Origin of the sequence: Pseudomonas sp. GM33 (assembly GCF_000282295.1) — a bacterium.
Classification (GTDB): domain Bacteria; phylum Pseudomonadota; class Gammaproteobacteria; order Pseudomonadales; family Pseudomonadaceae; genus Aquipseudomonas; species Aquipseudomonas laurylsulfatiphila.
The window spans coordinates 1-46,577 of sequence record NZ_AKJO01000021.1; the positions used below are offsets into that span (position 1 = coordinate 1).

43 protein-coding genes and 1 pseudogene are annotated in these 46,577 nt (G+C 59.3%); 25 read left to right on the forward strand and 19 right to left on the reverse strand.

The window, feature by feature from the left end:
- Nucleotides 1–152: 152 nt before the first annotated feature.
- Nucleotides 153–785 (reverse strand): response regulator, encoded by a 633-nt coding sequence (locus PMI26_RS25565; protein WP_007970873.1) that lies wholly within the window; start codon nt 783–785, stop codon nt 153–155.
- A 34-nt stretch (nt 786–819) separates the two neighbouring features.
- Nucleotides 820–2,184, reverse strand: coding sequence for a cache domain-containing protein (locus tag PMI26_RS25560; protein WP_007970877.1), 1,365 nt, complete (start codon nt 2,182–2,184; stop codon nt 820–822).
- Nucleotides 2,185–2,505: 321 nt separating this feature from the next.
- Here PMI26_RS25560 and PMI26_RS25555 point away from each other — a divergent pair, with 321 nt between their 5' ends.
- The 3 genes from PMI26_RS25555 to yjiA all read left to right on the forward strand — a co-directional run bounded on the left by PMI26_RS25555 (nt 2,506) and on the right by yjiA (nt 5,910).
- Entirely contained in the window at nt 2,506–4,563 is a 2,058-nt protein-coding gene (locus PMI26_RS25555; protein ID WP_007970878.1) for a carbon starvation CstA family protein, read from the forward strand.
- Between the two features lie 15 nt (nt 4,564–4,578).
- Nucleotides 4,579–4,776 (forward strand): YbdD/YjiX family protein, encoded by a 198-nt coding sequence (locus PMI26_RS25550; RefSeq protein WP_007895266.1) that lies wholly within the window; start codon nt 4,579–4,581, stop codon nt 4,774–4,776.
- A gap of 162 nt (nt 4,777–4,938) precedes the next feature.
- Nucleotides 4,939–5,910, forward strand: a complete 972-nt coding sequence (yjiA, locus tag PMI26_RS25545) for a GTPase (protein WP_007970879.1) — start codon at nt 4,939–4,941, stop codon at nt 5,908–5,910.
- A gap of 113 nt (nt 5,911–6,023) precedes the next feature.
- On the opposite strand, the gene PMI26_RS25540 is transcribed toward yjiA, so the two are convergent.
- The 7 genes from PMI26_RS25540 to PMI26_RS25510 form a co-directional block, all read right to left on the reverse strand.
- On the reverse strand, nt 6,024–6,704 hold the full coding sequence (locus PMI26_RS25540; RefSeq protein ID WP_007970880.1) for a GntR family transcriptional regulator: 681 nt from the start codon (nt 6,702–6,704) through the stop codon (nt 6,024–6,026).
- Nucleotides 6,705–6,729: 25 nt separating this feature from the next.
- Nucleotides 6,730–7,434 (reverse strand): FadR/GntR family transcriptional regulator, encoded by a 705-nt coding sequence (locus tag PMI26_RS25535; RefSeq protein WP_007970881.1) that lies wholly within the window; start codon nt 7,432–7,434, stop codon nt 6,730–6,732.
- A gap of 48 nt (nt 7,435–7,482) precedes the next feature.
- The gene (locus PMI26_RS25530; RefSeq protein WP_007970883.1) at nt 7,483–8,796 is read right to left on the reverse strand and encodes a C4-dicarboxylate transporter DctA; all 1,314 of its coding nucleotides are present in this window, start codon (nt 8,794–8,796) and stop codon (nt 7,483–7,485) included.
- A 307-nt stretch (nt 8,797–9,103) separates the two neighbouring features.
- A complete protein-coding gene (locus PMI26_RS25525) occupies nt 9,104–9,655 on the reverse strand; it encodes a hypothetical protein (RefSeq protein WP_007970885.1) in 552 nt (183 codons plus the stop codon).
- A 61-nt stretch (nt 9,656–9,716) separates the two neighbouring features.
- Nucleotides 9,717–10,259 carry a hypothetical protein gene (locus PMI26_RS25520; protein WP_007970888.1) on the reverse strand — a complete coding sequence of 181 codons (543 nt, stop codon included), beginning with the start codon at nt 10,257–10,259 and terminating at the stop codon, nt 9,717–9,719.
- A 319-nt stretch (nt 10,260–10,578) separates the two neighbouring features.
- A complete protein-coding gene (gene glyA / locus PMI26_RS25515) occupies nt 10,579–11,832 on the reverse strand; it encodes a serine hydroxymethyltransferase (RefSeq protein ID WP_007970889.1) in 1,254 nt (417 codons plus the stop codon).
- A 224-nt stretch (nt 11,833–12,056) separates the two neighbouring features.
- Nucleotides 12,057–15,905 (reverse strand): bifunctional diguanylate cyclase/phosphodiesterase, encoded by a 3,849-nt coding sequence (locus PMI26_RS25510; RefSeq protein ID WP_007970891.1) that lies wholly within the window; start codon nt 15,903–15,905, stop codon nt 12,057–12,059.
- Nucleotides 15,906–16,181: 276 nt separating this feature from the next.
- On the opposite strand from PMI26_RS25510, the gene ettA reads away from it, so the two are divergent.
- Nucleotides 16,182–17,846, forward strand: a complete 1,665-nt coding sequence (gene ettA, locus PMI26_RS25505) for an energy-dependent translational throttle protein EttA (RefSeq protein WP_007970893.1) — start codon at nt 16,182–16,184, stop codon at nt 17,844–17,846.
- Between the two features lie 373 nt (nt 17,847–18,219).
- The gene (gdhA, locus tag PMI26_RS25500; protein WP_007970895.1) at nt 18,220–19,557 is read left to right on the forward strand and encodes an NADP-specific glutamate dehydrogenase; all 1,338 of its coding nucleotides are present in this window, start codon (nt 18,220–18,222) and stop codon (nt 19,555–19,557) included.
- Here the strand turns inward: gdhA and PMI26_RS25495 are convergent.
- The 3 genes from PMI26_RS25495 to PMI26_RS25485 form a co-directional block, all read right to left on the reverse strand.
- The gene (locus PMI26_RS25495) at nt 19,554–20,048 is read right to left on the reverse strand and encodes a GreA/GreB family elongation factor (protein WP_007970897.1); all 495 of its coding nucleotides are present in this window, start codon (nt 20,046–20,048) and stop codon (nt 19,554–19,556) included. The genes gdhA and PMI26_RS25495 overlap by 4 nt on opposite strands.
- A gap of 70 nt (nt 20,049–20,118) precedes the next feature.
- A complete protein-coding gene (locus tag PMI26_RS25490) occupies nt 20,119–20,475 on the reverse strand; it encodes a hypothetical protein (RefSeq protein ID WP_007970898.1) in 357 nt (118 codons plus the stop codon).
- Nucleotides 20,476–20,694: 219 nt separating this feature from the next.
- Nucleotides 20,695–22,548, reverse strand: a complete 1,854-nt coding sequence (locus tag PMI26_RS25485; protein WP_007970899.1) for a DUF7840 domain-containing protein — start codon at nt 22,546–22,548, stop codon at nt 20,695–20,697.
- Between the two features lie 24 nt (nt 22,549–22,572).
- On the opposite strand from PMI26_RS25485, the pseudogene PMI26_RS31780 reads away from it, so the two are divergent.
- Nucleotides 22,573–22,710: pseudogene (locus PMI26_RS31780) on the forward strand (metal ABC transporter ATP-binding protein); the annotation flags it as partial.
- An 86-nt stretch (nt 22,711–22,796) separates the two neighbouring features.
- Here the strand turns inward: PMI26_RS31780 and PMI26_RS25480 are convergent.
- On the reverse strand, nt 22,797–23,285 hold the full coding sequence (locus tag PMI26_RS25480) for a DUF3015 domain-containing protein (protein WP_007970900.1): 489 nt from the start codon (nt 23,283–23,285) through the stop codon (nt 22,797–22,799).
- A 280-nt stretch (nt 23,286–23,565) separates the two neighbouring features.
- On the opposite strand from PMI26_RS25480, the gene PMI26_RS25475 reads away from it, so the two are divergent.
- Entirely contained in the window at nt 23,566–26,004 is a 2,439-nt protein-coding gene (locus PMI26_RS25475) for a Lon protease family protein (protein WP_007970901.1), read from the forward strand.
- A gap of 302 nt (nt 26,005–26,306) precedes the next feature.
- On the forward strand, nt 26,307–26,648 hold the full coding sequence (locus PMI26_RS25470) for a PA4575 family protein (protein WP_007970902.1): 342 nt from the start codon (nt 26,307–26,309) through the stop codon (nt 26,646–26,648).
- A gap of 6 nt (nt 26,649–26,654) precedes the next feature.
- Here PMI26_RS25470 and PMI26_RS25465 read toward each other — a convergent pair whose 3' ends face one another.
- On the reverse strand, nt 26,655–28,484 hold the full coding sequence (locus PMI26_RS25465; RefSeq protein WP_007970903.1) for a hypothetical protein: 1,830 nt from the start codon (nt 28,482–28,484) through the stop codon (nt 26,655–26,657).
- A 170-nt stretch (nt 28,485–28,654) separates the two neighbouring features.
- Here PMI26_RS25465 and PMI26_RS25460 point away from each other — a divergent pair, with 170 nt between their 5' ends.
- The 3 genes from PMI26_RS25460 (at nt 28,655) to PMI26_RS25450 (ending at nt 30,388) form a co-directional block, all read left to right on the forward strand.
- Nucleotides 28,655–29,143: a TIGR00645 family protein gene (locus PMI26_RS25460; RefSeq protein WP_007970904.1), complete on the forward strand. Its 489-nt coding sequence runs from the start codon at nt 28,655–28,657 to the stop codon at nt 29,141–29,143.
- Nucleotides 29,144–29,359: 216 nt separating this feature from the next.
- Nucleotides 29,360–29,650, forward strand: coding sequence for a DUF6482 family protein (locus PMI26_RS25455; RefSeq protein ID WP_007970906.1), 291 nt, complete (start codon nt 29,360–29,362; stop codon nt 29,648–29,650).
- Nucleotides 29,651–29,770: 120 nt separating this feature from the next.
- A complete protein-coding gene (locus PMI26_RS25450) occupies nt 29,771–30,388 on the forward strand; it encodes an FKBP-type peptidyl-prolyl cis-trans isomerase (protein WP_007970907.1) in 618 nt (205 codons plus the stop codon).
- 132 nt (nt 30,389–30,520) lie between these two features.
- Here the strand turns inward: PMI26_RS25450 and PMI26_RS25445 are convergent, their stop codons facing one another.
- The 3 genes from PMI26_RS25445 to PMI26_RS25435 form a co-directional block, all read right to left on the reverse strand.
- The gene (locus tag PMI26_RS25445) at nt 30,521–30,778 is read right to left on the reverse strand and encodes a PA4570 family protein (RefSeq protein WP_007970910.1); all 258 of its coding nucleotides are present in this window, start codon (nt 30,776–30,778) and stop codon (nt 30,521–30,523) included.
- Between the two features lie 200 nt (nt 30,779–30,978).
- A complete protein-coding gene (locus PMI26_RS25440; protein ID WP_007970912.1) occupies nt 30,979–31,320 on the reverse strand; it encodes a zinc ribbon domain-containing protein YjdM in 342 nt (113 codons plus the stop codon).
- Nucleotides 31,321–31,523: 203 nt separating this feature from the next.
- Nucleotides 31,524–32,492, reverse strand: coding sequence for a polyprenyl synthetase family protein (locus PMI26_RS25435; RefSeq protein WP_007970914.1), 969 nt, complete (start codon nt 32,490–32,492; stop codon nt 31,524–31,526).
- Between the two features lie 240 nt (nt 32,493–32,732).
- Here PMI26_RS25435 and rplU point away from each other — a divergent pair, with 240 nt between their 5' ends.
- The 5 genes from rplU (at nt 32,733) to PMI26_RS25410 (ending at nt 36,488) form a co-directional block, all read left to right on the forward strand.
- Nucleotides 32,733–33,047: a 50S ribosomal protein L21 gene (gene rplU / locus PMI26_RS25430; RefSeq protein WP_003176051.1), complete on the forward strand. Its 315-nt coding sequence runs from the start codon at nt 32,733–32,735 to the stop codon at nt 33,045–33,047.
- Between the two features lie 35 nt (nt 33,048–33,082).
- The gene (gene rpmA / locus PMI26_RS25425) at nt 33,083–33,340 is read left to right on the forward strand and encodes a 50S ribosomal protein L27 (protein ID WP_003281574.1); all 258 of its coding nucleotides are present in this window, start codon (nt 33,083–33,085) and stop codon (nt 33,338–33,340) included.
- 195 nt (nt 33,341–33,535) lie between these two features.
- Nucleotides 33,536–34,759, forward strand: a complete 1,224-nt coding sequence (cgtA, locus tag PMI26_RS25420; RefSeq protein ID WP_007970919.1) for an Obg family GTPase CgtA — start codon at nt 33,536–33,538, stop codon at nt 34,757–34,759.
- Nucleotides 34,760–34,892: 133 nt separating this feature from the next.
- Nucleotides 34,893–36,011 (forward strand): glutamate 5-kinase, encoded by a 1,119-nt coding sequence (proB, locus tag PMI26_RS25415; protein ID WP_033047437.1) that lies wholly within the window; start codon nt 34,893–34,895, stop codon nt 36,009–36,011.
- A 12-nt stretch (nt 36,012–36,023) separates the two neighbouring features.
- Complete coding sequence (locus PMI26_RS25410; RefSeq protein ID WP_007970921.1) at nt 36,024–36,488, forward strand: CreA family protein; 465 nt, start codon at nt 36,024–36,026, stop codon at nt 36,486–36,488.
- A gap of 181 nt (nt 36,489–36,669) precedes the next feature.
- Here PMI26_RS25410 and rpsT read toward each other — a convergent pair whose 3' ends face one another.
- Nucleotides 36,670–36,948, reverse strand: coding sequence for a 30S ribosomal protein S20 (rpsT, locus tag PMI26_RS25405; protein WP_007970922.1), 279 nt, complete (start codon nt 36,946–36,948; stop codon nt 36,670–36,672).
- A 252-nt stretch (nt 36,949–37,200) separates the two neighbouring features.
- On the opposite strand from rpsT, the gene murJ reads away from it, so the two are divergent.
- The 6 genes from murJ (at nt 37,201) to ispH (ending at nt 44,725) form a co-directional block, all read left to right on the forward strand.
- The gene (gene murJ / locus PMI26_RS25400; RefSeq protein WP_007970923.1) at nt 37,201–38,739 is read left to right on the forward strand and encodes a murein biosynthesis integral membrane protein MurJ; all 1,539 of its coding nucleotides are present in this window, start codon (nt 37,201–37,203) and stop codon (nt 38,737–38,739) included.
- 129 nt (nt 38,740–38,868) lie between these two features.
- Nucleotides 38,869–39,807 carry a bifunctional riboflavin kinase/FAD synthetase gene (gene ribF / locus PMI26_RS25395; protein ID WP_007970925.1) on the forward strand — a complete coding sequence of 313 codons (939 nt, stop codon included), beginning with the start codon at nt 38,869–38,871 and terminating at the stop codon, nt 39,805–39,807.
- Nucleotides 39,808–39,820: 13 nt separating this feature from the next.
- A complete protein-coding gene (ileS, locus tag PMI26_RS25390) occupies nt 39,821–42,652 on the forward strand; it encodes an isoleucine--tRNA ligase (protein ID WP_007970927.1) in 2,832 nt (943 codons plus the stop codon).
- Nucleotides 42,645–43,157, forward strand: a complete 513-nt coding sequence (lspA, locus tag PMI26_RS25385) for a signal peptidase II (RefSeq protein WP_007970932.1) — start codon at nt 42,645–42,647, stop codon at nt 43,155–43,157. The genes ileS and lspA overlap by 8 nt, the downstream gene beginning before the upstream one ends.
- A 7-nt stretch (nt 43,158–43,164) precedes the next feature.
- A complete protein-coding gene (gene fkpB / locus PMI26_RS25380; RefSeq protein ID WP_172435717.1) occupies nt 43,165–43,602 on the forward strand; it encodes an FKBP-type peptidyl-prolyl cis-trans isomerase in 438 nt (145 codons plus the stop codon).
- A 175-nt stretch (nt 43,603–43,777) separates the two neighbouring features.
- Entirely contained in the window at nt 43,778–44,725 is a 948-nt protein-coding gene (ispH, locus tag PMI26_RS25375) for a 4-hydroxy-3-methylbut-2-enyl diphosphate reductase (RefSeq protein WP_007970936.1), read from the forward strand.
- Here the strand turns inward: ispH and PMI26_RS25370 are convergent.
- Nucleotides 44,694–45,233, reverse strand: coding sequence for a GspH/FimT family pseudopilin (locus tag PMI26_RS25370; RefSeq protein WP_007970938.1), 540 nt, complete (start codon nt 45,231–45,233; stop codon nt 44,694–44,696). The two genes, ispH and PMI26_RS25370, sit on opposite strands and share 32 nt — an antisense overlap.
- A 124-nt stretch (nt 45,234–45,357) precedes the next feature.
- Here PMI26_RS25370 and PMI26_RS25365 point away from each other — a divergent pair, with 124 nt between their 5' ends.
- The 3 genes from PMI26_RS25365 to PMI26_RS25355 all read left to right on the forward strand — a co-directional run.
- A complete protein-coding gene (locus tag PMI26_RS25365) occupies nt 45,358–45,831 on the forward strand; it encodes a GspH/FimT family pseudopilin (protein WP_007970940.1) in 474 nt (157 codons plus the stop codon).
- Nucleotides 45,828–46,277, forward strand: coding sequence for a type IV pilus modification protein PilV (gene pilV / locus PMI26_RS25360; protein ID WP_033047438.1), 450 nt, complete (start codon nt 45,828–45,830; stop codon nt 46,275–46,277). The genes PMI26_RS25365 and pilV overlap by 4 nt, the downstream gene beginning before the upstream one ends.
- Nucleotides 46,274–46,577 (forward strand): PilW family protein (locus PMI26_RS25355; RefSeq protein ID WP_007970943.1); only part of this gene is annotated, 304 nt, incomplete at its 3' end. The genes pilV and PMI26_RS25355, both read left to right, overlap by 4 nt.

The window sequence follows — 46,577 nt, forward strand, 5'->3', positions numbered from 1 at the left end:
GTATGGAGCAGATGTTACGCCGTGGATTTTTTATGAGAACTTCATTGAGTTGATGGTGACTATTGATGCAGTCAATGGATGATTCGGTGCCCCCCCTGTGGGAGCAAGCCCGCTCCCACAGGTTTTTGCTGTGGCCACAGGGGGCGGTGGTGTCAGCGGGAAATGAGGCCGTGATCGATGGCGTATTTCACCAGCGCCGCCGGTTTGTCGATGTTGAGCTTGCGCCGGATGCTCAGGCGGTGTGTCTCCACCGTGCGCACGCTGATGTCCAGTTCCCGGGCCATTTCCTTGTTGTTCAGGCCTTGTGCCATTTTCGACAGTACCTGGCTTTCCCTCGGGGTCAGTTCGTTGTCGGTGTTCCTGTCGGCGATCAGCCGCTGGGCGATGTCGGCGCTGTAGAAGGTCCCGCCGCTGGTGATGGCTTCGATGGCGGCGATGATTTCCCGTGACGGGGCGTTTTTCAGCACGTAGCCGCTGGCGCCGGAGCGCACCGATTCACTGACGTATTCGTAATTGTCGTACATGCTCAGCACCAGCACCTTGAGCGATGGGTACTGGCTGCGCAGCACGCGGGTCAGTTCCAGGCCGTTCATGTCCGGCAGGCTGATGTCGACCAGCAGCAGGTCCGGCTGGCAGCGCCCGACCATGTCGATGGCGTCGGCGCCGTTTTCCGCTTCGCCAACCACTTCCAGGGGCGACATCACGGCCAGCAGCGCCTTGATGCCGTCGCGCACCAGGGAGTGATCGTCGACCAGGGCGATGCGGATCGGGGAGGGCAGGTTCATCGCAGCTATTCACTCTTGTAGTGGTGGGGCCGGCTCAGTGTTTTGCGCCAGGCTTCATCGGCAGTCGTACGTCCAGCTCGCTTCTGCCCGGCATCGAGATCAAGTCGAAGCGGCCGCCATAATGTTCGACGCGTTCGCGGATGTTACGCAAGCCAATGCCGGCCTGACGACGTTCGACCTGGGCGACATTGAAACCGATGCCGTCATCGACCAGCGTCAGCCGCACGGACTCGTCGCAGCCGCGCAGTGTAATGGACACGTGCTTCGCCTGGGCGTGGCGTTCGATATTGGTCAGGCCTTCCTGGACGATGCGGAACAGCGACACCGCCGCGCCGTCGACCAGTTGGCAGTCGAATTCATTTTCGTCGTAGGTCACGGTCAGCCCGCTGCGCTGCTCGAACTCTGCCGCCAATTGGCCGATGGCCGCCGGCAGGCCGAGGGTGTCGAGCAAGGATGAGCGCAGGTCATGGGAGAGGCTGCGCACTTCACCGATGGCATCGCCCAGGCGTTCGGTGGCGTCCTTCAAGGTGTTCAGGCCCTTGTCCCGGGCTTGTCCGCTTTCCAGCAGGTGGCTGGCCAGTTCGAACTGGAACTTGATCGAGACCAACACCTGGCTGACGCCGTCGTGCAACTCGCGGGACACCCGGGATCGTTCCTCTTCCTGCAGGCTGACGATGCGCTGGGTCAGGCGCTGCAGTTTCTTGTCCGCCAGGCGATGCTCGCTGACGTTGAGGGTCATGCCGGTGGCGAAGACGAACAGCACCGCGACCAGTGCGACCACGGCAATCGCCATCATGGTCTTGCGGATGCCCATGGCTACTTCGGCACGGGCCTGCTGGGTGGCGCGCTCGACGTCTTCGAGGTAAATGCCGGTGCCGAGCATCCAGCCCCAGCGATCGAGCATCACCACGTAGGCGAGCTTGTCGGTCACCTGGCCGGAGGAGGGCTTGTTCCAGGCGTAGCGTTGGAAGCCTTCGCCCGATTGCGCGCTTTTCAGCAGCGCTTGAATCACCGGCAGGCCGTGGGGATCCTTCATGTCCCACAGGTACTGGCCCACCAGGTCCGACTGGCGCGCATGCATCAGGCTGCGGCCTTCGTGGTCGTAGACGAAGAAGTAGCCGTTGATGCCGAAGCTGAGCTTGCGCAGTTCTTCCAGCACTTGTTGCTGGGCCCGGGCGTCGCCATGGCCGTCGTCGTACAGCGGGGCGATCAGGCTCTGGGCCATTTCCACGTAGTTTTTCAGTTCCGCGCGTTTGCTCGCCAGAATGCTGTCTTCGATCAGTTGCGCCTGTTGATCGCCCAATTGGCGGTTGAGGGAAATCACCAGCGCGCAGATGACGGCAATGGCCAGCACCAGCGGCAGAATTCCGAGGGCGACGATCTTGTGTTTGAGCTGCATGTTGACTCCTGCCCGCGCGAAGGCTGGGGATCATATGCCAAAGAGGCGCTCGACCTGTAGCGCGGCTGGACGGAATGACTGACGGCCCGAATATCGGTCAGATGAAATGCAAAACCAATGTGGGAGCGGCGGTGCGGCGATCCGACTTGCTCGCTCCCACAGGGGATCCGTGGCGTCTACGTAGAACTACGTAGACGCCACGTACGTAGTAACGCGGATTTATTTGTGGACGGCATGCGCAGATATTGGGCCAGCTCCGCAATGCGGACACAATTATAAAAATTACCGCCGCAGTCACTGGCTGTCGGCAGGAGACACGCTATGCCCCGTCTGGCTAAACACCTCGCCTGGTTTGCCGTGGCTGTCCTGGGAGCGATTGCGCTGAGTGTCGTGGCCCTGCGCCGCGGCGAAGCGATCAACGCCCTGTGGATCGTAGTCGCAGCCGTCGCCATCTACCTCGTTGCCTACCGCTACTACAGCCTGTTCATCGCCAACAAAGTGATGCAGCTCGATCCCACTCGGGCCACGCCGGCTGTGCTCAATAACGATGGTCTGGACTATGTGCCGACCAACAAACACGTGCTGTTCGGTCACCACTTCGCGGCCATTGCCGGTGCAGGTCCGCTGGTCGGTCCGGTACTGGCGGCGCAGATGGGCTACCTGCCTGGCACCCTGTGGCTGATCGCCGGCGTGGTGCTGGCCGGTGCGGTGCAGGACTTCATGGTCCTGTTCATGTCCACCCGCCGCAACGGCCGCTCCCTGGGCGATATGGTCCGTGAAGAAATGGGCCGCATCCCCGGCACCATCGCGCTGTTCGGCTGCTTCCTGATCATGATCATCATCCTCGCGGTGCTGGCGCTGATCGTGGTCAAGGCCCTGGCCGAGAGCCCTTGGGGCATTTTCACGGTAATGGCGACCATCCCGATCGCGATGTTCATGGGCATCTACATGCGCTACATCCGCCCGGGTCGCATCGGTGAGATCTCGGTGATCGGCGTGCTGTTGCTGCTCGGTTCGATCTGGCTCGGCGGGCAGATTGCCGCGGATCCGGTGTGGGCCAAGGCCTTTACCTTTACCGGTATCCAGATCACCTGGATGCTGATCGGCTACGGTTTCGTTGCCGCGGTGTTGCCGGTGTGGCTGATCCTGGCACCCCGTGACTACCTGTCGACCTTCCTGAAAATCGGCACCATCGTCGCCCTGGCCATCGGCATCCTGGTGACCATGCCCGAACTGAAAATGCCGGCCCTGACCCAGTTCATCGACGGCACCGGCCCGGTCTGGAAGGGCGGTCTGTTCCCGTTCCTGTTCATCACCATCGCCTGTGGCGCGGTGTCGGGTTTCCATGCGCTGATTTCTTCCGGGACCACACCGAAACTGCTGGATAACGAAACCAATGCCCGCTACATCGGTTACGGCGGCATGCTGATGGAATCGTTCGTGGCCATCATGGCCATGGTCGCCGCCTCGGTGATCGAGCCTGGCGTGTATTTCGCCATGAACAGCCCGGCGGCCGTGGTCGGCGGTGATGTAGTGGCCGTTGCGACAGCCGTCAGTAACTGGGGCTTCGCGATTACCCCGGAAGCCCTGCAAGCGGTGGCCCACGACATCGGGGAAACCACCATCCTGGCCCGTGCCGGTGGTGCGCCGACCCTGGCGGTGGGGATCGCGCAGATCCTGCACAGTGTTCTGCCGGGCGAGAACACCATGGCGTTCTGGTACCACTTCGCGATCCTGTTCGAAGCGCTGTTCATCCTGACCGCGGTCGACGCCGGTACCCGTGCCGGGCGCTTCATGCTTCAGGATTTGCTCGGCTCGTTCGTGCCGGCCCTGCGCCGCACCGAATCCTGGACCGCCAACCTGATCGCCACCGCCGGTTGCGTGGCCATGTGGGGTTATCTGCTGTACCAGGGCGTGATCGACCCGCTGGGCGGCATCAACACCTTGTGGCCGCTGTTCGGCATCTCCAACCAGATGCTGGCCGGTATTGCGCTGATGCTCGGCACCGTGGTGCTGATCAAGATGAAACGCCAGCGCTACATTTGGGTGACCCTGGTGCCAGCCATGTGGTTGCTGATTTGCACCACCACCGCCGGCTTCATCAAGCTGTTCGACGCCAACCCGGCGATCGGCTTCCTGTCTCTGGCGAAAAAATACAGCGATGCATTGGCTAACGGCCAGATCCTCGCCCCGGCCAAGGACATCACGCAGATGCAGCACGTGATCTTCAACGCCTACACCAACGCCACGCTGACCGCGCTGTTCCTGTGCGTGGTGTTCAGCATTCTGTTCTTCGCGCTCAAGATCGGTATTTCCGCCTGGGGCAGCAAAGAGCGTACGGATAAAGAAGCGCCATTCCAGGCGCTGCCGGAAGCGTGATCGAGGATCTGCATCATGTTCAATGACTTGAGTCGCCTCGGTAAATACCTCGGTCAGGCCGCGCGCCTGATGGTCGGCATGCCCGACTACGACAACTACGTCGAGCACATGCAGACCAAGCACCCGGACAAACCCGTGATGAGCTACGAGATGTTCTTTCGCGAGCGTCAGGAAGCCCGTTACGGTGGCAAGGGCGGGCCGAAGTGCTGTTGATCCGGCTTTCGGATTAACGGCAATCCCTGTGGGAGCGGGCTTGCTCGCGAAAGCGGTGTGTCATTCAACATTCATGTCGACTGACACGACCCCTTCGCGAGCAATCCCGCTCCCACATTTGTTCTATGTTGTGTTTTCATCTTGTGAAAAAGGAGATCCAGTTTGTCCTCCCCCATCCCGGTCACGATCCTCAGCGGCTTCCTCGGCGCCGGCAAGACCACCCTGTTGCGTCACCTGCTCAAGGCCGAGCACGGCCTGAAAATCGCCGTGATCGAGAATGAATTCAGCGACGCCGGAATCGATACGCAGTTGTTGGGCGATGAGCCGGTACAAGTAATGACGCTCTCCAACGGCTGCGTCTGCTGCACCATCCATACCGACCTGACCAAAGCGCTTTATCTGTTGCTCGAACGTCTGGACCAGGGCGATATCGCCTTCGATCGCCTGGTGATCGAATGCACCGGCCTGGCCGACCCGGCACCCGTGGCGCAAACCTTCTTCATCGATGAAGAACTGCGCGAGCGCTACATCCTCGACGGCATCATCACGCTGGTCGACGCGGCACATGCCGACTCGCACCTGACCCAGACCATCGCCCAGGCGCAGATCGGTTTCGCCGACCGCTTGCTGGTGAGCAAGCGCGATCTGGTAGACGAGCCGACCTTCAGCGCGTTGAGCGAGCGCCTGACCCGCATCAACCGTCGCGCCCCGATCCGCGTGGTCGACCACGGCAAGATCGACCTGGCCGAATTGCTTGACGTGCGCGGTTTCAATCTCAACGCCGACCTCGGTGGCGGTGTGAGTTTGCGACCGGTCAGCCAGGCACCGTCCATCGATCGCATTTCCAGCCTGGTCCTGCGCACTGAAAAGCCGCTGGATATCGACAAGCTCAGCGAGTTCATGAACGAACTCCTGGAAGAGCATGGCAAGCAGTTGCTGCGCTACAAAGGCGTATTGAACATCCTTGGCGAACCACGGCGCATGGTGTTTCAGGGGGTACTGAAGCTTTATGGGTTCGACTGGGATACCGAGTGGGCTGAAGACGAAGTGCGCGAGAGCGTGATCGTGTTCATTGCTGACGATTTGCCGGAAGAGAAAATTCGTGAGGGGTTTGCACGGGTGGCGGCGGACTGAGGTTTTTATGGCGTCTTTGAGGACGCCATCGCGGGCAAGCCCGGCTCCCACAGGTTTCTGGTTGAACAGCTCATCCTCGAACACTGTGGGAGCGGGCTTGCCCGCGATGCAATCTAGCCGGCAACACAATGTTCACGGGTTGTATTGAGCAGTGTCTGTTCCAGATGATCCAGATGCCGGTTAATCAGCATGGTCGCTGCCGCAGTATTTCCACATTCAACAGCATCAACAATCGCCAAATGATCCTGCCAGGCACAACAACTGTGCATCTGCTCCTCACACTGCGCAATTGCCAACGAAGTTAGTGGGACAAGGCTCTCAAGAAAATGCGCTAGCGGTGCATTTCCCGCCATTTGTGCCAACTGCAAATGAAACTCTCCCGACAAACGAATCGCCCGGCCACGCTCGGCGCATTGACGCTCGTTTTCGACCAGTGTCCGCAGGCGCTTCAAGTCTTGTGCGCACGCTTGTTGAGCGGCCAGCCGCAACAGCATGATCTCGGCCAGTCGACGGGCATGCAGTGTCTGCCGGGTCTGCTCGACATCAGGCTCAGTGACGCGGGGACGATGGTTGGCGCGAAGGAGGATGATGTGCTGATGGGACAGTCGCATCAGCACCTCACGCATGTCGCTGCGCCTTGCACCGAACATCTGCGCAAGGCTTTCTTCCGTAAAGCGACTGGCCGAATGGATGCGCAGTTCGAAAATGGCCTCCAGGACCTGTGAATACAGATCATCCACTGAAGGGCGGACGGGCAGGGTAGCGAGTGTTTGTGGCGAGGCGAAGCTGTTCATGGCCGATCTCCAGTTCGAAGAGGTTTCAACTGCCGAGGTTGTCTTCCGGGATGTTCAGTTCGATACCCATGCGTTGGCCTTCGCGCAGAATGTGCCGGCGCATCTCGGCGCTGGCCTGGGCGCTGTTCTTGCTGCGGATGGCCCGCACCACGGCTTCGTTTTCTTCAAGTCGCTCGGCCAGATGCTCCGGGGAGTTGCGCAGCACTTCGGCGCTTTGCTTGAGGGCATTGCTGGTTTGCTGCACCACACTCTGGAAGATCGGGTTCGATGTCAGCGTGAACAATTCTTCGTGGAACGCGATGTAGGCGTTTACGCCGGCTTCACTGTCACGGGCCTCCAGGGCTTCGCGCATGTCCATCAGGGTCAGGCGCAGTTGCCCGACCTCCTTGCTGCTGATGGATTGCGCCACCAGGCCGACGATGAATGGCTCAAGGGTGTAGCGCAGTTGCAGCACGTCTTCCAGGCTCGCTGCGGCCACCGCGTTGTCATGGGCCTGGCTGTCGGCGAGATTGGCTTCGAGCACCACCACGCCTTTGCCCGGCATCGAGCGCACCAGCCCGAGGGTTTCCAGAACGATGACGGCTTCACGCAAGCTCGGACGGCTGATACCCAGTTGTTCGGCCAGTTCACGTTGCCCCGGCAGCATTTCGCCGGAGCGCCACTGACCTCGGGCCAAAGCGGCCCGAAGTTTTTCTACCACTGAGTTGACGACGGTTGATGAGGTAATCACTTGTTCGCTCCATGAGCCGTGCCTGCGGTCGGCAGGCACGGCGATCATTCAGAATTCTTTGGCTGCCGCTTGAGCAGCCGGTTTTCTCGGCTGGAAGGTGTAACCGGCCTGGCCGGAAAGTACCTTGTTCGCCCGCTGCACATCGATGTCCTTTTCCCAGCGCGCGATGGCCACGGTCGCCACACAGTTGCCAATCAGGTTGGTCAGCGCCCGGCCGATGCCCATGAACCAGTCCACGGCCAGCACCAATACCAGACCCACCACCGGAATTGCCGGAATGGCTGTCAGGGTGGCCGCCAGAATCACCAGCGCCGAGCCAGGAATACCGTGGGCGCCTTTGGATGTGATCAGCGACACCAGCAGAATGGTCAGCAGGTCAGTCATGGCCAACGGCGTGCCGGTGGCGTTGGCGATGAATACGATGGCCAGGGTCAGGTAGATCGAGAAACCGTCGAGGTTGAACGAGTAACCCGTTGGGATCACCAACCCGACCGTCGAACTGCCGATGCCCAGGTGCTCAAGCTTGCGCATGATTTGTGGCAACACCGCGTCGGACGAAGCGGTGCCCATGACGATCAGTAGTTCTTCGCGCAGGTACTTGAGCAGCGGCCACATCTTCAAGCCGGAAAGGCGCATCACCAGGCCGAGAATCAGGGCCACGAAGGCAACACAGGTCAGGTAGAAGAGGCCGACCAGGCTGCCGAGGTGCTGCAGCGAATCCAGGCCATATTTGCTGGTGGTGAAGGCGATCGCACCGAATACACCGATCGGTGCCAGTCGCACGATCATGCCCATGATGCGGAAGATCACGTGGCTGAGCTCATTGATCAGCCGCGAAATACCCGATGCCGCCTCGCCCACCAGATTCAGGGCACTGCCGAACAACACTGAAAACAGCAGGACCTGCAGGATATTGTTATCGGCAAAGGCACCGATCACCGAAGTCGGAATCAGGTCCATCAAGAACTGCGTAGTGGTGTGCATGTGCTGACTGCGCTGGGCAATATCGCCCATGTCGGCTGCAGAAAGCTGCTCCAGGTGAATGTTCGCGCCGCTGCCGATACCAGTGCTGAAGGCGAACACCAGGCCAATCACCAGGGCGATGGTGGTTAACACTTCGAAGTAGATCACCGATTTCAGACCGATGCGCCCGACCTTTTTCAGGTCGCCGGCACCGCTGATACCGCTGACCACCACGCAGAACACGATCAAGCCGATGAGCATCTTGATCAGCTTGATGAAACCGTCGCCGAGGGGTTTGAGTTGGGCGGAGTATTCGGGAAGGGTCAGCCCGCAGACGATGCCGAGCACCAGTCCGAGAACCACTTGGAGGAAGATTGAACGCGAGCACCATCTGAGCATGGGAGGAATCCTGGTCGGTGTCCTGGCTGCCGACGCTGAAGCGCATCAGATTCAGGACTTAATTATTGTGGTCTTACCGGTATGTCCAGTGCAGGCGCAGTCTAGGCGCTGTTTTGTGGGATTCGCAAGGGGAAATTGCACAATTGGCATGACCGGTCTTACCAGCTGTGTGGGAAGCCCCGACCTTGAGCCGTTTCATATGAAAAAATGCCAGTCGGCTGGGCTGACTGGCATCGGGTGTCACTGCTGGACCATTGAGCGCTGGTTCACAGCGGGAGGTTTATTGCCCTGACTTATTGCCGATTGCTCAACCTACACCGGGGACGTTGCGCTCAATAATCTGCAGTCTGAAAGCTACAAGACTGCCGCCGCGGTTTTGGTCATCAGTGAAAACTGGAAAGGTGGGTGGACCGCCATAGGTGTGAACCATTCGGCGTTGCGGCCCGGTTGCAAGATAGATGTCACTGACGTCGTTTGGAATTTCATCCAGTTTCACAACAACGCTGTCACTGTTAAGGATGCGGAAGTAAGTTGGGTCATCTCCAGTGAACATGCTCAAGTTGCGAGGCGATCCTTCCATGCTTGCAGTTTTAGTGAACTCTCCGACTCCGTCTCTCTCTTTAATCCTGATGGTGTACACATCGTCGTGATAGGTGAACAAGAAAATTTCGGGGGTGACACCTTCCCCGTAGCTCAGTTCTTGGGGGTTGTCGTTAAGTATGAGTTGATGAAATTCGCGCCATTCATTTGCAAGTTCGGGATCTTCGAGCAGCTTTGATATGACCTTGCGGGCTTCTGCCACTGGTTTGTCACCGACAAAAAGTTTGGCAGTGAATGATTGAGTGTCTGTATTTTGCATGATGTATACCTCTTCCGTGAGATCGGGTGTTTGATTTTGGTTGTTTTAAATTACAGTGTGTTCAGCGTGTTGATGAAACATGGCGTTGGAGGATTTTCAGTTCAAGGAACAAAGTTCGGTCGCGATTTTTTAGGTCGGTTAGCACCGGGAAACTAGGTTGATCGCCATAGGTTAGAACCTCCCTGTGTTGCGGTCCGGATCGTAAACGAATTCTATTGAGTTCGTTTGGCATGTCATCCAGCTTCGCATATTCGCCCTGATAAATGATCCGAAAATAAGTAGGATCATCGCCATCGAAGACGGTTAAGTTGCGGAGTTCACCCTCCATGCTTGCAGTGTTTGTGAACTGACCGTTTTCGTCTGCAATCTTGATGGTATAAACATCGTCGTGATAAGCGAAAAGGAAGGTTTCGGGGGTTACTTCTTCGCCGTAACTCAGGAGATTGTTGGAATAGATGAGCTGCTTTCGGAAGACTCCGGCCCAATACTCTGAGACTTCAGGAGCCGCGAGCTTCTTTTCAATTATCTTGCGGGATATGGCTATCGGCGTGTTATTGACAAAAAGTTGCGCGGTGAACGATTGATTTACATCCATGTCTTGCATGATCTATTTCTCTTTCGTGATGTGTGAATAACACTCGTTGTTGTGTTGTAAGTAACTCGGATGGTTCGTTGTTTGTAGTGACTTTATTGGAGGTTATCATGGGTTTTTAAAGTTGGGATGCTGGTTGTGTTTCAAGATAATAGATGTTGGTCGGTAATGTTAAAGGCTGCTGTTTAGAATAAGTGTGTAATTGGTGGTGCAGTTTTTTTGAAGCTATTAGTATCGATTCGCAAGGGAATTGATATAGGTAGTTAGAAATCCCAGGCGTAAAAAAACCGGCACAAGTGCCGGTCTTTTAACTGCGATTGAACAGGGCTGATTAAGCGCCGTACACCGGCAGCTTCTTGCAGATGGCCTTGACCTTCTCCCGAACGGCGTCGATCACCGCTTCGTTGTTCAGGTCAGCCAGGATGTCGCAGATCCAGCCGGCCAGTTCCTTGCACTCTGCTTCCTTGAAGCCACGAGTGGTCACAGCCGGAGTGCCGAAGCGCAGGCCGGAGGTGACGAACGGGGAGCGTGGATCGTTTGGCACGGAGTTCTTGTTCACGGTGATGAACGCTTTGCCCAGAGCGGCGTCGGCGTCTTTACCGGAGATTTCCTGCTTGATCAGCGACAGCAGGAACAGGTGGTTCTGAGTACCGCCGGAAACCACGTCGAAACCGCGCTCGATGAATACGCTGGCCATGGCCTGGGCGTTTTTCACCACTTGTTGCTGGTAAGCCTTGAACTCAGGCTGCAGCGCTTCCTTGAAACAGATCGCCTTGGCTGCGATCACGTGCTCCAGTGGGCCGCCCTGGGCGCCCGGGAATACTGCGGAGTTCAGCTTCTTCTCGATGTCGGCGTTGGCGCGAGCCAGGATCAGGCCACCACGTGGACCGCGCAGGGTCTTGTGGGTGGTGGTGGTCACGACGTCAGCGAATGGAACCGGGTTCGGGTAGACGCCAGCGGCGACCAGACCGGCCACGTGGGCCATGTCGACGAACAGGTACGCGCCAACCTTGTCGGCGATTGCACGGAAACGCGGGAAGTCGAGGATCTGCGAGTAGGCAGAGAAACCGGCCACGATCATTTTCGGCTTGTGCTCAACGGCCAGGCGCTCGACTTCGTCGTAGTCGATCAGGCCATTGGCGTCGATGCCGTACTGGATGGCGTTGTACAGCTTGCCCGAGGACGAAACGCTGGCACCGTGGGTCAGGTGACCGCCGTGGGCCAGGCTCATGCCCAGGATGGTGTCGCCAGCCGACAGCAGGGCCAGGTAAACGGCGCTGTTGGCTTGCGAGCCGGCGTGCGGCTGAACGTTGGCGTAGTCGGCACCGAACAGCTCCTTGGCACGGTCGATAGCCAGTTGCTCGACGATGTCGACGTACTCGCAACCACCGTAGTAGCGCTTGCCCGGGTAGCCTTCGGCGTACTTGTTGGTCAGTACGGAGCCTTGAGCTTCCATCACCGCAGGGCTGGTGTAGTTTTCCGAAGCGATCAGCTCAATGTGCTCTTCCTGGCGCTGAGCTTCTTGCTCCATGGCGGCAAAGAGATCGGCGTCGTACTTGGCAATAGTCAAATCACGGCTGAACATGGCGGTCCTCAGGGATCGGGGGCGGAAAAGGGGGGCATTCTAACCCAATGGGTTTTAGATGGCATATGAAACGGCATCATGTCGCAGACAAGTGGGCTTCATGAGCGGATATGCGGTGCCTGGACGGGCCTCTTCGCGAGCAAGCCCGCTCCCACAGGGGAACACATTCCAAATGTGGGAGCGGGCTTGCTCGCGAAGGGGGCCGCCCGCATCACCGCAAGGCTTCAGTCAAACATGAACAGCGCATCATTGCTGAACTGCCCTTCGAACCGCCCCGCCGGCATCGGCCGCCCGAACAGATAACCCTGCACCTCATCGCAGCCGTGCTCGCGCAGGAAGTCGAGCTGTTCATGGGTCTCGACACCCTCGGCGATCACCGCCAGGTTAAGGCTGTGGGCCATGGCGATGATCGCCCGCGCGATCTGCGCATCCTGTTCGCCCGACGGCAATCCGTCGACGAAGGTGCGGTCGATTTTCAGCACGTCGATCGGGAACTGCTTGAGGTAGTTGAGCGATGAGTAACCGGTACCGAAATCGTCGACTGCGATGCTCAGGCCGAGGTTCTTCAGGCCGTCGAGGATCTGCATCGCCTCGCTGACTTCGCGCATCAGGATACTTTCGGTGAGTTCCAGTTCCAGGCACGCCGGCGGCAGGCCGGTTTCCTTGAGGATGGTGGCGATTCGCGTACCGAGCTGGCCGTCGGAGAACTGCCGCGCCGAGATGTTCACCGACACCTTCGGCACCCGTACCCTGGCCTGATGCCAGGCCTTGAGTTGACGGCAGGCTTCGCTGATCACCCAGTCGCCGACATCCACCACCAGCCCGAGCTCTTCGAGCACCGGAATGAAATCCCCCGGCGGCACCAGCCCGCGGCGGGGATGGCGCCAGCGCAGCAGCGCCTCGGCACCTGTCAGGCGCTTGCCGTCGCCGCTGAACTGCGGTTGGTAATACAGCACGAATTCGTTCTGTTCCAGGGCATGGCGCAAATCGCTTTCCAGTTCCAGTCGCTCCAGGGCGCTGGCGTTCATGTCCGCCTGATAGAACTGGAAGTTGTTCTTGCCGCGCTCCTTGGCGTGGTACATCGCCGTGTCGGCGTTCTTCATCAACTGGCTGAGTTCGTTGCCGTCCTGCGGACTCAAGGCGATGCCGATACTGGCCGTGACGAAGAACTCGCGGCCCTCGAGCACGAAGGGTTTCACCAGGCTGGCGAGAATCTGTTCGGCCACGTGGATGGCCCGGTTCAGGGCGATCTCCCGGTTGGCTCGCGGTTGCAGGAGCAAGGTGAACTCGTCACCGCCCATGCGCGCCACCGTGTCGTCATCGTCTACGCAACCGAGCAGGCGCGTGGCCATCTCCTTGAGCATGCGGTCGCCGGCGGCGTGGCCCAGGGAATCGTTGATCGGCTTGAAGCGATCGAGATCGAGGAACATCAGCACCACCCACGACTTCTGCCGTTCGGCCGATTGCAGTGCCGTGTGCAGGCGATCCTGGAACAGCGTGCGGTTGGGCAGGTGGGTCAGGGCGTCGTAGTAGGCGAGGCGATGAATCCGCTGCTCGCTGGCCTTGCGCTCGCTGATGTCGCTGAAGAAGCACACATAACTGGCCAGGTCGCCTTCGTCGTCGAGCACGGCGGTAATCCCGACCCAGGCCGGGTAATGCTCGCCGTTGCGGCGCTTGAGCCAGACTTCGCCTTCCCAGGTACTGTGCTGGCCCAATTGCTTGAGCACATAACGCAGGTGGGCTTCCTGCTGATCGTCGACGGTCAGCATGTTCGGCAACTGATCGAGCACCTGCTCCACGGCATAGCCGCTGACACGGCTGAAAGCTTCGTTGGCCTGGACGATGTAGCCGGCCGGGTCGGTGATCAGGATCGCCGAGGTCGAGTGCTCGAATACCGTGGCGGCCATGCGCAAATCTTTTTCGGCCCGGCGTTGCTGGCTGATGTCGCGGCCGACGCCGAGCACGCCTTCGAACGTCCCGTGTTCGTCCCAGACCAACACCAGGCGCAGTTCGATCGGGATCTTGCGCCCGTCGGCCCGCAGGCAATCGAACAGGAACAGTTGGGTTTGTACCTGGCTGCGTAATACCGCCAGTTGGTCCGGCTGGTCCAGCGCCTTGCTGACCCGGTCCATCAGGTGGTAGATGCCGGTCAGTTGTTGCGGGTTGGCGATGGTCGACTGCCAGCCGTTCTGGAAAATCCACTCGGCGTCATAGCCCAGCACGGCTTGTACCGAAGGGCTGACGTAATTGAGGTTGAGGCGGCTGTCAGTGGAGAAAATCACGTCGCTGATGCTTTCGGCGAGCATGCGGTAGCGCTGCTCGCTGTCGCGCAGGGATTCGCTGGCTTCGATCTGGTCGGTGATGTCCTTGGCCACGCCGATGATCCGTGTGACCTGATCCTCGTTGTCCCGCGCCAGTGCCTGCTCACGAATCTCGAAGCGTCGCCACTGGCCGTCCCGATGGCGGAAACGCAACTGACACTGCATCAACTGGCGATAACCGGTCTGGCGCTGGACCTGGCGGGAGCGGTGGTAATAGTCGGCGTCTTCGGGGTGCAGGAGGATTTCCCAGAAGTATTCGCCCATCTGGTGCAGTTCGGTGCGGTTGTAACCCAGCGTCTGGCCCAGATGGTGGTTGCTGTAGATCATGCGCTGGCTGATCACATCCTGCACATATAGATGATCCGGTACGGTGCGCACCACGTCCGACCAAAACCCTTCGCGCTCCTGCAACGACAGCTCGATGAGCTTGCGGCTGGTGATGTCGGTGATGCTCAAAATCACCGATTTATAATCGTCCTGGGTTTGCGGCAGGCGCAGTACCAGCCACAGGTGTTGGTCGCGACCGCCGGCATCCTGCAATTTGATTTCCAGCTCAAGCTGTTGCTGCTGATTGAGCACTGCATCGAGCACCTGGTTGCCGATGGCGGTGCCGTCCAGCGGATGGCCGTCGATCAGCAGCTTCCAGGCTTTATTGGTGTTATCGACATTGAGCAACTGCAGTGCGACCTGGTTGACCTCGGTGATCCGCAGTTCCTGCACCAGTTGTCGGCGTTTTTCCGGGATCGCCAGCCACGCTTGCAGTTGTTCGCTGTCCTGCAGGTGTGCCTTGTCGAAAAAGCTCTTCAGCCCGGACATGTCGAGGACACACAAGGCCACACCGGTGCCTTCGAAAATGTCCTGATAACGCCGGCGGCCTTCATTCAATTGGCGTTGACGCCGGCGCATGTTCAGCAACGCGATGAACGGCAGCATGGAAAACGCCAGGCCCAGCAGGCATTTGCCGATGAATGCCGGCAGCAGCTCTTCCAGTACGCGCTGACGGTCAAACAAGCCGCGCAATTGCCAATCGCTGCTGCTCAGCGGAACCGTCAGTACACTGTTGGCGACATCGTCCTCGGTCAGCGTGCCCGGATTGACCGAGGGCAGCCCTTCGTCACGGCTGATGATCTGATGATTGATGCGGTTTTCCACCAGCCACAACGGACGGCTGCCGGTCTCGCCTTGCTTGGTCAAGGACGAAAAGAAGGTCGGTGTCAGGCGCAAGGCCCAGTAGCCCCGGGAACTGCCGCTGGCCTGATGCAACAATAAATGCACCACAGAACCATCGGTGGCGTTGCTGAAGTAGTGCGCCTGGGCGTGGCTGCGGCGTACCAGTTCACCCAGGTAGTCGCTGTCTTCGCTGTCGGGAGCGCTGTCACTGATGACTTTCCCCGAGGGGCTGAGCAAGGCCAGGCTGCGCAGTTCCGGCAGCGACTGTTGCAGCTTGCGCAGCAGGGCCTGCAGTTCATCGGCATCCTGCGGTTGCTCGACGATGGGCAACAGGTTGAGGGCGATCTGCGCGTTGAGTGCCATGTTCAGGCTGACCTGAGCGGCCAGATCGGCGGTGTAGTCGATGGTGTACTGGCGCTGGTTTTTCTGGGTTTCGCGCAACTGATCGAACAACTGCCAGAACAGCAATGCCAGCAGCAACAATGCAAGTGTCGCCAAGGTGCCCTTCAAGGTCCCGCGCAGGGGGGAGCCGGGCGCTGTGGTCGGCGCACTGGAAGTCAGGGGCGGAGGGACATTGGACAAGCTGTAATCCTGCGGTTTGGCTGGACTGGCGCGACGTGCACTATAAGCCGGACGCCCGAAGGGCGGCTAGCATGCCTTGAGTTGTGGCGAAGTGCCAGCCTCAGCCCGTCGGCTGGACTGCCATCGGTCATTAAGGTAGCTTTGCCGGTTACGCGGGAGCGTTCCAGCTCCTAGACTCAGGCTTTTTCAGCGTCGCCTCTTACGGACGACGCGCACGGTCTGGCCGGGCATTGCCTGCGCTCCAATCATTCATCAGTCACTGACCCTAGGTTCTCCATGGCTCAATACGTATTCACCATGCATCGGCTGGGCAAAGTTGTTCCGCCGAAGCGGGAAATCCTGAAAAACATTTCTCTGTCGTTCTTCCCCGGCGCCAAGATCGGTGTACTCGGCCTCAACGGTTCGGGTAAGTCCACGCTGCTGAAAATCATGGCTGGCGTTGACACCGAGTTCGAGGGCGAAGCCCGTCCGATGCCGGAGCTGAACATCGGCTACCTGCCGCAGGAACCACAACTGGATCCGACCAAGACCGTGCGTGAAGTGGTCGAGGAAGCGGTCAGCGTGATCAAGGACGCCCAGGCGCGTCTGGACGAGGTCTACGCGGCCTACGCCGATCCGGATGCCGATTTCGACAAACTGGCCGCCGAACAGGCCAAGCTCGAAGCCATCCTGCAAGCCAGCGACGGCCACAACCTGGAACGCCAGCTGGAAGTCGCCGCCGATGCGTTGCGTCTGCCGGCCTGGGATGCCAAGGTCGAACACCTGTCCGGTGGTGAAAAACGTCGTGTGGCCCTGTGCCGTCTGCTGCTGTCCGCACCGGACATGCTGCTGCTCGACGAACCGACCAACCACCTGGACGCCGACTCCGTTGCATGGCTCGAGCATTTCCTGCACGACTTCCCGGGTACCGTGGTTGCGATCACGCACGACCGTTACTTCCTGGACAACGTTGCCGGCTGGATTCTGGAACTCGACCGCGGCGCAGGCATTCCGTACGAGGGCAACTATTCGGGTTGGCTGGAAGCCAAGTCCGATCGTCTGGCTGCCGAATCCAAGCAGCAGTCGGCCCACGAAAAAGCCATGAAGGAAGAACTGGAGTGGGTGCGCAAAGGCGCCAAGGCCCGCCAGTCGAAATCCAAGGCTCGTCTGCAGCGCTTCGAGGAAATGCAATCGCAGGAATTCCAGAAGCGCAGCGAAACCAACGAGATCTACATCCCGGCCGGTCCACGCCTGGGCGACAAGGTCATCGAATTCAAGAACGTCACCAAGGGCTACGGCGACCGCGTGCTGATCGACAACCTGTCGTTCTCCATGCCTAAAGGCGCCATCGTCGGCGTGATCGGCGGTAACGGTGCCGGTAAGTCGACCCTGTTCCGCATGCTGATGGGCAAGGAAACGCCGGATTCTGGCAGCATCGAAGTCGGCGAAACCGTGCAACTGGCTTGCGTGGATCAGAGCCGCGAAGACCTCGACGGCAGCAAGACCGTGTTCCAGCAGATTTCCGACGGTTCCGACCAGATCCGCATCGGCAACTACGAGATCCCGTCGCGCACCTACGTCGGTCGCTTCAACTTCAAGGGCGGCGATCAGCAGAAGTTCGTCAAGGACCTGTCCGGTGGTGAGCGTGGTCGCTTGCACCTGGCCCTGACCCTGAAAGAGGGCGGCAACGTCCTGCTGCTCGACGAACCGTCCAACGACCTCGACGTTGAAACCCTGCGTTCCCTGGAAGAAGCCCTGCTGGACTTCCCGGGCGCCGCCATTGTGATCTCCCACGACCGGTGGTTCCTTGACCGCGTCGCGACGCACATCCTGGCGTACGAAGACGACTCGCAAGCAGTGTTCTTCGAAGGCAACTACACCGAGTACGAAGCCGACCGTAAAAAACGCCTCGGCGAAGCGGCTGCCCAGCCGCATCGTGTACGGCACAAGAAACTGGCCTGATTTCGGGTCGGTTGCATAAAGAGCGGAGCCTTCGGGCTCCGTTTTTTTTTGCGCGTTTTTTCAGGGATACCGAGGTGGATTCATCGCTGGCAAGCCAGCTCCCACAGGGTTTGGGTAATGCCCAAAATGTGTGCTCGGCTACAAAACTTGTGGGAGCTGGCTTGCCAGCGATGGCGATGTAACTATTGGTGCAAGACTTGAGTTGCTCTCCCCATTCAGGTGCATAAATGACCTGGAAAACAGGGTTTATTTATATCCTGTGCACCATTTAATTTCATGAATGCGACATTTTGCTCTGTTCTTGTGCGCGAATCGTTTGTTACAGTCCGGCTCAATCTCCTCCAACGACAATAAATTTGCCGAGACTTTTTCCATGATCGAATCCGTCGAATCCTTCCTTGCGCGCCTGAAAAAACGCGATCCGGATCAACCCGAATTTCACCAGGCTGTCGAAGAAGTCCTGCGTACCCTGTGGCCCTTTCTTGAAGCCAATCCGCATTACCTGACCTCCGGCATCCTGGAGCGCATCTGCGAGCCGGAGCGGGCGGTGGTGTTTCGTGTGTCATGGGTCGACGACCAGGGCAAGGTCCAGGTCAATCGCGGGTTCCGCATCCAGATGAACAGCGCGATCGGCCCGTACAAGGGTGGCCTGCGTTTTCATCCGTCGGTGAACATGGGCGTCCTGAAATTCCTCGCCTTCGAACAGACCTTCAAAAACTCCCTGACTTCATTGCCCATGGGCGGCGGCAAGGGTGGTTCCGACTTCGACCCCAAAGGCAAAAGCGACGCGGAAGTCATGCGCTTCTGCCAGGCTTTCATGAGCGAACTGTACCGCCACATTGGCGCGGACGTTGACGTGCCGGCCGGGGATATCGGTGTCGGCGCGCGGGAAATCGGCTACCTGTTCGGTCAGTACAAGCGCCTGAGCAACCAGTTCACCAGCGTGTTGACCGGCAAAGGTCCAAGCTACGGCGGCAGCCTGATCCGTCCGGAAGCCACCGGCTTCGGTTGTGTGTACTTCGCCGAAGAAATGCTCAAGCGCCGCGGCCTGGCCGTGGAAGGTAAACGCGTAGCGATCTCCGGCTCCGGCAACGTCGCGCAATATGCGGCGCGCAAGGTCATGGACCTGGGTGGCAAAGTGATTTCGCTGTCCGACTCCGAAGGCACGCTGTATTGCGAAAGCGGTTTGACCGAGGAGCAATGGCTGGCGGTGCTGGAACTGAAAAATGTACAACGCGGCCGCATCCGTGAGCTGGCCGGCCGTTTTGGCCTGGAGTTCCGCGCCGGTGAGCTTCCGTGGAACCTGAGCTGCGATATCGCGCTGCCGTGCGCGACGCAAAACGAACTGGATGCCGAAGCCGCTCGCACCTTGCTGCGCAATGGCTGCATCTGTGTGGCCGAGGGCGCGAACATGCCGACCACCCTGGAGGCGGTGGACCTGTTTATCGAGGCCGACATTCTGTTCGCGCCGGGCAAGGCGTCCAATGCCGGTGGCGTGGCGGTGAGCGGGTTGGAGATGTCGCAGAACGCCATGCGCCTGGCGTGGACCGGTGGCGAAGTGGACAGCAAGCTGCATGCGATCATGCAGTCGATCCACCACGCCTGCGTGCATTACGGCGAAGAGAATGGTCGGGTCAACTACGTCAAGGGCGCGAACATCGCCGGCTTCGTCAAAGTTGCCGATGCCATGCTGGCCCAGGGTGTGGTCTAAGTCGGCTCGATACGGATCACTTCAATCAGTTGATCCCCGGCCGGGCGCTGCCACAGCACTTCATCGTTGAGTCGTGCACCGAGCAGTGCCCGGCCCAGCGGTGAACCCCAATTGATCAGACCATGGGCGGCATCGGCCTGATCTTCGCCCACCAGTTGTACCCGGCGTTCGGTGGCGTGTTCATCGGCGTAGGTCACCCAACTGCCGATCTGCACTTTCTCGGTCGACGTCGCGGCGGGTACCACCTGAGCGCTGCCCAGACGCTGCTTGAAGTAACGCAAATCTCGTTCGAGATCCGCCAGGCGCTGCTTGTCGGCCTGCTCGCCTTTTGCCGATTGTTCGGCGTGCAGGCTTTGCAGTTCGGCGACTTTACCCTGCAACAGGCTCAGGCCTTGCGGCGTGACGTAATTGGGCTGCGCGCTAACCTGCCGTTCGACTGGCTGATCGGCTTGCGCGGCGGCGTTATCTTCATTGACGAAGGCACGGCTCATGAAAATCTCCCGATATAGGATTTGGGCCATGGTCGCAGGCATTTGGTTTCACTGGATGTCTGAAAGCGACTTACGGCGAGTGATAGGCCCGGGCAGCGTCCTGGTCTTTCTGTTGTTGCCAGGCTTTGTCGCGCTCTTGCAGATGACTATTGCGCCCATCCCCGCTGTCCTGGTTATCCCGCATGGCCTGGCACTGGCGAAAACCATCGCTCCAGCCTTCGGCGTACAACGGATCCTTGAGGTAGCGCGGGACGTTCTTGCGGAACTCGCCAGTGATCGCCCCGGCGGCCTGCCGGCCACTGCTGCAACCGTCATCGAAGCCATCGGCGAAGGCGGGCGGGTAACCTTTGGCGAGCAGGTCATCGTGGGTTGACTGGCAACCTGCGATCAGTAACAACACAGCCAACCATCCTGCACGCCGCCACATTTCACTCTCCAAGGCCGATACGCGGCTGATAGGGAAAGTCTAGAGGTGGATTCGTCGGGTGTTTGTGAAAGCTGCGTATGCTTTTTGTCGAACGCCACATAGCCCCCCTGTGGGAGCGGGCTTGCTCGCGAATGCGGTGAATCAGTCAGCATTAATTTTGAATGGCAGACCGTATTCGCGAGCAAGCCCGCTCCCACAGGGATTGGCGGTGCGTTCGGGTCAGTAGTGATACCACTTTACCTCAAGCATCACTTCGTTCTCGGCCGACGCCAGATGGCTGAACTCCCGTTGGGCGCTCAAGCGCAGTCCGAGATTGCGGGAGATTTCCCATTGCTGATTCAAGCTCAGGCTGCGGCGCACTTCACCATTGGTGAAGTAATCGCCCTTGGCTTCGAGGCTTAGATTGCCCAGCGGGTTTTTCCACAGCACCCCACTGTTGAAACCGGCGGCCGGCGCGATGAATTCGGCGAAGTCGTTGTTGTGCTCGACACGCACAGTGCCCAGGACAAATCCGAGCAGGTCCTCGCTCAGTTGCCAGGTTCCACCACCACCGCCGTTGACATGGCTGACCAGGGTTTGGTCATCGTGCTTGCCCGGCACCCGTTCCAGGCCACCTGTGACTTGCCATGACAGCGGTTGCAGCAATTCGTTACGCGGGGTCAGGGAGCGAATGGTTGCCAGGTCCAGTTGCTGCACCTGCCAGTCATTGCCTTCGTACTGGCGCAGTTTCAATTGCAGGATCTCGATCTGCGCGCCAAGGGGAAAGCTTTCGCTGTTGTCGTTGAGGTCGTGATAAGCCATGCGCAAGCCGTACTCGCCAAAGGCCTTGTCTCCACGGGTGCCGAGACCGAGCTGCCAGGTGCGCGACTCGTGACCGTCTTCAGGCAAGCCGGGTTGCGGGATAGTCAGTTCCGGCGCGGGATTCTGGTTGATCGCCCGCAGCAGTTCGAAGCTGCGCTGGGCGCGGGCCGGATCGCGTTCCTGGCCGTTGGCGCGATAGCGCTCCAGGCGGTAGGCGGCATCGATGATCAGCGCCTGGCGGTCGCGGGGCTGAGCCTTGAATGTCGGATCCTGCAATTGATTCTGGTCGGCGCTGACTTTCAGCACCCATTGCTGCTCTTCAGGGTTCAACGGCTCGGCGCGACTGAGCAACTCGCGCTCTCGGGACGGGCGATACTGGATCGATTCCACCAGCCCGGCCGCTTTCACGGCCTTGACGGTGTCGGTGGGGATGGCCGTGAGCGGGAATTGCTCGGTCAGGCGCAGGCCCGGGCGAGCCACTTGCAGCAGTTCCAGTAAGCGGTATGAGCAGTTTTCGTCGAAGAAGAAATAGTCGAATTTGATCTGTTTCAGCTCCCAGACGTGCTCGACCATGCGCGCGGTTTCCTGTGGGGTCAGGTTAAGGCGGTATTCCCACAGGTCGCGGTTTTCCAGGCTGCGGTATTCCGAGAGCTTTTCCTGATAGGGCACCATCGCGAACAGGCCGGGATAACCGCCCATCAGGCCTTTCCAGGCATAGATGATGCTGTTGTCCGAGCCCTCGATGTAGGCGCCGAAGTTGATCGCGTAACTGAGCAGCGAAGTCTTGTCGCTCTTCACTTCAGCCTGGTCGATGCGCAGCAGGGTATGGCCGAACATCGAGGATGGGCTGTTCAGGTAAGCTGCCGGGAAGATCATCACCGCGCTGTCGGGCGAGACGTCCTTGAACCATTGTTTGAACGCTGCGCAGTCCGGCGTTGGCAGACCGCTCAGGTCGAGTTGTTCCTTGAGCCAGCGGGTGCGGGCCGGGTAGACGCATTGCGCGTGCTGTTCACCGGCACTGGCCGGGGCATACAAGGCTTGTACAGTCGCCGCCAGTTCATGGTCCGGATGTTCATTGCCATCGGCGGCGAGGAAGAATTTTCGGTCGCTGACATAGCTGCGCCAGCCGCCGAGCTTGGCGGTTTCGTAATGGCCCAGGGATATCCAGAAAGGGTCGTTGGCCAGTTGCTGCAAGCGTTGTGGATCGATGTGAGGCGCGGCGGACAGTGGGGCGCAGACACACAGCGCCAGCCAGGCAAGGCGTTTGAACATAGATGGCAACTTAATCGATAGAAACTGAGCCCCGACCAGGATAGTGCCAGTCAGTCAAACCCATTCCATGTGGGAGCGGGCTTGCTCGCGAAAGCGGTGGGTCAGTCAACATCATCGTCAATTGATACACCGCATTCGCGAGCAAGCCCGCTCCCACAGGTTTTGCGTGTTGACTTACCGACGCTCCCAAAGAGGGGCAGGTCCAAAAAATAAAACCCGCTTCCCGAAAGAAGCGGGGCGGGTCGAGCTTAAGCTTGAGTTGCGTACTTGGCCAGACGAGGGTCGGCCTTGAGCACGGCCAGGGTGTTGGTATGCACATCTTCAGCCGTCACGTCAGCCTTGCTGAAGATCTGCTGGAAGTGCTCGTGAGTGACAGCGGCGAAGTGCGCACGGTCTTCCGGCGCTACGCCCAGTACCACGGCATAGGTGGTCAGCGCTTCGCCCTGACCCTTGGCCATGTCTTCAGACAGCTCGTTCATCATGCCGTTCATGGCAAACCAGGATTTGCCGCCGTAGGTCAGCGACGCGTTGGTTGCGCAACCGTTGGTGCCGGATGTCATGCCGAAGGTTGCGTTGCCGGAAGTGCCGTTGGTGGTGGATGCCAGGAAGTGAGCCGGAGTACCACGCTGGCCTTCGAACAGCATGTTGCCCCAACCGCAATCCGGGCCGCCTGGCGCCTGAGCCATGGCGTTGATGGATACAGCGGTGAAGAGAGTACCAAGAAGAATCCGTTTCATAGCTTTGTTCTCTTTATGTGCATACCAATTTGACAGGGGGTTCTGGCCCGTCTGGTGCCAGTGGGCCGGTCATTAGTCCAGCCGCGCAGTTTGGAGTTTAGGCACGATCGCGGGGTTCCGTGATTTTTTGCAAAAACAATCGTCGCAAACAGTGATTTGGCGCGGCTCTACGTCGGGGTTTCGGCTTGTCTATGCTTTGGCCTGCGGCGCTCCTTGCCAGTCGGGCATGGGCAGCGCCAGAATGCTGCCATCTGCCCCGCCTGATTGTTAAGGAAGCCCGATGCCTGATCCTGTTGCTGCCAGCTTGCGTCTAGCGCCCGAAGCGCTGACCCGTCCGTTTTCCGCTGAACAGTTCAGCTTCTCTACCACCAATGATCTGGAGCCCTTTCGCGGTGTGCTTGGCCAGGAACGTGCGGTCGAAGCCTTGCAGTTCGGCGTGGCCATGCCACGCCCCGGTTACAACGTATTCGTCATGGGCGAACCCGGGACTGGCCGGTTCTCGTTCGTCAAACGCTACCTCAAGGCCGAAGGCAAGCGCCTGCAGACTCCGGCGGACTGGGTCTACGTCAACAATTTCGATGAGCCGCGCGAGCCGCGCGCACTGGAACTGCCTTCGGGCACCGCCGGAGCCTTCATCGGTGACATCAACGGCTTGATCGACAACCTGCTGGCGACGTTTCCGGCTGTCTTCGAGCATCCGTCCTACCAACAGAAAAAAAGTGGCATCGACCGCGCCTTCAACCAGCGCTACGACAAGGCTCTGGACGTCATCGAGCGTCTGGCGCTGGAGAAAGACGTCGCGCTCTACCGCGACGCCAGCAATATCGCCTTCACCCCGATGGGCGATGGCAAGGCGTTGGACGAAGCTGAGTTCGCCCAGTTGCCGGAAGCCGAGCGCGAGCGCTTTCACGAAGATATTTCGGCCCTGGAGGAGCGCCTCAACGAAGAGCTCGCCAGCCTGCCGCAATGGAAGCGTGAGTCGAGCAACCAGTTGCGTCATCTGAACGAAGAAACCATCACTCTGGCCTTGCAGCCCTTGTTGTCGCCATTGTCGGAGAAGTACGCCGAGAACGCGGCGGTTTGCGGCTATCTGCAAGCCATGCAGGTGTATTTGCTCAAGACCGTGGTCGAGCAACTGGTGGACGACAGCAAGACCGACGCAGTCGCCCGCAAGTTGCTGGAAGAACAATACGCGCCGAGCCTGGTGGTCGGTCACTCGGCCAGCGGCGGTGCGCCGGTGGTGTTCGAGCCGCACCCGACCTACGAAAACCTCTTCGGTCGTATCGAGTACAGCACCGACCAGGGCGCGCTGTACACCACCTACCGCCAACTGCGGCCGGGGGCCTTGCACCGGGCCAACGGTGGTTTCCTGATCCTTGAAGCGGACAAAATGCTCAGCGAGCCATTCGTGTGGGACGCGCTGAAACGCGCCCTGCAATCGCGCAAGCTGAAAATGGAATCACCGCTGGGCGAGCTGGGTCGTCTGGCCACCGTGACCCTGACACCGCAACACATTCCGCTGCAGGTCAAAGTCGTCATCATCGGTGCCCGTCAGCTGTATTACACGCTGCAGGACCTCGATCCGGACTTCCAGGAGATGTTCCGCGTCCTGGTGGATTTCGACGAGGACATCCCGATGGTCGACGAGAGCCTGGAGCAGTTCGCCCAGTTGCTCAAAACCCGTACTTCCGAAGAAGGCATGGCACCGCTGACCGCCGATGCGGTGGCGCGTCTGGCGACTTACAGCGCCCGCCTGGCCGAGCACCAGGGGCGCTTGTCGGCGCGTATCGGTGACTTGTTCCAGCTGGTCAGCGAGGCCGATTTCATCCGCCACCTGGCCGGTGATGAAATGACCGACGCCGGGCACATCGAACGGGCACTCAAGGCCAAGGCCACGCGAACCGGGCGGGTTTCGGCACGGATTCTCGACGACATGCTGGCCGGGATCATCCTGATCGACACCGATGGCGCAGCAGTCGGCAAGTGCAACGGCTTGACCGTGCTGGAGGTCGGCGACTCGGCTTTCGGTGTGCCGGCGCGGATTTCCGCCACGGTGTACCCGGGTGGCAGTGGTATTGTCGACATCGAGCGCGAAGTCAACCTCGGCCAGCCGATCCACTCCAAGGGCGTGATGATCCTCACGGGGTATCTGGGCAGTCGTTACGCCCAGGAATTCCCGCTGGCGATTTCCGCAAGCATCGCCCTGGAGCAATCCTACGGTTATGTCGATGGCGACAGCGCGTCCCTGGGCGAGGCCTGCACCCTGATCTCGGCCTTGTCGAAAACCCCGCTCAAACAGTGCTTTGCCATCACCGGTTCGATCAACCAGTTCGGCGAAGTGCAGGCGGTGGGTGGGGTCAACGAGAAGATCGAGGGCTTCTTCCGTCTGTGCGAAGCCCGCGGGTTGACTGGCGAGCAGGGGGCAATCATTCCGCACGCCAACGTTGCCACGCTGATGCTCGACGAGAAGGTGCTGGCGGCGGTGCGTGCGGGGCAGTTCCATGTCTATGCGGTCCGTCAGGCCGACGAAGCCTTGAGTTTGCTGGTCGGCGAGCCGGCCGGTGAACCGGACGAAAATGGCGAGTTCCCTGAAGGCAGCGTGAACGCGCGGGTCGTGGAACGCTTGCGGGTTATCGCGGAAATGATCAGCGAGGATGATCTCAAGGAAGCCGAGAAGGAGTTGGCGCAGGAGGCATTGGCGGAAACCAAGCCTGCGTGATGCAACGACCCATGTGGGAGCGGGCTTGCTCGCGAAGGCGGCCTATCAGCCAACATAAATGTTGAATGAAAAGTCGCCTTCGCGAGCAAGCCCGCTTCCACATTTGTTTGTGTGAACACCGGAGGGCGCCGTCGAAATGACGTCAATATTCACACTATGACCATTCGGCGCCTTTCGGTCTTGCCTCGGCCTGCAAGCCAGACTTTTCTTCTATTCTCTGCTCAAGGATATCGACAGTAATCACAGGATCGAAACAGCCTTCACATGGGGGCTGAATACCGGATCTACCGAGGGTCGCCGCCATGTCGCGCAACCTCTGCCTCACCCGTCAATGCCTGGGCCTTGTGACCCGTATCGAGTGTGCCATCCGTCCGTTGGCGGGAGACACGGGCATGTGGACTCTGCTGTTCGCCGCCGGAATGGCCGGTGAACAACCTTCGGCCATCAAGGCCCAAGGCCCGTTTCATGGCCCGATCGCTGCTGAATCAATCCTCGACACCATCGTTGAAAGCCTGACCTTGCACGGCTACGAGTTGGCCGACGATCCGCAAATCTGGTGCCTGCACCTGCAAGCCCAATTGCGGGAAATCAACGGTGGTCGCTGCCGTAACCTGGGCGGCTTCGAGTTTCACCCTGAGCACTGAGTCGCACTATTGATCAAGGCGTGTCATATCGGCCTTGTCGAGTTTGACCTCGAAACCATATTGCACGGTGGCGAGGTCAGTGCGCTGATAGGTTTCCAGGCGCGTAGGCTGCCCGTAGAAGTAATGCACGGCAAATTGCGCCCGGCCTTGTGCGCTCGCGCCATGGCTGACCGATAGAATCTCCTTCAAGTAATTGCCGCTGTCGTCCTTGGCGAAAAAGCGCCAGTCCTGGGCGGGAAATGCCTTCAGATTCACCACCAGCGCATTGTCCTTGAGTTCAAGGCCTTTGGGCAGTTTACGGGCATCGACGGTTTTTTGCTCGATCGTGGCCAGGAACAGTGGCATCGAGCCTACTGCATAGGCCGGCGTTTCCGGAAACAGATTCAGATCGTAGGTGATGGTGCCGCGCAGTGGATCGATCTGGTAGGCCTCGGGTGGCAGCTCGATCGGTTCGTCGCGTTTGCCACGCGTGTCTTCGGTAAAGAAACTCACCGGGCTTTCACCGGGGTTGAGCGATGTGCCCAGCAGTTCATCGTTGAAGCTGCGCAAATGGGTGAATTCGATTCGAGCAGCGCTGGGGTCGTCGACCGACTGGCTGATGCTGACGTTCTTTTTCAGTTGATCCTCGCTCAGCGTTGCCCCTTTCAGCCAGGTGGCCGCCTGGTCGTCATAGACCACCACGGGCAGGTTCAAGGGCTGAATGCCCTTGTCCGGGGTCTCGGCATCGAAGCGCCGGACCGGCAGATCGAGGTCCTTGCGAGTGACCGTGGCGGCGGAAAAATCCAGCATGCTGACTTCGAGGGTTTCGATCGTCCCGTTGAAATACACCTTCGAATAGCGTCGGGTCTGCCGTTTCTCAAAGGCGCGTTGTTCTTCGTCGAGTTGCTTTTCCAGCGTCTCGCTCCAGCTCTTTTGTTGCTGCATCTTGGCCAGTTGCTGCCGATAGAAGGCAATTTGTGCCGCGGTTTCGTTGATCGAGCCTGCGCGCGTGATGTATTGCCCGGTGCTGTCCCTGGCCTGGACGATCAACGGGTTCAGTGGTGTTTCACTGACTTCAGGCGCCAGCGGCGCACTGTTGTTGTATTCGATTTCCGCGTAGTTGTTCGTCAGTGTGAGCAAGGTGACGCTCAGGTTGTCATTGGTGCGGGTCTGGCCGATGTCCTTTTTTGTCAGGTCGAAACTGTAGAGCCGGCGGGGCGCGATGACTTCGACCTTACCCTGCAGGCTCACCGGCTGCGGCTGCTTTTTTTTGTCGATGTCGAGGCCTTCGATGAAGGGGTAGGCCACGGTCAGGTCATCGGGGTTGGTCAGGTTGGAACTCGATGGACTGAGTTGAATGCCAGGGTCGGTTTCCGACCATTCCGGCTGGAAGGCAATGACCCGTTTATTGCTCAGGGTGACGGACTGCCATTCCAGGCCGTGGGGAAACAAAAACGCGGCAGGAACGCTGAACGTGAAGGGAAACACCGGTTGCAGATCGGTCAGGTAGTCGGAACTGGAATCTTTTTGCAGCACAAACAACCCGTTGATGTAGGTGTCGACCAGGGCTTGCGGGGTCGGGTAGTGCTTGAGCATGGCAAGGGCGTCTTCGCCGTATTCGGTTTCCACCGGTTTGCTGTCGAGCTTGAGTTGCGCGCGCTCGAGCAGCAGCAGTGAACCGCCCAGCTCCGACACGGCGTCCTTGAGCTTCGGATCCTGGATGGCGTCCAGCGACTTTTCGAACTGCGCGGTTTTTTCTTCGAGGCTGACCTGGCGTTTTTCATCGCTGGGTGAGCAGCCACTTAGCAGCAGTGCCAGGCAAATTCCGGCACTCGTCAAAGGCAATCGCACATCCATTTCCAGTCTTCCTGTCCAATATCACTGAGCGTTCAATGATTTGGACACTAGCAGAAAAACCTTGATACACAGGCGCAGGTGGCGGATTTTTCGACGTTTTCTGGCAGCTTCTGGATAGGGGCAGGCGACTGATATACTCGCCGCCATTTACAGTCCACATGTGAGATTCAATGGAACGCTTTATCGAAAATGCAATGTACGCCTCGCGCTGGCTGCTGGCGCCGATCTATTTCGGCCTGTCCCTCGGGCTGTTGGCGCTGGCACTGAAATTCTTCCAGGAAGTCTTCCACGTCATCCCGAACGTGTTCTCGATGGCCGAATCGGACTTGATCCTTGTGCTGCTGTCATTGATCGACATGGCGCTGGTGGGCGGTTTGCTGGTGATGGTGATGATTTCCGGCTACGAGAACTTCGTCTCGCAACTGGACATCGACGACAGCAAGGAAAAGCTCAACTGGCTCGGCACCATGGACTCTTCGTCACTGAAGATGAAGGTGGCCGCGTCGATCGTGGCAATCTCGTCCATTCACCTGCTGCGCATCTTCATGGACGCCAAGAACGTCGACCCCGAGCATCTGCAGTGGTATGTGATCATCCACATGACCTTCGTGGTCTCGGCATTCGCCATGGGTTACCTGGATAAAGTCACCAAGCACTGATCCGGTCAGGCTCCCTTGTGGCGAGGGAGCTTGCTCCCGCTGGATTGCGAAGCGATCCCGCTTTTTTTGAGGCTGCTGCGCTGCCCGGCGCGAGCAAGCTCGCTCGCCACAACCTCTCGCGATAACAGACAAACGGTCCGGCTAGTGGCTTGTGCTTTGATGCACCGAAGCCTATCCCTGTAAGTATGTTGGCTCGCCATTGCGTGAGGTGCGTACATGAACCTGCAAGAGTTGAATGCCTATGCCGTCGCCGGGAAGGTCGATGAGCTGAACCTGATCTCCATGGAAGGTGGCATCTACCTGCTGGAAGCACGAATGCATGGCGCGGCGTATCCCTTGAACGATATGCACGGGCACACGATGAGCCTGCGTTCGGTGGAGCATGCCCGTGATGTGCTGCGCTCCTTTCCGAAGCTGCACTTCAACCTTGTGCACACTGTCGTGCATGACGAAATGTGCGGGCTGGTTGCCGATGTGCAGGATACGCTGAAGGTGCCGATCGCCTGACGTCCCTCATCAATGGCATGTCATCTGTGCTAGTCTGCTGGCCCTTTTGGTTCCGGGCGCTCCGGGACGCGCTGTGCACGCACGGCAAGTTCCAGGCCGTCCGCACAGCGGAGCAGTGTCATGTCCGAAGTAAATCTGTCCACCGACGAAACCCGCGTCAGCTACGGTATTGGCCGTCAGCTGGGCGACCAACTGCGTGACAACCCGCCACCGGGTGTCAGCCTCGACGCGATCCTGGCAGGTCTGACCGATGCATTCGCCGGCAAGCCAAGCCGTGTGGGTCAGGAAGAAATGTCCGCCAGCTTCAAGGTCATCCGTGAAATCATGCAGGCCGAAGCTGCAGCCAAGGCTGAAGCGGCCGCTGGCGAGGGCCTGGCTTTCCTGGCTGAAAACGCCAAGCGTGAAGGCATCACCACTCTGGCTTCCGGCCTGCAGTTCGAAGTTCTGACCGCTGGCGAAGGCGCCAAGCCATCCCGTGAAGACACCGTGCGTACTCATTACCACGGCACCCTGATCGACGGCACTGTGTTCGACAGCTCCTACGAGCGCGGCCAGCCTGCAGAATTCCCGGTTGGTGGCGTGATCGCCGGCTGGACCGAAGCCCTGCAACTGATGAACGCCGGCAGCAAATGGCGCCTGTACGTGCCGAGCGAACTGGCTTACGGCGCTCAAGGCGTTGGCGGCATCCCGCCGCACAGCGTACTGGTGTTCGACGTCGAGCTGCTTGACGTTCTGTAAGACCTGGCCCGATATGGCGTCGGGCTAATGTGGGAGCTAGCTTGCTCGCGATGGCGGTGTGTCAGTCAATGTATCTGTGATGGAACATCCGCTATCGCGAGCAAGCTCGCTCCCACAGTTTTTTACGGTGATTCATAGTTCGATCTTGTGGTGCAGTTCACTGTGCGGGCGCAACGCCCGAGCATAGCAGAACAGAAACAGATTGCGCACCAGTTCCTTGAGCACCACCGGCTCGCTTGAGCTCAGGCCGCTGACGTCCAGGTCACCCTGGTCCTGCAGCTCGTTCAAGGCTTCTTCTTCCAGTACGGCACAGACTTCCCCGGTTTCCCGATGCAGGATCCTGAGGTAAGGGTGTGGGCGGTCCAGCCAGGCATCGATCAAATAAGTCATATTCTCATCTCCACTGAGGGTTTTATGAGAATAATTCCTATTCAATAAATAGCAAGGGCCTATTGGCGGTTTGCGCTTTTTCCTGGGTAAAGATTGCTTCAGGTCAAAAGGACTGGCGTCTGGCTATTGCGGGGATTTACCGGGTGAAGCGGGGGAGGGAGTTCCATCCCGTGCCGGGCGCGGGATGGATAACAGCAGGCTCAGACTTTTCTGACGAATTCGGACTTGAGTTTCATCGGGCCGATGCCGTCGATCTTGCAATCGATGTCGTGATCGCCATCGCACAGGCGGATGTTCTTGACCTTGGTGCCGACCTTGACCACCAGGGACGTACCCTTGACCTTGAGGTCCTTGATCACGGTGATGGTATCGCCGTCCTGCAGGACATTGCCGACCGAATCCTTTTTCACTGTGTCATCGGACGCCGCTTCGGCTTCACCGCTGGCGGACCATTCGTGGGCGCACTCGGGGCAGATCAGTTGGGTGCCGTCTTCGTAGGTGTATTCGGAATTGCATTTTGGGCAGGGTGGCAGCGTGCTCACTAAGGCTCCTTGGATTCAGGATCGCTAAAAAGCGCACATTGTATAGGGTTTTTGACGGAAGAGGACACGGCGCAGGAAAACCTGTGGGGAACATACCTGTGGGAGCGAGCTTGCTCGCGATGGCGTCCTTTCAGTCAACAACAATGTTGAATGTAAGTGCCTAATCGCGAGCAAGCTCGCTCCCACAGGGTTTTGCAGTATTGTCAGTGCGTACGGGCTACCGCGAACTCACTCAGTTCAACCAGCGCATCGCGGTATTCGCTGGCGGGCAGCGCTTCGAGGCACTTGATCGCGCGGGCCACATAATCGCGGGCCAGTTGCGCGGTGTACTCCAGCGAACCCGAGGCTTCCACGGCTTCGCGGATGCTTTCCAGATCTTCGATTCCGCCTTTCTGGATCGCCTTGCGCACCAGGGCGGCCTGTTCCGGCGTACCTTCGCGCATGGTGTAGATCAGCGGCAGGGTCGGCTTGCCTTCGGCCAGATCGTCACCGACGTTCTTGCCCAGGGTCTCGGCGTCGCCTTTGTAGTCAAGCAGGTCGTCGACCAGCTGGAAGGCCACCCCCAGGTGATCGCCGAATGTACGCAGGGCTTCGGCCTGTTCCGGCGTGGCTTCGCAGAGGGCGGCGGCACTGTGGGTCGAGGCTTCGAAGAGCATCGCGGTCTTGCCGCGGATGACTTCCATGTAGGTTTCTTCGGTGGTGCTGGCGTCACGCACCTTCGACAGCTGCAACACTTCGCCTTCGGCGATGATGCGCGTGGCTTGCGAAAGGATCTTCATCACTGGCATGGAACCCAGTTCGACCATCATTTCGAAGGAGCGCGAATACAGGAAGTCACCGACCAGCACGCTTGGCGCGTTGCCCCACATGGCGTTGGCGGTCGAGCGGCCACGACGCATGCCGGACATGTCAACCACGTCGTCATGCAGGAGGGTGGCGGTGTGCAGGAACTCGATGGTGGCGGCCAACAGGCGCAGTTCGTCGCCTTCACGGCCCAAGGCCTTGCCGCACAGCAGCACCAATAAAGGACGCAGGCGTTTGCCGCCGGCCGAGGTGATGTAATCGCCGATTTTCGATACAAGCGGCACGCGCGAAGTCAGCTGCTTCTTGATGATGCCGTCGACGGCGCTAAAATCGTCCGCCACCGCGCGGTAGAAAGCTTGGGGTTGCATCAGCGACAGTCGCTCCAGAAGGGTTGCGCGGCATGCTAGGACCCACGCCAGCAGGTGTCAAGGCGCGATGGACGGCCCCTTGCAAGGCTGGCGTGGCTTGCGTACAATCGCGCACCCTGAACTTCCTGGGCAGCACCTGCCTTACGCAATTGCAAGCGGGCCTTCCAGCCCCATGCAGCCATGCCAGCCAATACCTCTTCTTATAAAGAGCTGGGTGAGCAGGATTATCGGAGAAATACCATGTCTTATGCAGTAATCGTTACTGGCGGCAAGCAGTACAAAGTCGCCCCAGGTGAATACCTGAAGATCGAAAAACTGGAAATCGCTACCGGCGAATCCGTTACCTTTGATCGCGTTCTGTTGGTTGCCAACGGTGACGACGTGAATATCGGCGCTCCAGTTGTTGCTGGCGCTACCGTTGTGGCTGAAGTGATCTCCCAAGGTCGTCACGATAAAGTCCGCATCATCAAGTTCCGTCGCCGTAAGCACCACATGAAGCGTATGGGCCACCGCCAGTGGTACACCGAGATCAAAATCACCGGTATTCAGGCTTAATTTCAGCCTAATTCCTCACTAGGAGAATTGAACTCATGGCACACAAAAAAGCTGGTGGTAGTACCCGTAACGGTCGCGACTCAGAAGCCAAACGCCTTGGCGTGAAGATGTATGGCGGCCAGGCTATCAAAGCAGGCAACATCATCGTGCGTCAGCGCGGTACCCAATTCCACGCTGGCTACGGCGTTGGCATGGGTAAAGATCACACCCTCTTCGCTAAAGTCGAAGGCGTGATCAAGTTCGAAGTAAAAGGCGCCTTCGGTCGTCGTTACGTGAGCGTAGTCGCAGCTTAATTGCGCGATCGCTGGAAAAGCCCTGTCTCGCGACGGGGCTTTTTCGTTTGTGGGGTGAGTCTCTTGCAAAGCTGTTTGTATGGGCTGTCGGCGTACGATGTAGGTGTCGTGGTTTGGGGTCGCTGCGCTCATTTTTGCAAGAGTCTTATGTCTTGATTGTTTTTCGGCTCGTCCGTATGGCGAGAGGCGTTTGTTATGAAGTTTGTTGATGAAGTATCGATTCGAGTAAAGGCCGGTGACGGCGGCAATGGCTGCATGAGTTTCCGTCGCGAAAAGTTCATCGAAAACGGCGGTCCGAACGGTGGTGATGGTGGTGACGGCGGTTCCATCTACATGATGGCCGACGAAAACCTCAACACCCTGGTGGACTACCGTTACACCCGGCACTTCGATGCCGAGCGTGGTTCCAACGGCGGCAGCACCGACTGCACCGGCAAGAAGGGCGAAGATCTGATCCTGCGTGTGCCTGTTGGTACCACGGTGATCGACTCTGCCACTCAGGAAGTGATCGGCGACCTGACCAAGGCTGGCCAGAAGTTGTTGGTGGCACACGGCGGCTGGCACGGCTTGGGCAACACCCGTTTCAAATCCAGTACCAACCGTGCGCCACGCCAGACTACGCCAGGCAAGCCGGGCGAGCAGCGTGACCTGAAGCTGGAAATGAAAGTACTGGCGGACGTGGGTCTGCTGGGCTTGCCGAATGCTGGCAAAAGTACCTTTATTCGTTCGGTGTCGGCCGCCAAGCCGAAAGTCGCCGACTATCCGTTCACCACGCTGGTGCCGAACCTGGGTGTGGTCAGTGTCGATCGCTGGAAGAGCTTCGTGGTTGCGGACATTCCGGGTCTGATCGAGGGTGCTTCCGATGGCGCGGGCCTGGGGATTCGCTTCCTCAAGCACTTGTCGCGTACTCGCCTGCTGTTGCATCTCGTCGACATGGCGCCGCTGGATGAAACCAGTGCCCCGGACGCCGCTGAAGTCATTGTCAGCGAGCTGACCAAGTTCAGCCCGTCCCTGGCGGAGCGTGATCGCTGGTTGATCCTGAACAAGTGCGACCAGATTCTTGATGAGGAGCACGATGCCCGCGTCAAGGAGATCGTCGATCGCCTGGAGTGGACCGGTCCGGTCTACGTGATCTCGGCAATTGCCAAGCAGAACACCGAGCGCCTGTGCCACGACATCATGCGTTACCTGGAAGATCGTGCCGATCGCCTGGCCAACGATCCTGCCTACAAGGAAGAACTGGCCGAGCTCGATCAGCGCATCGAAGATGAAGCTCGTGCCCAGTTGCAGGCGCTGGACGATCAGCGTGCACTGCGTCGCAGCGGCGTGAAGTCGGTCCACGACATCGGCGACGATGATTGGGACGAAGAAGATGTGGATGACGAAGACGGTCCGGAAATCATTTACGTGCGTGACTGATTCGTTGCGATAAACTTAAGCGCCGCTCAATCGAGCGGCGTTTTAGTATCTGTAAATCGTTGGTCGCAAATAGCCACGAATAACGTCACGGGCAGCGCTGGGTCGCGCTGTCCTCAAGCTAAGGTTGAAGATGATGCGGAGCAAGGTGACAGGTGCGCAGCGTTGGGTCGTGAAGATCGGCAGCGCTTTGCTGACGGCGGACGGCAAAGGCCTGGATCGCGCGGCAATGGGTGTCTGGGTTGAGCAGATGGTGGCCTTGCATGAGGCGGGTGTCGAGCTGGTGCTGGTGTCCTCCGGGGCGGTGGCGGCCGGTATGAGCCGCTTGGGCTGGACTTCGCGACCCAGTGCGATGCACGAGCTTCAGGCCGCTGCTGCAATCGGCCAGATGGGGCTGGTGCAGGCCTGGGAGTCGAGCTTTGCCGAGCATGGTCGGCATACCGCGCAGATTCTCCTGACCCACGACGACCTGTCCGACCGCAAGCGCTACCTGAACGCCCGCAGTACCTTGCGCGCATTGGTCGAGCTCAAGGTCATTCCGGTCATCAACGAGAATGACACCGTGGTCACCGACGAAATCCGTTTCGGCGACAACGACACCCTGGCGGCGCTGGTGGCGAACCTGGTCGAGGCTGACTTGCTGGTGATCCTGACGGATCGCGATGGCATGTTCGACGCCGATCCGCGCAACAATCCGGATGCCCAGCTGATTTACGAAGCGCGTGCCGATGATCCGGCGCTCGATGCGGTGGCGGGCGGTACGGGCGGGGCGCTGGGGCGTGGTGGCATGCAGACCAAGCTGCGCGCGGCGCGCCTGGCGGCCCGTTCCGGTGCTCACACCATCATCGTCGGTGGGCGGCTTGAGCGTGTCCTGGATCGCCTCAAGGCGGGCGAGCGCATCGGCACCTTGCTCTCGCCGGAGCGCGGCATGCTGGCGGCACGCAAGCAGTGGCTGGCCGGTCATCTGCAAACCCGTGGCACTCTGGTGCTGGATGCCGGCGCGGTGACCGCGTTGTCCCAGGGCAACAAGAGTTTGCTGCCGGTCGGGGTCAAATTGGTGCAGGGCAGCTTCCGTCGCGGCGAGATGGTGGTTTGCGTGGCGCCGGACGGTCGTGAGATTGCCCGCGGCCTGGCCAACTACAGCGCGCTGGAAGCGCAAAAAATCATCGGTCAGTCGTCCGAGGCGATTGTCGGTCTGCTGGGTTACATGGCGGAGCCGGAACTGGTTCACCGCGATAACCTGATCCTGGTCTGAAGGAATACCCGAATGCGCGTGGCAAAAGGATTGTTGGGATTGCTGTTGGCGATGCCGCTGCTGGTTTCGGCCGAGGAAATCGGTCAGGTGTCGACGGTGTTCAAGTTCGTCGGGCCAAATGACCGGATCGTGGTCGAGGCCTTTGATGATCCCAAGGTCGAGGGTGTGACCTGCTATCTGTCGCGCGCCAAGACGGGCGGGGTCAAGGGGGGGCTTGGGTTAGCCGAAGATCGTGCCGAGGCGTCCATCGCTTGCCGGCAGGTCGGGCCGATCAGCTTCAAGGGGGAGCTCAAGGATGGCGATGAGGTATTCAAGGAGCGCACGTCCCTGGTGTTCAAGACCATGCAGGTGGTGCGCTTTCTCGACAAAAAGCGCAATACGCTGGTGTATCTGGTGTACAGCGATCGCTTGATCGAGGGTAGTCCGCAGAATGCGGTGACGGCGATTCCGATTCTGCCGTGGGCGCACGCCCAATAATCTGACGCAAAACAAACTGTGGGAGCGGGCTTGCTCGCGAATGCGATTTAACATTCAGCATTGAGGTGGCTGAAAGTGCGCATTCGCGAGCAAGCCCGTTCCCACATTTTTTTGCGGTGCCTGCTAAATCACAGGCATTAAAAAACCGACCCTGAGGTCGGTTTTTTAATGAGCGTGTCGCTTAGGCAGCAGCGGCAACGTTCAGGGCCTTGACGTGGCCATTCAGGCGGCTCTTATGACGAGCGGCCTTGTTCTTGTGGATGATGCCTTTATCGGCCATACGGTCGATAACTGGCACAGCCAGAACGTAAGCGGCTTGAGCTTTGGCAGCGTCTTTTGCGTCGATGGCCTTAACTACATTCTTGATGTAGGTACGAACCATGGAACGCAGGCTGGCGTTGTGGCTGCGACGCTTCTCAGCCTGTTTTGCACGTTTTTTGGCGGAAGGTGAGTTGGCCACCGTCGAGCTCCTCGAAAGACTTTTTAGGAAATAGCAAACAAAATAGGCCGCGAATCATGCCGATGAGTTGAAGTCTTGTCAAGGGCGCTTGAAACGTTCCGCTAAGTGGTAGGCGTGGTGCGACGGGATATTTCTTTCCGGCGTGTGACCTGTAAACTCGCGAGCTTTGGCTCTGTGCTGTTGCGGCGCGGAGTATCGCACAAGTAGGCGCGTAGTTCGCCTGCTGTTTATCGACAGGCACAAACTCTTTCCATGAATCTGCTCAAATCGTTGGCCGCCGTCAGCTCTATCACGATGCTTTCCCGGATTCTGGGATTTGTCCGAGACACCCTCATCGCGCGCACATTTGGCGCAGGAATGGCGACTGACGCCTTCTTTATCGCCTTCAAATTGCCCAATCTGCTGCGGCGAATCTTTGCCGAGGGGGCGTTTTCCCAGGCGTTCGTGCCGATTCTTGCCGAATATAAAAGCCAGAAGGGCGAAGAGGCGACACGTACCTTCATCGCCTACGTTTCGGGCCTGCTGACGCTGGTACTGGCGCTGGTCACGGTGTTGGGCATGATCGCCGCGCCATGGGTCATCTGGGTCACCGCGCCGGGTTTCACCGACACACCGGAAAAATTCGAACTGACCTCCAGTCTGTTGCGGGTGACCTTTCCCTACATCCTGCTGATTTCCCTGTCGTCGTTGGCCGGTGCGATCCTCAATACCTGGAACAGATTTTCGGTACCGGCCTTCGTGCCGACTCTGCTGAACGTCAGCATGATCATCTTTTCGGTGTTTTTGACGCCGTACTTCGATCCGCCCGTCATGGCGCTCGGCTGGGCGGTACTGGTCGGCGGCCTGGCACAGTTGCTCTATCAGTTACCGCACCTGAAAAAGATCGGCATGCTCGTACTGCCGCGCCTGAACTTGCGGGACAGTGGTGTGTGGCGTGTCATGAAACAAATGTTGCCGGCCATTCTCGGTGTCTCGGTGAGCCAGATTTCGCTGATCATCAACACGATCTTCGCGTCTTTCCTGGTGGCCGGTTCCGTGTCGTGGATGTATTACGCCGACCGTTTGATGGAGCTGCCGTCCGGGGTGTTGGGCGTGGCGCTGGGGACGATTCTGCTGCCGACCCTGGCCAAGACCTACGCCAGCAAGGATCGTCACGAATATTCGCGCATCCTCGATTGGGGCCTGCGTCTATGTTTCGTGCTGGTATTGCCTTGCGCCCTGGCGCTGGGGATTCTGGCCGAACCGCTGACGGTTTCCCTGTTCCAGTATGGTCAGTTCGATGCCCATGATGCGGCCATGACCCAGCGTGCGTTGATCGCCTATTCCGTCGGATTGCTCGGAATTATCGTGATTAAAGTGTTGGCGCCGGGCTTTTATGCGCAACAAAACATCCGCACGCCGGTGAAAATCGCAATTTTCACGCTGGTCGTCACTCAGTTGTTCAACCTGTTGCTGATTGGTCCTCTGGCTCACGCGGGCCTGGCGCTCGCCATCAGCGCCGGCGCCTGCCTCAATGCGGGGCTGCTCTTCTATCAGCTGCGTAAACAGCAGATGTACCAGCCGCAACCGGGCTGGGCAAAGTTCGGCTTCAAGCTGGTGATTGCGGTGGCGGTAATGTCTGGCGTTTTGCTGGCCGGGATGCATTTCATGCCGGCCTGGGGTGAGGGGCAGATGCTTGAGCGTTTCCTGCGTCTGGGTGCTTTGGTCGTTGCCGGTGTGGTGGCCTATTTCGGCATGTTAGTGTTGATGGGCTTCCGTTTGCGCGACTTCAATCGCAAGACGCTGGGCTGAGGTTCCGGCCTCGATAAACACGGGCGGGCCGGCGGTTTTGTCGGCTCGATCACTTTGGGTTACGGTGTTGCCTGTCGTCGGCCGCCGGGTGTGGTTATAATCGACCACTTTATGAGCAAGAAGCGCGTTATGCAGCTGGTTCGAGGCCTCCACAATCTGCGCCCCCAGCATCGGGGCTGTGTCGCCACTATTGGCAACTTTGACGGTGTACACCGTGGCCACCAGGCTATCCTGGCGCGGCTGCGTGAGCGTGCGCTCGAGTTGGGCGTGCCCAGTTGCGTGGTGATTTTCGAGCCGCAACCGCGCGAGTTCTTCGCGCCGGAGACCGCACCGGCCCGTCTGGCCCGTCTGCGGGACAAGCTGCAATTGTTGGCCGCCGAAGGCGTCGACCGCGTTCTGTGCCTGGCTTTCAACCAGCGCCTGAGCAAACTCAGCGCCAGCGAGTTCGTCGATACCATTCTGGTCGATGGCCTGGGTGTCCAGCACCTGGAGGTCGGTGATGACTTCCGTTTCGGTTGTGACCGCGCGGGAGATTTCGATTTCCTGCTTCAAGCCGGCATCCTTCAGGGATTTACCGTCGAAGCGGCGCAAACCGTCGAGCTGGATGGCATCCGGGTCAGCAGCACGCAGGTCCGCAATGCCTTGGCTGCCGCGGATTTCGCCCTGGCCGAACGGCTCCTCGGGCGGCCGTACCGGATCGCCGGTCGCGTATTGCATGGCCAGAAGCTTGCTCGGCAGTTGGGTACGCCCACGGCCAACATACAACTCAAGCGCCGTCGCGTACCGTTTACCGGGGTTTACCTGGTGGACGTCGAGATCGATGGCAAGACCTGGCCCGGCGTCGCCAATATCGGCGTGCGGCCCACGGTTCAAGGTGATGGCAAAGCCCACCTGGAAGTGCATCTTTTAGATTTTGCCGGCGATCTGTATGACCGGCGTTTAACGGTGGTTTTCCACCACAAGCTGCGTGAAGAGCAGCGTTTCGCCTCTCTGGAGGCACTGAAAACGGCGATCAGCGCGGATGTCGCCGCCGCCCGTGCACTAGCCGCACCTAGCGCCCATCGCTAATGAAGAGCCTTAAATGACCGACTATAAAGCCACGCTAAACCTTCCGGACACCGCCTTCCCAATGAAGGCCGGCCTGCCACAGCGCGAACCGCAGATCCTGCAGCGCTGGGACAGTATTGGCCTGTACGGAAAGTTGCGCGAAATTGGCAAGGATCGTCCGAAGTTCGTATTGCACGACGGCCCTCCGTACGCCAACGGCACGATTCACATCGGTCATGCGCTGAACAAGATTCTCAAGGACATGATCATCCGCTCGAAGACCCTGTCGGGCTTCGACGCGCCTTATGTCCCGGGCTGGGACTGCCACGGCCTGCCGATCGAGCACAAGGTCGAAGTGACCCACGGCAAGAACCTGGGCGCGGACAAGACCCGCGAACTGTGCCGCGCCTATGCCACCGAGCAGATCGAAGGGCAGAAATCCGAGTTCATCCGTCTGGGCGTGCTGGGCGACTTCGCCAACCCGTACAAGACCATGGACTTCAAGAACGAGGCCGGGGAAATCCGTGCCCTGGCTGAAATCGTCAAGGGCGGTTTCGTGTTCAAAGGCTTGAAGCCCGTGAACTGGTGCTTCGACTGCGGTTCGGCCCTGGCTGAAGCGGAAGTCGAGTACGAGAACAAAAAGTCCTCGACCATCGACGTGGCCTTCCCGATTGCCGACGAAGCCAAGCTGGCTGCCGCCTTCGGTCTGCCTGCCCTGGGCAAACCGGCCTCGATCGTGATCTGGACCACCACCCCGTGGACCATCCCGGCCAACCAGGCGTTGAACGTCCACCCGGAATTCAACTACGCCCTGGTCGACGTCGGCGACAAGCTGCTGGTGCTGGCTGAAGAGCTGGTCGAGTCGTGCCTGGCGCGCTACTCGCTGGAAGGTTCGGTGATCGCTACCGCTGCTGGATCGGCGCTGGAACTGATCAACTTCCGTCACCCGTTCTACGACCGCCTGTCGCCGGTATACCTGGCCGACTACGTCGAACTGGGCGCCGGTACTGGCGTGGTTCACTCCGCACCGGCTTACGGCGTGGACGACTTCGTGACCTGCAAGAAGTACGGCATGGTCAACGATGACATCCTCAACCCGGTACAAAGCAACGGCGTGTACGTACCTTCGCTGGAGTTCTTCGGCGGCCAGTTCATCTGGAAGGCCAACCCGGCCATCGTCGACAAATTGACCGAAGTCGGTGCGCTGCTGCACACCACCGTCATCGAACACAGCTACATGCACTGCTGGCGCCACAAGACCCCGCTGATCTACCGCGCCACCGCGCAGTGGTTCATCGGCATGGACAAGCAGCCGACCACTGGCGACACCCTGCGCCAGCGCTCGCTCAAGGCCATTGAAGATACCCAGTTCGTCCCGGCCTGGGGCCAGGCGCGCCTGCACTCGATGATCGCCAACCGTCCGGACTGGTGCATTTCCCGTCAGCGTAACTGGGGCGTGCCGATCCCGTTCTTCCTGAACAAGGAAAGCGGCGAGCTGCACCCACGTACCGTCGAACTGATGGAAGAAGTTGCCAAGCGCGTCGAAGTCGAAGGCATCGAAGCCTGGTTCAAACTGGACGCCGCCGAGCTGCTGGGCGCCGAAGCGCCGCAGTACGACAAGATCAGCGATACCCTGGACGTCTGGTTCGATTCGGGCACCACGCACTGGCACGTCCTGCGCGGTTCGCACCCGATGGGCCACGAGACCGGCCCGCGCGCCGACCTGTACCTGGAAGGTTCGGACCAACACCGCGGCTGGTTCCACTCGTCGCTGCTGACCGGTTGCGCCATCGACAACCACGCGCCGTACCGCGAACTGCTGACCCACGGTTTCACCGTCGACGAGTCCGGCCGCAAGATGTCCAAGTCCCTGGGCAACGTGATCGCGCCGCAGAAAGTCAACGACACCCTGGGCGCCGACATCATGCGCCTGTGGGTTGCCTCGACCGATTACTCGGGTGAAATGGCCGTTTCCGAGCAGATCCTGCAACGCAGTGCGGACGCCTACCGGCGTATCCGTAACACCGCGCGCTTCCTGCTGTCGAACCTGACCGGTTTCAACCCGGCCACCGACCTGCTGCCGGCCGAAGAAATGCTGGCGCTGGACCGTTGGGCCGTGGATCGCACCCTGCTGCTGCAGCGTGAGCTGCAAGAGCATTACAGCGAATACCGCTTCTGGAACGTGTACTCGAAGATCCACAACTTCTGCGTGCAGGAACTGGGTGGCTTCTATCTCGACATCATCAAGGATCGCCAGTACACCACTGGTGCCGACAGCAAGGCCCGCCGTTCGTGCCAGACCGCGCTGTTCCACATCTCCGAAGCGCTGGTGCGCTGGATCGCGCCGATCCTGGCGTTCACCGCCGACGAACTGTGGCAGTACCTGCCGGGCGAGCGTAACGAGTCCGTCATGCTCAACACCTGGTACGAAGGCCTGAGCGAACTGCCGGAAGGCTTCGAGTTGGGTCGCGCCTACTGGGACCGCATCATGGAAGTGAAGGTCGCGGTCAACAAAGAGATGGAAATCCAGCGTGCAGCCAAGGCTGTCGGTGGCAACCTGCAAGCCGAAGTGACGCTGTTCGCCGAAGACGCGCTGACTGCCGACCTGGCCAAGCTGAGCAACGAACTGCGTTTCGTGCTGATCACCTCGACTGCCAGCGTTGCACCGTTTGTGAAGGCGCCAGAGGACGCGGTCGTTACTGAAGTCAGCGGCCTGAAGCTGAAGATCGTCAAGTCGGCCCACGCCAAATGCGCCCGTTGCTGGCACTGCCGCGAAGACGTCGGCGTGAACCCGGAGCATCCGGAAATCTGCGGTCGTTGCGTGGACAACATCAGCGGCGCTGGCGAGGTCCGTCACTATGCCTAATGCCGTTGGCCGTTTCGGACGGCTGAGCTGGCTCTGGTTGAGTTTGCTGGTCCTGGTCATCGACCAGGCCAGCAAGTTCTACTTCGAAGGCAAGCTCCAGATGTACCAGCAGATTGTGATCATTCCCGATTACTTCAGTTGGACCCTGGCCTACAACACTGGCGCGGCATTCAGCTTCCTGGCTGACAGCTCCGGTTGGCAGCGCTGGCTGTTCGCCTTGATCGCAGTCGTGGTCAGTGCGGTGCTGGTGGTGTGGCTCAAGCGTCTGGGGCGCAACGAGACCTGGCTGGCGGTTGCGCTGGCGCTGGTGCTCGGCGGCGCGCTGGGCAATCTGTATGACCGCATTGCCTTGGGCCATGTGATCGATTTCATTCTGGTGCATTGGCAGAACCGCTGGTATTTCCCGGCGTTCAACTTTGCCGACAGTGCAATCACGGTAGGTGCTGTCATGCTGGCACTGGATATGTTCAAAAGTAAAAAGACCGGAGAAACCGTTCATGACTGAACAGGTATTGGCTGAGCAACGCATCGGCCAGAACACGGAAGTCACCTTGCATTTCGCATTGCGCCTGGAGAATGGCGACACGGTGGACAGCACCTTCGACAAAGCCCCGGCGACCTTCAAGGTCGGTGACGGCAACCTGTTGCCAGGTTTCGAAGCAGCCCTGTTCGGTTTCAAGGCCGGTGACAAGCGTACACTGAGCATCGAGCCGGAAAACGCGTTCGGCCAGCCGAACCCGCAAAACGTGCAGATCATTCCGCGCTCGCAGTTTGCAGACATGGAACTGTCGCCGGGTTTGCTGGTGATCTTCAACGATGCAGCCAATACTGAACTGCCGGGCGTGGTGAAAGAGTTCGACGACGCGCAAGTGACCATCGACTTCAACCACCCGCTGGCGGGCAAGACGCTGACCTTTGACGTGGAAATCATTTCCGTCAAAGCATTGTAAAAGTGTGGGAGCGGCTTGCTCGCGAAAGCGGTGTGTCAGACGACATAAATGTTGAATGTCAGTCAGCATTCGCGAGCAAGCCCGCTCCCACACTTAACCCTCGCTGTTCTTGAACACGGTGTTCGACGAACGGCAGGGCATTACCATTTTTCGCGCGCAAGACACGAGGCACAGCATGCAAATCAAACTCGCCAACCCCCGTGGCTTCTGTGCCGGTGTGGACCGGGCGATCGAAATCGTCAACCGCGCCCTGGAAGTCTTCGGGCCGCCGATCTACGTACGCCATGAAGTGGTCCACAACAAATTTGTCGTCGAAGACCTGCGCTCCCGTGGTGCGATCTTCGTCGAAGAGCTGGATCAGGTGCCGGACGACGTCATTGTGATCTTCAGTGCACACGGCGTTTCCCAGGCCGTGCGCAGCGAAGCGGCTGGCCGCGGGCTGAAGGTGTTCGATGCCACGTGCCCACTGGTGACCAAGGTCCACATCGAAGTGGCTCGCTACAGTCGTGACGGCCGAGAGTGCATTCTCATCGGGCACGCCGGTCACCCGGAAGTCGAAGGCACCATGGGCCAGTACGATGCCAGCAGCGGTGGCGCGATCTATCTGGTCGAAGACGAGAAAGATGTCGCGGCGTTGCAGGTGAACAACCCTGAAAAGCTCGCCTTCGTGACCCAGACCACCTTGTCGATGGACGATACCAGTCGTGTTATCGACGCCCTGCGTTCGCGCTTCCCGGCTATCGGCGGACCGCGCAAGGACGACATTTGCTACGCCACGCAAAACCGTCAGGACGCGGTCAAGCAACTGGCCGACGAGTGTGATGTGGTGCTGGTGGTCGGCAGCCCGAACAGTTCCAACTCCAATCGCTTGCGCGAGCTGGCAGAGCGCATGTCCACTCCGGCCTACCTGATCGACGGTGCCGAAGACCTGCAAAAGAGCTGGTTCGACGGCGTCGAGCGTATCGGCATCACTGCTGGCGCATCCGCCCCGGAAGTCCTGGTGCGCGGCGTGATCCAGCAGTTGCAGGCCTGGGGTGCCACCGGTGCCGATGAGCTGGCCGGTCGCGAGGAGAACATCACGTTCTCGATGCCTAAAGAACTGCGCGTTCGCTCGTTGCTCTGAATTCAGTCCTTTTCTCGCATAACGCCTGCTCAACCTTGTCGTTGCGCAGGCTGACGCGACCGGTCCGTGCCAACACCACTTGATGTCGGCTTACCTGCTCGCGAGCGGCGCAAATGTATAACGTTCCTCCAATCAGTGCTTCGCCCTGACCTTTGAATCGTATTGAGCTTTCGACCGAACCGTTCCCTGCAATCGACACGCGTGCGCCGCTCTGGCGTTCGGCCAACAGTGGATTGTCGCTGTCCATCTGCCCCTTGCCGCTGATATCCAGGATCATCCGCCAGCCTTGGCTCCAGTCGCCGTTGATGCCGTGAATCACCACGGCCTGGTTGCGGACGATGGCTTCGCTCCGGGCGGTGCGAATACCACTGAAAAGAGCCTGCGCCGCTTGCTGTCTTTGGTTCGACTCGATCAGCGTTGCGAACGCCGGAGTAACCAGAAGCAGAACAATTCCTGTAATTGCCAGTCCCATGAGCAGTTCGATCAGGCTGAAGCCGTGTTGTCGCATGATGTTTCCCTCCGTGGCGTGCTGTGGCTCGCGCAATCCGTGCGCGAGAAATGGCAACGCACAGCATCGTTCGAACGTTGTGCTGCGCAACAGCAGGTATAGCCGAAGGAAACAGAAGGGCCCGATGGAGCATCGTACAAAAGGTTTCACGCTGATCGAGTTGCTGATCGCGCTCGCGATTCTTCTGATCCTGCTGACTATGGCCGTCCCGGCGTTTACCCGCTCGACGCAAACAACCAGGGTTGATACCGAAATCGCGGACCTGCAGCGAACTTTGAATGTTGCTCGGCTCGAAGCCATCGATCGGGGCAATACCACGCGGGTGCGGCCGACAGCTGGCGGGAATGTCTGGAGTGGGGAGCTGGCGATTTACGACGGTACTGGCGCTTTGGCCAATGTATTGCGGGTTGTTCCGGCGATGAGCAACGGCGCAACTCTGGCGCTAACCTCTGGCGTCACTGCTATCGATTTCAACAGTCTGGGCGGATTGTCATCGCCGTCCTCGGAGGTGGTGATCAGCTATGGGCGGGGAGCACAAAGCAGGACGCTGACAGTGTGTTTGAACGGACGAATTCTATTGGGTGGACGTTGCGGATGAGGGCAGGGATGCAAGGCTCGCAGGAGGGCATGACGCTGGTCGAAGTCCTGGTGGCGTTAGTCATTCTGGGAGTGGGGTTGCTGGGCGCAGCGGCGTTTCAGCTTAATGCGCTGAAGTACACGGACAGCGCGCGCATGACCAGTCAGGCCAGTTTTATCGCTTACGACATGCTGGACCGCATTCGCGCCAACGCCGCTGCGGACTACACCATTGCGCCTCCGGCTTCGGGCAATCCAGACGTTGCCCGGGATCAGGACCTCTTTGACTTCAATGCCAACATTGTCAGCTCACTCGGCGCCACCGCGACCGGCAGGGTCACCGTCAACCAGCATGTGTACACCATCACGATCAACTGGGACGACTCACGGGCCGCGAAGACTGCTGAATCGCGGCGCAGCTTCGTCCTGACCAGCCGCACAGCCGTCGATCCGGGGGCGACCCCATGACTCGTTGCAGCAAAGGCTTCGGCCTGGTCGAGCTGCTGATCGCCCTGGCATTGAGCCTTATCGTGGTGCTCGGCGTGGTGCAGGTTTTCATCGCGGCCAAGAACACCTATCTCAGTCAGAATGCGGCCGCGAACATGCAGGAGGATGCACGTTTCGTGTTGAGCAAAATGATTAAGGAAATCCGCATGGTCGGGATGTTCGGTTGTCTGGAAACGATCACTGATTCAAGTGAGAAAGGTGATTTCCATGCCAGTCGTACAACGCCGATTCGTTGGGACAACGGCGGCCGCCAGTTGACGC

Excerpts from the sequence above, each read along its gene's own strand:
- PMI26_RS25565 (WP_007970873.1), bottom strand. The coding sequence starts at position 785 with ATGAACCTGCCCTCCCCGATCCGCATCGCCCTGGTCGACGATCACTCC.
- PMI26_RS25560 (WP_007970877.1), bottom strand. The coding sequence starts at position 2,184 with ATGCAGCTCAAACACAAGATCGTCGCCCTCGGAATTCTGCCGCTGGTG.
- PMI26_RS25555 (WP_007970878.1), top strand. The coding sequence starts at position 2,506 with ATGCCCCGTCTGGCTAAACACCTCGCCTGGTTTGCCGTGGCTGTCCTG.
- PMI26_RS25550 (WP_007895266.1), top strand. The coding sequence starts at position 4,579 with ATGTTCAATGACTTGAGTCGCCTCGGTAAATACCTCGGTCAGGCCGCG.
- PMI26_RS25540 (WP_007970880.1), bottom strand. The coding sequence starts at position 6,704 with ATGAACAGCTTCGCCTCGCCACAAACACTCGCTACCCTGCCCGTCCGC.
- PMI26_RS25530 (WP_007970883.1), bottom strand. The coding sequence starts at position 8,796 with ATGCTCAGATGGTGCTCGCGTTCAATCTTCCTCCAAGTGGTTCTCGGA.
- PMI26_RS25525 (WP_007970885.1), bottom strand. The coding sequence starts at position 9,655 with ATGCAAAATACAGACACTCAATCATTCACTGCCAAACTTTTTGTCGGT.
- PMI26_RS25520 (WP_007970888.1), bottom strand. The coding sequence starts at position 10,259 with ATGCAAGACATGGATGTAAATCAATCGTTCACCGCGCAACTTTTTGTC.
- glyA (WP_007970889.1), bottom strand. The coding sequence starts at position 11,832 with ATGTTCAGCCGTGATTTGACTATTGCCAAGTACGACGCCGATCTCTTT.
- ettA (WP_007970893.1), top strand. The coding sequence starts at position 16,182 with ATGGCTCAATACGTATTCACCATGCATCGGCTGGGCAAAGTTGTTCCG.
- gdhA (WP_007970895.1), top strand. The coding sequence starts at position 18,220 with ATGATCGAATCCGTCGAATCCTTCCTTGCGCGCCTGAAAAAACGCGAT.
- PMI26_RS25495 (WP_007970897.1), bottom strand. The coding sequence starts at position 20,048 with ATGAGCCGTGCCTTCGTCAATGAAGATAACGCCGCCGCGCAAGCCGAT.
- PMI26_RS25490 (WP_007970898.1), bottom strand. The coding sequence starts at position 20,475 with ATGTGGCGGCGTGCAGGATGGTTGGCTGTGTTGTTACTGATCGCAGGT.
- PMI26_RS25485 (WP_007970899.1), bottom strand. The coding sequence starts at position 22,548 with ATGTTCAAACGCCTTGCCTGGCTGGCGCTGTGTGTCTGCGCCCCACTG.
- PMI26_RS25480 (WP_007970900.1), bottom strand. The coding sequence starts at position 23,285 with ATGAAACGGATTCTTCTTGGTACTCTCTTCACCGCTGTATCCATCAAC.
- PMI26_RS25475 (WP_007970901.1), top strand. The coding sequence starts at position 23,566 with ATGCCTGATCCTGTTGCTGCCAGCTTGCGTCTAGCGCCCGAAGCGCTG.
- PMI26_RS25470 (WP_007970902.1), top strand. The coding sequence starts at position 26,307 with ATGTCGCGCAACCTCTGCCTCACCCGTCAATGCCTGGGCCTTGTGACC.
- PMI26_RS25465 (WP_007970903.1), bottom strand. The coding sequence starts at position 28,484 with ATGGATGTGCGATTGCCTTTGACGAGTGCCGGAATTTGCCTGGCACTG.
- PMI26_RS25460 (WP_007970904.1), top strand. The coding sequence starts at position 28,655 with ATGGAACGCTTTATCGAAAATGCAATGTACGCCTCGCGCTGGCTGCTG.
- PMI26_RS25455 (WP_007970906.1), top strand. The coding sequence starts at position 29,360 with ATGAACCTGCAAGAGTTGAATGCCTATGCCGTCGCCGGGAAGGTCGAT.
- PMI26_RS25450 (WP_007970907.1), top strand. The coding sequence starts at position 29,771 with ATGTCCGAAGTAAATCTGTCCACCGACGAAACCCGCGTCAGCTACGGT.
- PMI26_RS25445 (WP_007970910.1), bottom strand. The coding sequence starts at position 30,778 with ATGACTTATTTGATCGATGCCTGGCTGGACCGCCCACACCCTTACCTC.
- PMI26_RS25435 (WP_007970914.1), bottom strand. The coding sequence starts at position 32,492 with ATGCAACCCCAAGCTTTCTACCGCGCGGTGGCGGACGATTTTAGCGCC.
- rplU (WP_003176051.1), top strand. The coding sequence starts at position 32,733 with ATGTCTTATGCAGTAATCGTTACTGGCGGCAAGCAGTACAAAGTCGCC.
- rpmA (WP_003281574.1), top strand. The coding sequence starts at position 33,083 with ATGGCACACAAAAAAGCTGGTGGTAGTACCCGTAACGGTCGCGACTCA.
- cgtA (WP_007970919.1), top strand. The coding sequence starts at position 33,536 with ATGAAGTTTGTTGATGAAGTATCGATTCGAGTAAAGGCCGGTGACGGC.
- proB (WP_033047437.1), top strand. The coding sequence starts at position 34,893 with ATGCGGAGCAAGGTGACAGGTGCGCAGCGTTGGGTCGTGAAGATCGGC.
- PMI26_RS25410 (WP_007970921.1), top strand. The coding sequence starts at position 36,024 with ATGCGCGTGGCAAAAGGATTGTTGGGATTGCTGTTGGCGATGCCGCTG.
- murJ (WP_007970923.1), top strand. The coding sequence starts at position 37,201 with ATGAATCTGCTCAAATCGTTGGCCGCCGTCAGCTCTATCACGATGCTT.
- ribF (WP_007970925.1), top strand. The coding sequence starts at position 38,869 with ATGCAGCTGGTTCGAGGCCTCCACAATCTGCGCCCCCAGCATCGGGGC.
- ileS (WP_007970927.1), top strand. The coding sequence starts at position 39,821 with ATGACCGACTATAAAGCCACGCTAAACCTTCCGGACACCGCCTTCCCA.
- lspA (WP_007970932.1), top strand. The coding sequence starts at position 42,645 with ATGCCTAATGCCGTTGGCCGTTTCGGACGGCTGAGCTGGCTCTGGTTG.
- ispH (WP_007970936.1), top strand. The coding sequence starts at position 43,778 with ATGCAAATCAAACTCGCCAACCCCCGTGGCTTCTGTGCCGGTGTGGAC.
- PMI26_RS25370 (WP_007970938.1), bottom strand. The coding sequence starts at position 45,233 with ATGCGACAACACGGCTTCAGCCTGATCGAACTGCTCATGGGACTGGCA.
- PMI26_RS25365 (WP_007970940.1), top strand. The coding sequence starts at position 45,358 with ATGGAGCATCGTACAAAAGGTTTCACGCTGATCGAGTTGCTGATCGCG.
- pilV (WP_033047438.1), top strand. The coding sequence starts at position 45,828 with ATGAGGGCAGGGATGCAAGGCTCGCAGGAGGGCATGACGCTGGTCGAA.